Genomic DNA, 57,345 nt, shown 5'->3' with positions numbered 1-57,345 from the left:
CGGCGTCTCCGGTGCTCACGCGCAGGGCGCCGCCTCGCAGGCGGCCGCGGTGCCGAGCCTCGGCGGTGCGGGCATCGTGCAGACGGGCTTCGGCCTCGTGCTCGTGCTGGCGCTGCTGTTCGGACTGGCGTGGCTCGCCAAGCGCTTCGGGCTGCAACGCCCGCTCGGCGGCGGTAACGTACGCATCGTTGGCAGCGCCGCCGTCGGCCAGCGCGAGCGCGTGGTCGTCGTGGAAGTCGCCGGCGACTGGATCGTGCTCGGTGTCGCGCCGGGTCAGGTACGCAGCCTGCATGTGATCGATGCGGAGCGCGTCGCCGACATGCCCGCTGCCCCCGCCGTCGCCCATCCGGGCGCACAAGCCAACCGCGCCGCGCAAGCTTTTGCGCAAAAATTGCGCGAATCCATGAAGAAGGACACCTGATGTCGCGCGGCTTGCCGTTGGCCAGACGGAAATCGGGTCTGGCGGGCCTCACGCGTGACCGGGTGCGTGGCCTCGTGCATGGTTTGCCGCTCGGTCTGGCGCTGGCACTCGTGTGCCTCGCGCTGCCAGGCACCGCGCTCGCACAGGCCACATTGCCGGCGCTCACCACGACACCGGCGCCGGGCGGCGGACAGACGTACTCGCTGTCCGTGCAGACGATGCTGCTGCTCACGTCGCTGGGCTTCCTGCCCGCGATGTTGCTGATGATGACCGCCTTCACGCGCATCATCATCGTGCTCTCGCTGCTGCGTCACGCCATCGGCGTGACGACCTCGCCGCCGAACCAGATTCTGATCGGTCTGGCGCTGTTCCTGACCTTCTTCGTCATGTCGCCCGTGTTCGATCAGGCGTACACGACCGCCTATCAGCCGTTCGCGGCCAACAAGATCAGCTTCGAGCAGGCCATCGACACCGGCGCCAAGCCGTTCCATTCGTTCATGCTCAAGCAGACGCGCGAGGCCGATCTGGCGCTCTTCGCCAAGCTCGCCAAGACCCCGCCGATGAACGGCCCGGAAGACGTGCCGATGCGCATTCTCGTGCCCGCCTTCGCCACAAGCGAGTTGAAAACGGCCTTCCAGATCGGCTTCACGATCTTCATTCCGTTCCTCATCATCGATCTGGTCGTGGCCAGCGTGCTGATGTCGATGGGGATGATGATGGTCTCGCCCTCCACGGTGTCGCTGCCGTTCAAGCTGATGCTGTTCGTGGTGGTCGACGGCTGGCAACTGCTGCTGGGCTCGCTCGCCCAGAGCTTCACAATGTAGCGGAAGGCGATCGAGATGACTCCGGAAACCGTCATGGCGCTGGCCCATCAGGCAATGCAGGTCACCCTGTTGCTTGCCGCGCCCCTCCTGATCGTCGCCCTCGTCTCCGGTCTGCTCGTGAGCCTGTTTCAGGCCGCCACGCAGATCAACGAAATGACGCTGTCGTTCATTCCGAAGCTGCTCGCCGTGTTCATCACGCTGGTGATCGCCGGACCGTGGATGCTCAATCTGATGGTCGACTACATGCGCCAGTTGCTCACAGGCATTCCCGGCCTTGTCGGGTAAGCCGCGCCGACTTTGATCAGCTTCACGTACGAACAGCTCTCGGGCGTCATTGCGACGTTCCTTTTTCCGTTCGTGCGTCTGCTCGCACTGTCCATGAGTGCGCCGCTGTTCGGCGACGCGGCCGTGCCGGGCACCGTGAAGATCGGCCTCGCGGGCATCGTCGCGCTCACGCTCGCCCCCGTGCTCGGCCCCATGCCCGCTGTCTCGCCGTTCTCGTGGGAAGGTCTGTGGATTCTCGTGCAGCAGATGATGATCGGCGCGGCGCTCGGCTGGTGCATGCAGATCGTGTTCTCCGCCATCAGCATGGCGGGCGACTTCGTCGGCCTGCAAATGGGCCTGTCCTTCGCCACGCTGCTCACGCCCAACAGCGACGGCAGCACCGCCGTGCTCGGCATGCTGCTCAACGTGGTGGCGATGCTCGTCTTCCTCGCCACCAACGGGCATCTGGTGATGTTCGCCACGCTGGTGCAGAGCTTTACGGTGCTACCCGTGTCCAGCACGCCGCTCTCGGTCGGGGGCTGGCACTACCTGGCCATGCTTGGCGGCCAGTTGTTCATGCTCGCGCTCATGCTGTCGCTGCCGCTCGTGGCCGCGTTGCTGATCTGTAACCTCGCGCTGGGCATTCTGAACCGCGCCGCGCCGCAACTGAATATCTTCGCGGTGGGTTTCCCGCTCACGCTGGGCGTCGGCCTGGTGGTGCTCGAACTGATGATGCCGCGCATCGCGCCGGTGATGGACCACTTCATCTCCATCGGTATCGACATGATGATGCGCGCGACGGCCGCCTTCGTGCCGAAGGCCTGACGTCTCGCACGGCCGGGCGAGCGCCGCCCCCAAACAAAACGGGCCGCCCGGTGATTGCCGGGCGGCCCGTTTGCCGTTCTGACGCGATGCCTGCGTCCGATATCAGAGCAGCGCGAACAGCGAGAGCTTCTGTGTCTGGATAAAGGTTTGCTGCGAGGCTTGCAGCGACGCCTGCAACTGAGCGAACTGGCTCGTCGCGGAAATGATGTCCACGTCGAGCAGGTCCTGCAACTGCGACGTATAGGCGAGGTCGTTGCTGCTGCCGATGTCGTTAAGCGTCGACAGCTCGTTCATGCGCGAGCCCACGGTCGTGCGCACGGTCGTCACGTTGTCGTAGGTGTTGCTGAACATCTGGTTGAACGTGGTGAGCGCGTTGCTCAGGTTGGCCGATCCGGCCGGCCCCTGCACACCGATCGGCGTCTTGAGCGTGTTGATGAGCTGCTGAAGGTTGTCGAACACGTTCGTGCTGGCCTTGCCCGGGGGCTGCACCGTGTAGGTGTCGCCCGTTGCCGGGTCGCCGGAGAACGTCACCGACTTGCCGCCGAAGGCGATCGGCTGGCCCGACGTGTACACGCCGGTCACGTCCGGTGCGGCGGTGTCCGTCAGATCTTTGACCGTGTAGTTCGTGGTCGGCGGCGTGGTAGTGCTGTCGACGGCAAAGCTGATCGAGAACTGATGCTGGGCCGCGGCGTTGGTCACGTCGGTCGTCGACACCGGCGTGTACGTCGCCGTACCCGTGTTCGACAGACTGCCGCTGATCAGCGTGCTCGCCGTGGCGGGCTGAATCCCTTCGAAGATGTTCGAACCGATGTCGTTGATCGGAATCTGCCGACCGGCGCTGACCTGCACGTTGCGAATGCCCGTGTCGCCCGCGTAGCTCGCGCCGGTGGGCGTGGCGACGTACGCCGCCGAGCCGCCCATGAAGCCCGAGAACAGGTACTGGCCGTTTGCGTCGGTCGTGTTGGCGAGCGAGAGCAGTTGCTGGAAGCTCGATTGCAGATCGGTCGCGATGGTCGAGCGATCGTTGTCGTTGAGCGACGGGTTACCCGCGGCCACGACCTGCGACATGATGTGCTGCAAGCTGTTGACGATGCTGCCGAAGGTCTGATCTTCGAGCTGGAGCGCCGTCGTGGCCGAGCTGCGGTTCGTCGCGTACTGCGTGTTCATGTCTTTTTGCTGCGACACGGCCACGGCCTGCGCCGAGGCCATCGGGTCGTCGCTCGGCGTGGTCACGCGCTTGCCCGACGAGAGCTGTGCCTGCGTGGCGAGCAGGTCGGAGGTGTTGCGGCTCATGGCCGCAGAACCCTGCTCGAAGATCATGTTGGTGCTGATGCGCATTTTTCCGTCTCCTCAGCCGTCTTAGTTGACCATTTGCAGAATCGTGTCGAACAGCTGCGACGCGGTCTGAATGACCTTCGAGTTGGCCTGATAGAGCTGTTGGTACTTGATCAGGTTGGCGGCTTCTTCGTCGAGACTCACGCCGGAGTTGGACTGCTGGGCGGTCTGCGCCTGCTTGAGCAGCGTTTGCTGCGCGGCGCTCGTCGCCTTGTACGTGTTCGTGGTCGAGCCCACGTACGAGACCAGATTGGCGTAGGCAGACGCGTAGCTGTCCTTGCCGCCGACCTTGGTCTTGTCGTTCTGCAACCCCGAGAGTGCCAGGCCGTTGCGGTTGTCCGTCACGGCGCCGGTGGTGTTCGGGCTGATGGTGAGCTTGTCGCCGTCTGCCGGCGTGCCGCTCACGTTCACGGTCATGCCGCCCAGCGTGATCTTCGCGCCGTTGGTGGCGTCGTAAGGCACAACGTCGCCAGCGGCGTAGGTGGTGGTCGTGCCGTTGACGGTCACCGTCATCGCGGCAGGCGCCACCAGCGTGAGGGCCCCGGTCGTTGCGTCCTTGTTGAACGTGAACGTGACGGGCGACGTGAGCGGCGCCGCCAGGTAATTGGCGTCGACGCTGCCCTGATCCGTCTTGAGCGAACCCGTATTGGTCGACGGCGTCGAGGCGAGAATCGGGGCGGCCAGGGCAATCTTGCCCGGATCGGTAATGGCCACGCCGATGTTCTGCGCGGCGTTGCGCGTCGGCTCGATGGTGAAGCTGTCGCCGGCGGCCAGATTGCTGGCCGTCACATTGAAACCGTCGTCGAACGCCTTGCCGCTGCTGTCGGTAAACGCCAGCGGCGCGCCCGGCGTGGCGGGCGCACCCGCCGTCCACTTCGCGCCGTCGGACTGACGTGTCAGCGTGTAGTTCGTACCGTCGAACGACACGTTGTAGTCGCTGGTCGTGACCTTCGAGGTATCGGTAATCGTGGCGTTGAGCACCGCGCCATTCGAGTTGTTCGTGCTGGCCACGATGGTCGGGGCCGGCACGGTGAAGAAGTCGCCGCCGAGCTGGCCGTACAGGTCCAGACCCAGTTTGTTCTGCGCGTTGAACGTGCCCGCGAGCGACATGGCGATCTGGCCGAGCGAGTTCTGCGCCTGCGTCAGCGCGCCGCTGCGGAACGACAGCAGCCCGGCGAGCGAGCCGCCGGTAATCGACGATTCCGGTACCGGCACCTTGGTGCCGTTGGCCGTCACGTAGGCGATCGTGAGTTGCGACGGGTCGTTGGTCGACGCCACGGTCGTCATCTCGAACGACGAGTTGCCCGTCACGAGCGACTGGCCGTTGCCGACGAACACGCTGTACGAACCGTCGGACGCCTTGACCACGTTGGTCTGGATGATGGCGTTCAGGCTCGCGACGGCCTGATCGCGCTGGTCGAGCAGGTCGTTCGGCGACGCCCCGCCGCCGTTGGCCTTCGCCTGCACGATGGCGTCGTTGAGCTGCGCGATCTGCTTGGCGTAGACGTTGATCTGGTCGGTCGACTGGGTGATGCTGCCGTTCACACTGTTGCGCAGCGTGGACAGGGTGCCGGCCAGCGACTGGAACATGCTGGTGAGCGTTTGTGCCGAGGACACGACCGTCGCGCGCGTGGCCGAGTTGGCCGGGGCGGAGACGATGTTCTGCAGGCTCGTGAAGAACGACGACATCGTGGCCGACAGGCCGGTCGTCGAGCTGCCCAGCGCGTTGTTGATCTGCGAGATCTGCTGGTAGTAGGTGTTGAGCTGGCTGTACTGGGTCTGCGCCTGATTGACCTGGTTCGACAGGAACTGGTCATACACGCGCGACACGTCGGTCACGAGCACGCCCTGCCCCAGATACCCCACACCCGCGTACTGGCTGGCCGCCTGGGCGTAGTTGACGATCTGACGGTTATAGCCGGCCGTCCCCGAATTGGAGATGTTGTTGCCGGTGGTGTTGAGGGCGAACTGGGAGGCGTTCAGCCCGCTCATGCCAATATTGATAAGGCTCATGATCTCGCGGCTTGAGTTGGAGGCACGCCCCGCGGTGAAAAGCCCGCTCGCGCACCGTTACCGATGTGTTTACGGCAGCCCGGCGGCAAAATTGAGGCCGTCGCTCCGGTTGTTTTCGTCCCGATCCCGCCAGGTCAGGTGAAGTGCTTCATGACCTTCATCAGCTTGCTGGCGTAATGCGGATCGGTCGCATAGCCGGCACGTTGCAAATTGTTGGCAAAGCTCGCCGCGTCGTTGGTGCTCGCCACGACCGACGAATAACGCGGGTTGTTCGAAATCAGGCTGGCGTAGTCGGCGAATGCCTCGTCGTACGAGCCGTAGGCGCGGAACTTGGCCGTCACCTTGCGCGGCTGGCCGTTCACGTACTCGGTCGTCGCCACTTCGACGGTCGGACCGGTCCAGTTCTTGCCCGCCTTAATGCCGAACACGTTGTGGCTCGTGCTGCCGTCCGCGCGACGGATTTCGCGCTTGCCCCAGCCCGACTCCAGCGCCGCCTGGCTCATCATGAAACGCGCCGGAATGCCGCTGCGCGCGCTCGCGTTCTGCGCGGCCGACGCCATGCGGTCAACGAACTCGCCGGCGATCGCCGGCGCCCCGTCGGCCACGCCGATGGCATCCGCCGAGTTGTATGCGCGGCCTTGCAGCGACTGCTGACGGCCCGTGGCGGCCGGGGGCAGCGTGGTGCCGGTCTTGGCCAACTGCTTGAGCATGAGATCGGCCAGCCCGATGCCCTTGTTCGACGCCAGTTGCTGAGCGAGCTGGTCGTCGAGCATGCCGTTGAACATCTTTTCCTGATCGCTGCCGAGCAGGCCGCCGGACAGGGTCGCGTCGCGCATGCTCTTGACCATCATCTGCGTGAAGACGGCCTCGAACTGCTTGGCCGCCTGCTGCGTGGCCTGCGGCGTTTGCTGATGGGCGGCGGCGCGCAAGGCCGCAAGGCCCTGCATGTCGTAGGAAGCGCGTTGCGTCAGATCGGGCAGGTTGTTGCCTGCCGCACCGCTCAGGCGGTTGCCGTCGGCCATATCAGATGATCTCCAGATCGGCGCGAAGCGCGCCCGAGGCCTTCATGGCCTGAAGAATCGACATCAGGTCAGCCGGACTCGCACCGAGCGAGTTCAGTGCCTTGACGACGTCGGCGAGGTTGGCGCCCGCTTTGACCATCTTGAGCGCGTTGTTCTCCTGTTGTACGGAGATCTGCGAATTCGGTGCCACCACTGTCTGACCGCCCGAGAACGGCGCCGGCTGGCTCACATTGTTTTGCGTGTCGATGACGACCGACAGGTTGCCGTGCGCCACCGCGCATTGCTGGATCGTCACGTTCTGGTTCATCACTACCGAGCCGGTACGGGCATTGATGATGACGCGCGCGGCCGTGTTGTCCGGGCGCACTTCCAGGCTTTCGAGCTGCGCGAGGAACTGCACGCGCGAGGACGGATCGGTCGGTGTGCGCAGCAGGATCACGCGGCCGTCCAGCGCCTGCGCGGTGCCGTAGCCGAAGCGACGGTTCACGGCGTCGACCACGCGCTGCGCGGTCGAGAAATCGGTGGCGTTGAGCTCCATCTGTACGGTGCCCGGCTGGCCGCCCATGGCGGTCGGCACGGCGCGCTCGACGATGGCGCCGCTCGGAATCCGGCCCGACGCCAGCTGGTTGATGGTCACGCTCGAACCGTTGGCGGACGCGCCCGCGCCGCCGATCAGCAGGTTGCCCTGCGCCAGTGCGTAGACCTGTCCGTCCGGCCCTTTGAGCGGGGTCATGAGCAGCGTGCCGCCGCGCAGACTCTTGGCGTTACCCATCGAGGAGACCACCACGTCGATGGCCTGCCCGGGGCGCGTGAACGCCGGGAGCGTGGCCGTCACCATCACGGCGGCCACGTTCTTCAACTGCATGTTGGTCCCGGGCGCAACGGTGATCCCCAGTTGCGAGAGCATGTTGGTCATGCTCTGCACCGTGAACGGCGTCTGGGTGGTCTGGTCGCCCGAGTTGTCGAGACCGGCCACGAGGCCGTAGCCGATCAGCTGGTTGTCGCGCACGCCCTGAATCGACGCCAGTTCCTTGAGACGCTCGGCGTGCGCCACGCCCGGCGTGAGCAGCACGGCAGCGCCCGCCACGCTCATTGCAACGGCCACGGCGAACGTGGAGACGGTGCGGCCGGTGTGCTGGCTAAGGTGACGAATGTTAGGCGCGCGGCGCGACAGGAACGACATGATCGACATCAGAAGGGCGAAACGTTAAGGAAGAAGCGCTGCAGCCAGCCCATGGTTTCGGCTTCGTTGATGTAGCCCTTGCCACGGTATTCGATGCGCGCATCGGCCACCTGCGTCGAGGGCACGGTGTTCGCGCCCGAAATCGTCTGCGGGCTGACGATGCCCGAAAACTTGATGTACTCCGTGCCCTGGTTGATCGCGATCTGCTTCTCGCCGGCCACCGCCAGGTTGCCGTTGGACAGCACTTCCATCACGGTCACGGTAATCTGGCCCGAGAACACGTTGTTTGCATTCGCCGCGCCCTTGGCGTCGAACTTGTTGGCGCCGCTGGCGTCGAGGCCCTGATTGTTGAGCACACCGCCGATCACGCCCGGCGTCTGGTTCAGCGTCAGATTGCCGCTGCCGGCGCGCGAGGTATTGGCTGCCGAGTTCTTGCTCGCCGCCGTGTTTTCGTTGATGACGATCGTGAGGATGTCGCCCACGTTGCGCGGACGGCGGTCTTCGAACAGCGGACGGTTCGAATACAGCGGACGGTAGATCGACCCTTCCGGGTCGGCCGCCACCGGCGGGGGCGGCGGTCGCGTGGTAGTCGGGCCGTTCACCACCGGCTCCTGCGGCACGTAGGCGCAGCCCGCCAGACCGCTCAACGCGGCAGCGGCCATGAGCGCTAAGAACCGCGCCAGGCCTGCGCTGCGTTGCATTACGGTCGATCGTGCGGACATATCGGCGTTCATTTCCCAAGTGCTGTTACGAGTCGCGGCTAGCCGCTTACATCTGCGTCAGACGTTGCAGCATCTGGTCGGACGCCGTGACCGCCTTCGAGTTGATTTCGTAGGCGCGTTGCGCCGAAATCATGTTCACGAGCTCTTCCACCACGTTCACGTTCGACGTTTCGACGTAGTTCTGGTTGAGCACGCCCGCGCCGTTGGTGCCCGGCTGCGCCACGTTCGGTGCGCCTGATGCGGCCGTCTCGGCGTACAGGTTCTCGCCCATGCTTTGCAGGCCAGCGTTGTTGATGAACGTGGCGAGCTGAAACGTACCGATCTGCACATTGGCCGTGTTGCCCGGCTGCGTGACCGACACCGTGCCGTCGCGCGCGATGGTCAGCGACAGCGCGTTGGGCGGGATCGTGATTGCCGGCTGGATCGGGTAGCCCGACGCCGTCACGAGCTGGCCGTTGTTGTCGACCTGGAAGGAGCCGTCGCGCGTGTAGGCGGTCGTGCCGTCCGGCATCAACACCTGGAAGAAGCCGTCGCCGTTGATGGCCACGTCCTTGGCGTTGTTGGTCGAGGTCAGGTTGCCCTGCGTGAAGATGCGCTCGGTCGCGGCCGGACGCACACCAGTGCCCAGTTGCAGGCCCGAGGGCAGCAGCGTTTGCTGCGACGACTGCGCGCCAGGCTGGCGGATCGTCTGATACAGCAGATCCTCGAACACCGCGCGGCCCTTCTTGAAGCCGTTCGTGCTGGTGTTGGCGAGGTTGTTCGAAATCACGTCCATGTTCGTCTGCTGGGCGTTCATGCCGGTAGCAGCGATGTAGAGCGAACGGATCATTGGATGTTTCTCCCCGTGGACGGTAGCCCGGCGCCCGTTAGCTGAAGTTCAGCAACTGGTTGGCGGATTGTTCGTTGGTATCGGCCGTCTGCAGCATCTTCATCTGCATCTCGAAGGCCCGCGACTGCGAAATCATGTTCACGAGACCGGTGACCGGATTGACGTTGCTGGTCTCGATCGAGCCTGCGACCACCACGACATTCGGATCGACCTGCGCCGGGGCGTTGTTGGCCGTACGGAACAGACCGTCGTCGCCGCGCACGAGATTGCCTTCGGGCGGATTGACCAGCTTCAACTGGCCCATCACCGCGATGGAGTTGGGCGGATCGCCCTGTCCGAGCGCCGAGATCGTGCCGTCGGCGCCGATGCTCACCGCCGCGCCCGGCGGCACGGCGGCCGGCCCGGCGTCGGTCATGACCGGCAGGCCGTGCAAGGTGATCTGGCCGTCGGCCGTCATCTCGAGGTTGCCGCCACGGGTGTAGGCTTCGCGGCCCTGCGCGTCGCGCACGGCGAGCCAGCCCTGGCCCTGAATGGCCACGTCGAGCGGGCGGCCCGTCTGTTGCATTGCGCCGGGCGTGAAGTCGGTGCCCGGCGTCGACGTGGCGACGAACGTGCGCGTGCCTGTCGAGCCGTCTGCGGCGCGCACCGGCGCCTGACGGAACGCCGAGAGCTGCGCCCGGAAGCCCGGCGTCGAGACGTTCGCCAGATTGTTGGCGGTGGTCGATTGCTGCTCCATCGCCTGCTTCGCGCCGGTCATGGCGATATAAATCAGACGATCCATCGACGCCCCTCCTGCAAGTTACGCATACGCGCCGCTCTCCGTGCTTACAGATTGACCATCGTCTGCATCAACTGGTCTTCCGTCTTGATCGTCTGCGCGTTCGCCTGATAGTTGCGCTGCGCGGTGATCATGTGAACCAGTTCGGCCGTCAGGTCGACGTTCGACGCTTCCACGGCGCCTGCCTGCAACTTGCCGAGGTTCGTGCCGCCCGGCACGCCGACGATGGGAATGCCCGAGGCAGACGACTCCGACCACAGGTTGTTACCCAGCGGAATCAGGCCGTTCACGTTGTTGAAGTTCGCCAGCGCGACCTGACCGAGCACCATCGACTGCGTGTTCGAATAGGTACCGACGATGGTGCCGTCCGCGTTGAACGTGAAGCCGGTCAGGCGGCCCGACGAGTAACCGTCTTGCGTGAGCGTGTTCGGCGTGTAGCTGTTGCCGTACTGCGTGGTGCCCGCCAGGTTCAGCGTCAGGTTGCCGGCAGCGGCGCCGTTGCCGTAGGTGATCGTCGGCAGCGTGATCGGGCCGGTCACTGCAGCACCGGTCGAGTCGGTCTGCGCCACGAGGCCACCCGACGAGTTGAACGTCATCGTGCCGATCGGGCCGGCGCCGACTTGCGTCGTGCCGTCGACCGAGGCGTACACGGTCCACGTGGCGTTGTTGGTCGTGGGGTCGACGCTCGTCTTCTTGAAGTACAGGTTGACGTCATGCGAATTGCCCAGCGAGTCGTAGACCTTGAGCGACGTGGCGTTGGTGTACGAGTTCGGATCGGTGATCGAGAACGGCGTGGCGTTCACGGCGCTGCGCGAGTCGAGGTTGAACTGACCCGTGATCTTCTGGGTGGCCGTCGGGGCCAGATCGCCCGTCGGGATCTGCAGATCGACCGGCGAGACGCTGTTGATGATGCCGTTCGGGCCAGCCAGATAGCCGGTCAGGTGGTCGCCGTTCGTGTCGACGATGTAACCGTTCTTGTCGAGCGAGAATTGGCCGTTACGCGTGTAAGCGATGGTGCCGTTGTTCGACACGCGGAAGAAGCCGTTACCCGAGATCGCCAGGTCGAGCTGACGGTTCGTGACCGTGATGTCGCCTTGCGTGAACTGCTGGGCGACAGCGGCCACACGCGTACCGATACCGACGGTGTTGTTGCCCGCGCCGAACAACGAGTTCGCGTAGATGTCGGCGAACTGCGCCTGACCCTGCTTGAAACCGACGGTGGCCGCGTTGGCAACGTTGTTGCCGATGACGTCCAGGTCCTTGGAGGCGGCGTTCAGGCCGCTCAATCCGGTCGAAAAGGCCATGGTGATACTCCTGAAATTCGGTTGTCGGCGACGTCTGTCGCGTGGAAAACGGTTGAGGGCTTACGTCGAATAAGGTCGGTTACAGGATTTCGCGTACGTCGGAGAGCTTGATATTCGAGCCCGTGCCGACGTTGAGCAGCGGCGCGCCGGTAGTGCTGGCCACCACGCTTTGCACCTGCGCGTAGGAGAGCAGCGTCGGCGTCACGGCCTTGCCGTTGGCCGTTGCCGTCACGCTCAGCGTGTACTTGCCGTCGGCCACGTCGGTGCCCGCATCGTCCTTGCCGTCCCACGTGAGGGCCTGCACACCGGCGTCCAGTGCGCCCGCGTTGACGGTACGAATCACCTTGCCTGTGCTGTCCTTGATCTCGATCTTCACGGTGTCGGCGTCGCTCGGCAGTTCGAAGCCGAACGGCGTGGCCGTCTTCGTGACGGTGCCGTCGTCGGCCTTGGTGCTGCCCACGCCGATGCTGTTGCCCGGAATGAGCACGCCCTTGCCGACCAGCGCCGCCGCTTGCAGGCTCTGCGTCGAGTTGAGCTGCGAGGTCACGGCGGACAGCGTGCTGTTCAACTGGGTGATGCCCGAGACCGTGCTGATCTGCGCGAGCTGCGAGGTCACCTGCGAGTTGTCCATCGGGTTGAGCGGGTCCTGGTTGTTCATCTGTGCGACGAGCAACTTGAGGAAGCTGTTCTGCAGATCGTCTGCGCTGCCGGCCGACGACTTCGAGCTATTGCTGCTATTGGCCGTACCGTTGATCGAGTCGAGGAAGCTCTGCGAGAGGTTGCCGGTATTCGAGGTATTGATGCTTGCCATGGATCTGGTCTCCGCGCGGCCCCTTACTGGCCGACCGTGAGGGTTTTGAGCATGAGGGTCTTGGCGGTATTGAGCGCTTCGACGTTGGCTTGATAAGAGCGGGAGGCGGAGATCATGTTGACCATCTCCTCCACCGGATTCACGTTGGGCATGGTGACGTAGCCCTGAGCGTTCGCCGCCGGGTTCTTCGGGTCGTACACGGTCTTGAGCGGCGACGGGTCTTCGACCACGCCGGCCACCTTCACACCGCCCACGTCGGTGCCCGTGACCGGGTTGACCTGGAACACGACCTGCTTGGCGCGGTACGGCTGACCGTCCGGGCCGGTCACCGATTCGGCGTTGGCCAGGTTGCTCGCCGTCACGTTCATGCGCTGCGACTGCGCAGTCATGGCCGAGCCGGCGACGTCGAAGATGCTCATGAGTGGCATGGCGCTTACCCTTGATTCGTGATGGCAGCCAGCATCGTCTTGATCTGGCCGGTCAGGACCGTGAGGCCCGTCTGGTAATGCACGGCGTTGTCGGCGAAGTTCACGCGCTCGGCATCGAGTTCGACGGTGTTGCCGTCCACGCTTTGCTGATACGGCACGCGATAGAGCAGCTCGGGACCGCCCATCGGCGGCGCGGTGCTCACCGCACGCCCGGCAATGTGGCGCGAGGACGTGCGCGAGAGCGACACGCTCGACTCGGTGGCGAGCTGTTGCTGCGCGCCGCGCTCGACAGCCTGGTTCAACGCGTTATTGAAGTCGACGTCGCGGGCCTTGTATCCCGGCGTGTCGGCGTTGGCAATATTCGACGAGATCACCTCCTGACGGTAGGCGCGCATAGCCAGCGCCTGCTGGGAAAATCGCAATGCCGCGTCCAGTTTGTCCATGATCTCGTCTCGCCCGATGCCTGCCTTGATGCTGGGTACTGCACAAGAAATCCCCGTGGGGCGACCGGGTCCGCTCCGCCTCGTGGGGCGGGCGCCGCGCGGTGCGCCGACGGGATGTCCTGCCGGGCCCGGAAAAAGTACGGACCTTTTGGCATGCTTCGCATCGTATGCGTACCCCCCCGGATTCAATCTGAGGAATAGGCAGGAGATTGACCGCCATTTCGAGCCATGCCCCGTTGCGGGACATCTCTAGAATGGCTTCCTGACGGCATCGGGCGGGGTTCGCCCCCCAGGCACAGGGACACTGCCCGGTGTCGTCGGCTTCACGGCGTGATACCGCTGGAAGTCGACGGAAGTCGGTTGATGTGGGTGGAAGTTGGTCGAGCGCCGCACGTGGGGTGAATGCCGCGGGCGACGGCCGCAAGGAGAGTGAGCATGGCAGGCAAATTCGGCGACAGTCTCGCCTATGCCCCGCGCACGCAAAGCGTGCTGCGGCACGGCCAGCGCGCGCGTCTTCGATCGGGCCTGGTGGCCACGGCGCTTGCCGGTATTGCCGGCATCGGTGGATTGGCCGGCGCAATGGGGTCTGCCCACGCTGCCGCCCCCGCCGCGGGTATCGCGACCGATCCCGCCGCACAGAATCTCGGCAACACGCTCGGCCCCAGCGCCATCGTCATCCCCGGCAACAATGCCGCCGCCGGCGGTGTCGCATCGAACGTGCCGAACCTAGTTCGGCCGGCCACTTCGAGCGCAAACGTCCCCGTTCAGGCGCAGCAAGCCCCGGCACCGCAACAGGCTGCCGCGCAGGCTTCCCAATTCCAGAATCCCCAGGTCGTCCGCCAGACAGCCGAGCGTTTCCTGCGTGAGCAGACGACGGGCCTGCCGGGACAGGTGGGCATCACCGTGGGCGATTCGGTCTCGGACCGCATGCCCGCGTGCTCCGCGCTCGAACCCTTCCTGCCGCCCGGTGCGCGTCTGTGGGGCACGACAAGCGTTGGCGTGCGTTGTGCGGGGGAGCGTCCGTGGACGCTGTATCTGCAAGCGCGTGTGAGCATCAACGCGACGTACTTCGTCGCTGCGCGTCAGATCAACCCGGGCGACACGATCGGGCCGAACGATCTGTCGCCGCGTCAGGGCGACCTCACACTGCTGCCGCGCACGGTCGCGACCGACGCCGGCCAGATCGTCGGCACGGTGGCGGTGAACCGTATTACCTCCGGCCTGCCGATTCGCTCCGATCTGTTGCGCAGCGCAATTGCCGTGCAGCAGGGACAAACGGTGCGCGTCGTCTCGCGCGGCTCCGGTTTCGAAGTGAGCACCGAAGGTCAGGTGCTCTCGCGCGCCAGCGCGGGCGATCCCGTGCAGGTGCGAACCCGCGCCGGACAAGTGGTGAGCGGCACCGTCAAGACAGGTAAAACGGGCAACGTCGAAGTCGAAGTTGCTCTATAAGTGATCGCTCACTATCATTAAGAATTCGCTGAAGTCACCCGGGCACTTGAACTGGTAACAGGATGTTACTTGCCTAAAGTTATGGCGGATAATGCCGTTACACAGGCAGGTTTCTGGGGAAAGCACATGAAAATCGAACCACCCGCCAATCCGTTGGCCGGGATCGGCGCGGGTAAGGCGACGACCGATCGGACAACAACCGGCACTGTGAATGCTGAAGGCGGTGCTGCGTCTGTCACGAGCACCAGCGGCGCCGGCAGCGATGCCAGCGTGAGCACGAGCACCCTGTCGTCGGAGATGCGCGCCTTGCAGGAAGCGCTCGCCAAGACGGGTACGGCCGATATCGACGTCGCGAAGGTGGCATCGATCAAAGCGGCGATTGCCAACGGCCAGCTCGCCATCGACACCTCCAAGATTGCCGACGGTCTCATTGCGACCGCGCGCGATCTGCTTTCTACGCAATCGACGTCATGACCACCGATGCCCTGCTGAACGCCCTGTCTGCCGAAACGACCGCCATTGGCACGTTTTCGGCATTGCTTGGCGAGGAACAGCAGGCATTGGTGAGCGGCACGCTCGACGCGTTGCCGGCACTGACCGAGCGCAAGACACGCGCGGTCGCAGAGCTCTCCGCGCTCGGTCGCGAGCGCGACGCCCAACTCGAAGCGCTGGGCTATACCCCGGATGAAGCTGGCGCGATGGCCGCCGCGAGCACCGACGCCCGCGTCGATACCGCCTGGAAAGCGCTACTCGCCGCCGCAGCCCAGGCCAAGCAGGCCAACGACACGAACGGCCTGCTCATCAACACCCGCCTGACGTACACCCAGCAAGCGCTGAACGTGCTCTACGGCCCGGAGAAAAGCGCCCCGCTTTACGGCCCGGACGGACGCACCACGCCGCGATCGAGCGGTGGAAGTGTGACGGCCTGAGGGTAGTTAAGGGCATCTTGGGAATATCGGATTTCCCCTTGAAATCGTTCGATGGCCCGTTGTTTTAGCTCACTGCGAGTTTGAGAGCAGCCAGCCGGTTCAGACTGACGCCCGATTCTGCAGCTTCGATGACCAACGCGCGGTGTAGCGCGGGAGGCATTTGAACGCGACATTCTCCGCTATCGCGATGCCCGGCAAGGAGTTCGGGAATCTTCTCCCCATTGGCTCGCATATCAATGCCCCCTCAGCCGCCGTTTGCCGAGTACCTTCAGGCGTGGCGCGCAGACGCGCAGGCTCACCGATAGGCCTCGATCGGCACCTACGGTCTGCTCGGGTCGCATCGACCCCGAAGATCAAGGTGAGACGACAGGTATCGGCAACGCTTCGGTCGCGGGACGTTCAATTCGCCGACGTCCACGCCTTCTCGCGCAACGTTGCACGCAGACGCGAGATCGCCTGGCTGTGCAACTGGCAGACGCGGGACTCGCTCACTTCCAGCACCGCGCCGATCTCGCGCAGGTTCAGACCCTGCTCGTAGTACAGGCTCATCAGCAACTTCTCGCGCTCCGGCAGCCGGTCGATGGCGTCGACCACACCGCCGCGCAAGCCTTCGTCGAGCAGCATCGTCAGCGGGTCGGCACCCGGATCGGCACAAATCCGGTCGATGAACGGCTCTTCGTCCGCCGCTTCGAAATCTTCGTAATAGATGAGTTGGCAGCCGTGCACGTCCTGCAGCATCTGCTGATACTCGGACAGCCCGATCGACATCTCGCCCGCAATCTCGCTCTCGGACGGCCCCCGCCCCAGCCGCTGCTCCAGACGCTGTACCGCCTTCTCGATCTGACGCGCCGTCTTGCGAATGCCGCGCGACGCCCAGTCGAGCTCGCGCAACTCGTCGAGCATCGCCCCGCGAATGCGCTGGCTCGCGTACGTTTCGAACTGCGCGCCCTGCGTCTCCTGATACCGGTTCGCCGCATCGAGCAGCCCCAGCATGCCGGCCTGAATCAGATCTTCCAATTCCACGCTCGCCGGCAGCTTCGCCATCAATTGCAGTGCCAGCCGGCGCACCAACGGCGCGTATTGGGTCAGCGTGTCGTTCGTGTCGACCTTCCCGCGCGCGGTATACATGTTTCCCTCCGCTTCCTCTCGACGCGTGCCGTAACGCTCAGGCCGTGTGCGCGCTCACCGCGCCCACGCCATGCGTCATCTCGCCACCGCGATCGCCGCCGATATCACCGATTCCAGCGCCCATCGCCCGACCGAGCGCCGCCGAACCCGTCTCTCGTGTTGCCAGCGGCCAATGCGTCACCTGCCCCGCCAACTGACGATATGCCACAGCCGCCGGCGCCATCGGGAAGGCATCGACCACGGTGCGCGTCAGATGCCGCGCACGCATGACCTGCCGATCCGACGGCACGTGGCCCGCCAACTCCAGCGACACCGCCAGATAACGGCTCGCCGTCGTGGCCAGATTGCGGCACACCACGCGTGCCTCCATATCCTCTGCCCGATTCACCAACACCCGGAATTGCGCCAGCGCGTACTCGAAATGCGCCTGCTTGATCCACGAATACGCGCCCGTGATCGACACGGGCTCGCAACCGAGCACCACCAGCACGTCGTGCGCATGGGCCGCGAGCGGACTGAGCACCGCTCCGGCATGCGTGCAGTCGATGACCACGACATCGGGCTCGCCCATCGTCAGCAAGGGCAGCGCACGTTGCGGGTCGATACGTTCGGGATGACGGTGCGCCACCGGCACCAGAACCACATTCTCACGCGTGTGCACGCGAATTGCCTCGGGCGAGACACGCCCGGCAATCACATCGTGGATGTCGCCACGCAACGGCAAACCGAGGGCCGGCGCCGCATGGCCGCTCTCGTCGGCCAGTACGACATCCTGACCGTGATGGGCCAGCGCGCTGGCCAGATTCAACGCAACACTCGTCTGACCGGCTTCAGGCGCACTTCCCACCACGGCGACGATGCGCGTGGTATGGCGCGCCACCAGACGGCGCAGCCCCTCAGCTTGATCGAGCACGAGTTTAACCAAAGCAGGCCTCGCCTGAAGGTTGAGCAGGCGCGAACAGCCCGCTGTAGTTGGGATCGACCCCACGCACCACCGCCGGCAGATCTTCCTCGGCCGGCACGAACGGCGAACCCGTGACGGGTGCGGACAACGCCGTGTCGACGAGGAACTGCCGGTCGGCCACGTGCAGGTTCTCCGGCACGCGCTGTCCCGTGGAAACGTAATGCACCGGTAAACGGTGACGAATCACCGTATCGAGCACCGAACCGAGATTGGTCGTCTCGTCGAGTTTCGTGAGAATACACCCCGCCAGATCGCCCCCCCCCTCGGCGCTGGCGCTGCGGTAAGCGTGCACCACTTCATTGAGCGTGTCGCCGTGGCTCGTCGCATTGAGCAACAGCAGACGCTGCACCGGCGTTTGTGCGCCGCACAGCATCGCGACCTGCTCCGGCACCGTGCGATCGCGCTGGCTCATGCCCACCGTGTCGATCAGCACCATATGCTTGTTGCGCAGTTCGGTCAGCGCCAGACGCAGGTCTGTCGCGTCCTTCACCGCGTGCACCGTCACGCCGAGAATCTTGCCGTAGATGCGCAGTTGCTCGTGGCCGCCGATACGATAGCTGTCAGTCGTGAGCAGCGCGAGCTTCTCCGCGCCGTGACGCATCACGCAACGCGCCGCCAGCTTGGCCGTGGTCGTGGTCTTGCCCACGCCGGTTGGCCCCATCAGCGCGTACACGCCGCCGCGGTCCATCAATTCGTCTTCGTTCGGCATGATGGGCAAGTTGCGCTTGAGCGCATTCTTCACCCAGTCGAGTCCGCTCTCGCGGTCGCTGCCGTCCGGCAGATGTTCGAGCAACGCGCGCCCGAGCTGCGCCGAAAAGCCTGCGGCGAGCAGCGTGCGCAGAATCTCGCCCTGCGCCGGGGAACGGCGTTGCTTGTCGTTCCAGACCAGCCCTGCGACCTGCTCTTCGAGCAAGCCGCGCATGCTCTGGAGCTCGCCCATCATCGATTGTGCAAACGCGCTTGCCGCTGCGGCGTCGTGCCCGGCCACGGCCGGATTCGGGGAGACTTGCGCCACGGGTGCCACCGGGCGCGGGCGGGGACGGTGCGTGGGCATTTCGCCCCCGGCAAGTGCGTCCAGATCTTCTTCCGCCAACGCCACGATCTCGACGCCGTTGGCGACCGAGCGGTTGGACAACACAACCGCATCGGGTCCGATTTCCTCGCGAATCTGGCGCAGTGCGTCGCGGCACGTGCCCGCAAAGAATTTCCGAATCTTCACGCTTGACCTCCGATGAGTGCCGTCATTTTCACGTTACGGGTATCTGGCACTTCCGCATACGACAAAACCTTGAGCTGCGGCAAGCTGCGGCGCAGGAAGCGCGAGAGCAGCGAACGCAGCGGATGTTGAACCAGCAATACCGCCGGCAAGCCCTGACGCTCCTGACGCGCCACCGCCGCCTGCGTTTCACGCAACAACGTGTCCGCGAGGCCCGGCTCCAGACCGGTGCCTCCGCCAGCCGACAACGCCTGCGTGAGAATTCGTTCGAGATTGGCGTCCAGCCCCACCACTTCCAGATCGCCGCTGCCGGGGAACACGCTCTGCGTGATCGCGCGGCCCAGCGACAGACGCACCAGCGCCGTAATGTCGTAGGGATCCTGCACCCGCGCGCCGTGCTCGGCAATCGTATCGATGATGGTGCGCATGTCGCGAATCGGCACCTGCTCCTCGAGCAGGTTTTGCAGCACCTTCTGCAACGTGGTGAGCGCGACGGTCTTCGGCACCAGATCTTCGATGAGCTTGGGCGCGTCCTTGCCGATACGCTCGATGAGCTGCTGTACTTCCTGACGTCCCAGCAACTCGTGCGCGTGCGCGTTGATGAGGTGATTCAGGTGCGTGGCGACCACCGTCCCGGCGTCGACCACGGTGTAGCCGTACGCCTGCGCCTGATCGCGCTGACCGACGTCGATCCACGTCGCGGGCAAGCCGAACGCCGGATCGCGCGTGGGCGTGCCTTGCAACGGCGCGCTGACCTGACCCGGATCGATGGCCAGCAATTGCCCCGGATACGCCTCGCCTTCCCCAATGATCACGCCCTTGAGCGTAATGCGGTACTGGTTCGGCCGAAGCTCCAGATTGTCGCGAATGTGCACCACCGGCGCGAGAAAACCGATTTCCTGTGCGAATTTCTTGCGAATGCCCTTGATGCGCTTGAGGAGTTCGCCGTCCTGATTGCGGTCGACGAGCGGAATCAGGCGATAACCGACTTCCAGCCCCAGCGGGTCGACGAGTGCCACGTCGTCCCACGACGCTTCGGCCACTTCGGCGGGCGCCGTAGCCGCGACCGGCGTGGGACGCGTGGCCTGCACCTTGGCTGCCGCAGCCTTGCGGAACTGCCAGCGGGCCAGCGCGCCGAGGCCGATGGCCAGCAACAGGAAGGCGAAGTGCGGCATGCCCGGGATCAGCCCCATCAGGCCGAGAATCGCGGCGGTGATGCCCAGCACCTGCGGATTGCTGAACAGTTGCGAGACGACCTGCTGGCCGACGTCTTCATCGGTCGCCACCCGCGAGACGACCACACCGGCGGCCGTCGAGATCACCAGCGCCGGGATCTGCGCGACGAGACCGTCACCGATGGTCAGCAGCGTGTAGTTCTTGGCGGCCGTGCCGAGATCCAGATTGTGCTGCACCACACCGACGATCAGCCCGCCGATGATGTTGATGAACATGATCAGCAAGCCCGCGACCGCGTCACCGCGCACGAACTTGGAGGCGCCGTCCATCGAACCGTAGAAGTCGGCTTCCTGCGAGATCACCAGGCGGCGCTTGCGCGCTTCCTCTTCACCGATCAGACCCGCGTTCAGGTCGGCGTCGATGGCCATCTGCTTGCCGGGCATGGCGTCGAGGGTAAAGCGCGCGCCCACTTCGGCGATACGTCCCGCGCCCTTCGTAATCACCATGAAGTTGATGACCACGAGGATGATGAACACCACGATACCGACCGCGTAGTTGCCGCCCACCAGGAAGTGACCGAACGCCTCGATCACCTTGCCCGCGGCGTCCGGGCCGGTGTGGCCTTCGAGCAGCACCACGCGGGTGGACGCCACGTTCAGCGACAGGCGCAGCAGCGTGGAGAACAGCAGCACGCTCGGGAACGCCGCGAAGTCGAGCGGCTTTTGCGTGTACATGCTCACGAGCAGCACCATCACCGCGAGGGCGATGTTGAACGTAAACAACAGATCCAGGATGAACGGCGGCAACGGGAGGATCATCATGCCCAGAATCATGATGATCAGCACCGGCGCGGCAAGCGACTTCAGATTGCCGCCGAGGAGCATTTGCGACGTGCGCAGCAGCTGGTTCGCGCGTGGGTTGAGGTTCATTCGTTACACTCGTTTCGAGCCGAGGCGCTTGGGCGCCTCGAGCTCGGTCGGCACCGGCAGATCCGACGGGGTGCGCGGCTCGACACCCCCTTCGGTACGCCAGCGGCGAAGCTGGAAGACCCACGCCAGCACTTCGGCCACGGCCGTGTAGAGGGTGGCCGGGATTTCGTGACCGATTTCCACGTGACGGTGCAGCGCACGGGCGAGCGGCGGGGCTTCGAGGATCGGGATGCGGTGCTCGGCACCCATCTCACGGATACGTTGTGCGACCAGATCGGTGCCCTTGGCGAGCACGCGCGGCGCACCCATGTTGTCCTTGTATTCGAGCGCGACGGCGAAGTGCGTCGGGTTCGTCACGATGACGTCGGCCTTGGGCACGTCCTGCATCATGCGACGGCGTGCCGCCTGGCGCTGCAACTGACGAATTTGCGCCTTGACGTGCGGATCGCCCTCGGTTTCCTTGTTTTCCTGACGCACTTCCTCTTTGGTCATGCGCAGCTTCTTGTAGTGCTGCCAAATCTGGAACGGGATGTCGATGGCCGCCACCACCAGCAGCGACGCCACGATGAACGCGCAGCACACCACGATCATCTCGCCCACATAGGGCAGCGCCACGCGCGGCGACTGGGTCATCAGGCCCATCACGGCGTCTTTGTCGCGGGCAATCGCCCAGTACGCCACCGCGCCCACGAGCGCGGTCTTCGCCACGGCCTTGAGCAACTCGATCAGGCCCTGCATGGAGAACATGCGCCCCAGCCCCTTGAGCGGGTTCAGGCGGCCGAAGTTGGGGGCGAGCGATTTGGTCGTGAAGAGCCAGCCGCCCAGCGCCATCGGGGCGAGAATCGCCGCGATCACCAGCACGCCGAACAGCGGGGCAATGACCATGAGCGCGTCCGCGCCCGAGTGGGCGGCGTACGAAAGCATGCGACGGGTGTCCATCGCGGTGCCCGGTTCGAACTGCATGCCGTGGCGCATCAACTGGGCGAAACCTTGCGAGATGCGATCGGCCGTCATCCACAGACCTGCGACCCCGGCGGCGAGCAGCGCGAACGTCGAAAGCTCGCGCGAGCGCGCGACCTGCCCCTCCTCCCGTGCCTTTTCAAGGCGCCGGGGGGTCGGTGACTCCGACTTTTCGAGATCGCTTTCCTCAGCCATGCCCTATCCACAGCGGGCGGACGAACCCACCCTATCGCGACCGATTATGGCCGTAACCGTCAAGTCACAAAGGGGCGAATAGAGGCGGGATTGGGCGGTATTTCGCGCCAGCGCTCAAATTGGGGTCATGTCGCCGCGGCAAAGCGCCGCTGCAGGTGGCACTCCGTCAGCCCGTGAACGACTGACGGAGGCTGACGGGGGGCGTGCGGTCGGGCGGGAATGCCCGACCGGGTGTCAGAAACCGAGGCTGGCGAGCAGGTCGTCGACCTGACCCTGATCGGCCACGATATCGGCACGGCCTTCCTTCTTGACCTGCGGGCCGTTGAGCAGGGAGTCTTCGGCTTCCTTGCGCTTCTCGGGCGGCATGTTCTCGAGCAGCGTCTGGAGCAGATGCTTCTCGATCTCCTGCACGACTTCCATGATCTTCTTGATGACCTGTCCGGTCAGATCCTGGAAGTCCTGCGCCATCATGATTTCCATCAGATGGTGGTTGGTCGCGCGGGTGTCTTCCGGCACGCGGCGCAGATAGGTGCGGGTCTCGGAGACAAGCTGACGGGCGTCGTCGAGTTCGAGCGGCTGGTCGAACCACTTGGCCCAGCGCTCGTCGAGCGCGTTGGCGTCTGCTTCGAGACGATCCTGAATGGGCTTGGCCAGCTCGATGGCTGTCAAAGCCCGCACCGCCGCCTGCTCCGTCATGGTGGCGACGTAGTTCAGGCGGTCGCGCGCATCGGGAATCGCCTCGGCAGCCTGCTCGAGTTGCTTGTCCAGACCGAGTTCGCGCAGGTTGTCGCGCAACATGCGCGTCAACTGCCCGATGCGCATGAGCATGCGCTCGGCCGGGTCCGCTTCGCCGGTCACGTAAGCGCCGTTGGGCTCACCCGGCCATTCAGTGCTCGACTCGTGGGTCACGTTCAGGCCCCCGTTTTTTCCATTTTCTCGAAGATCTTGCCCAGCTTCTCGTCGAGCGTCGCCGCCGTGAACGGCTTAACCACATACCCGCTCGCACCGGCCTGGGCAGCCGCGATGATGTTTTCCTTCTTGGCTTCGGCCGTCACCATCAGGACTGGCAGCTTCGACAGGTTCGGATCGGCGCGAATCTGCTGGAGCATCGTCAGGCCGTCCATGTTCGGCATGTTCCAGTCGGAGACCACGAATTCGAACGTGCCGCCGCGCAGCTTGGCCAGCGCCGCCGCACCATCTTCCGCTTCGTCGACATTGGAGAAACCGAGCTCCTTGAGCAGGTTTCGCACAATGCGACGCATCGTCGGAAAATCGTCGACGACCAGGAATTTCATGTTCTTATCTACCATCATTACTCCAATTCTGCCGGTCCCCCGCAGGGGGCCGACGATATTCACGGGCCATTTTCGCCATCACTCAGTGCCCTGAGTGTGTCCGCAATGCGATGCGAAGCATACGACGAAAAAACGCCAAAAACCGAACTATACCCGTTGCGTGCGCTCGCCAAATTTCGCGACCTGGTGAAGCACTTTTCGGGCCATCTCGCCCAGCGGCACCACCTCTTCCGCGCCGCCCATCGCGATGGCCTCGCGCGGCATGCCGAACACGATGCAGCTCGCCTCGTCCTGCGCGAACGTGTGGGCGCCGGCGCGCCGCATTTCCACCAGACCGGCCGCACCGTCGCGGCCCATGCCCGTCAGAATCACGCCGATCGCGTTACGTCCGGCGTGAACCGCCGCGGAGCGAAACAATACATCGACCGACGGCCGATGTCGATTCACCGGCGGCGCCGGGTCGAGCACCGCCACATAGTTCGCGCCGCTGCGCGAGAGTTGCAGGTGGGTGTCGCCGCCCGGCGCGATATACGCGTGGCCCGGCAGCACACGCTCGCCATGCTCGGCTTCCTTGACCGTAATGCGGCAAAGCCCGTTCAGGCGCTGCGCGAACGATTTTGTGAAACCCGCCGGCATGTGCTGCGTGATCAGGATCGCCGGGGCGTCCGGGGGCATCGGCACGAGCACTTCGCGAATCGCTTCCGTGCCGCCCGTCGACGCGCCGATGATGATCAGCTTTTCCGTCGATACCAGCGGGTTGCGCAGCATCGGAGCGGCTTCCACCGGCGCGGGCACGGCACTCTTGGGCGGGGCGCTGCGCACGCGGGCGCGGGCCGCTGCCCGAATCTTCTCGGCGATCATCTCGCCGTATTCGAGCATGCCGTCACGAATGCCCAGACGCGGCTTGGTCACGAAATCCACCGCGCCGAGTTCCAGCGCGCGCAGCGTGACTTCCGAGCCGCGCTCGGTCAGCGACGACACCATGAGCACCGGCATCGGACGCAGGCGCATGAGCTTCTCGAGGAAGTCCAGGCCGTCCATGCGCGGCATTTCGACGTCGAGCGTGAGCACGTCCGGGTTGTGCTGCTTGATCAGATCGCGCGCCACGAGCGGGTCGGGTGCGGTCGCCACAACGGTCATGTCCGGATGCGCATTGATGATCTCCGTCATCAGGCTGCGCACGAGTGCGGAATCGTCCACGCACAGGACTTTGATTGGTTCGCTCAAGCCTCCTCCATTTTCAGGTTGTCAGGCCCCGGCCGAGGCTTGGCATTTCTGGCCGGTGGCGCAAAAAGTTCTACGGAGCCCCGTACTTCGCGTGTGCGCAAACGCTGCGCGTACGCCTGTTCGCTCTGGACGATACTCGGATCGCCGCGGTCGCCCAGCTTTTTGACCATCACCCGTCCGGTGCGCGGCAAGAAGCACACCTTGCGCGGATGCGGTCCGAGCAGATCCTGCGCGCTCACGCGGATCTGCTCCGTCTCGAGATAGCGCAACACGAAGCTCGCATTGCGATCGCCGATGTTCAGTGTGGTCATGCCCGCGAGCACCGCGCCGCCGCCGAAGACCTTCGCCTCCAGACGCTCGCGCCGTGCGCCGAGCTTGATCAGTTCGTTGATGAGCATTTCCATGGCGTATGCGCCGTAGCGCATGGACGCCGAGAGTATACGGTCGCGCTCGCTCTCGCCATCGTCAGGCAACATGAAATGGTTCATGCCGCCGATCCCGGTGACGGTGTCGCGCACACAGGCGGCGACACACGAGCCGAGCACCGTCACGAGCATGATGTCTTCGGTCGTGACGAAGTACTCCGACGGCAGCAGTTTCACCGCCTGCGTGTTGAACGCATTGTCGAAGTAGTGATTGGTCGCAAGCGCTTCGGCCAGTGGCTGTGCCATGTCAGGCTCCCCGAACTCCGCCACCGGCGCCGGCCAGTTCGTACACCGTCTGCCCGCGCAGCCGGAACGCCCGGCTCACGTACGTGAAGTTCTCCGAGTGCCCGGCGAACAGCAGGCCGTCGGGCTTGAGCAAGGGCACGAAGCGCTCGAGAATGCGCGCCTGAGTGGCCTTGTCGAAATAGATCATCACATTGCGACAGAAAATGACGTCGAACGGCCCGCCGATCTGCCATGACGGTGCGAGCAGGTTGAGCGGCTCGAACGTCACCAGTTGCTGCAATTCGGGACGCACCTTGATCTTCCCGGCGTTCGCCCCCGTGCCGCGCAGGAAATGGCGGCGCAGCTGTTCCTGCGAAAGCTTGCCGGTCTGCTCGCCGTTGTAGACGGCGTTCGCTGCACGCGCGAGCACCTGCGTGTCGACATCGGTGGCCAGCACGCTCGCATTCGGACGCGTGCCGAGCGTGTCGACCAGCGTCATGGCAATGGAATACGGCTCTTCGCCGGTCGACGCCGCGCAGCACCATACCGAGATCGGCTTGGCCCGGTTGCGCACGAAGTCGGCGAGCAGCGGGAAATGGTGCGACTCGCGGAAGAACGACGTGAGGTTCGTCGTCAGCGCGTTGGTAAACGACTCCCACTCGCTGTCGCCGGTGTCGGCCTCCAGCATGTCCAGGTATTCGGTGAAGCTCGTCATGCCGAGTGCGCGCAGACGTCGCGCAATGCGGCTGTAGACCATCTCGCGCTTGTGTTCGGCGAGCGCAATCCCGGCACGCTGATAAATCAGGTTGCGAATGCGGCCGAAGTCGGCCAGCGAGAAGGCAAAGTCGCGCTCGCCCGAAAGGGCGGCACCGCTTGCGCGCGCGAAATCCGCGCTGCGCGAGCCTGCGTCGCCGTCGGCGCCAGAGGCTCCGCGGCGCGTCAGATGCGAGGTATTGCGCGAATCAGTCATGGTTTCTCACTTAGTCACGGCGTCGATCATGTGCCGTTTCACTGCCAATCTGTCTACGTCGATACTGCGGAACGTCACGCCGCACGCGCCAACGGCTGCGGCGTCGGCTCGCGACGCGTAACGCTGCTGGCAGGGCCACCGAACGTGCCCCCTGCCCCGCCGGTCTGGAACACGGACACGGCCGCGCGCAATTCATGCGCCTGCGATTCCAGCGCGCCGGCGGCGGCCGCGGCCTCTTCCACCAGCGCGGCATTCTGCTGCGTCACGTCGTCCATCTGCGTGACGGCGCGGTTGACCTGCTCGATACCGCTCGATTGCTCGGCAGACGCCGCCGAGATCTCGCCCATGATGTCCGTCACGCGTTTGACCGCCTGCACGATCTCGTCCATCGTCTGACGCTGGCGTGCCACGAGCGCCGTGCCGTCCTGCACACGACGCGACGAATCTTCGATCAGCGTCTTGATTTCCTTCGCCGCCGCCGCACTGCGCTGGGCGAGCGTACGCACTTCGCCCGCGACCACGGCGAAACCGCGTCCCTGTTCGCCCGCGCGCGCCGCTTCCACCGCCGCGTTCAGCGCGAGAATGTTCGTCTGGAACGCAATGCCGTCGATCACACCGATGATGTCGACGATCTTGTTCGAGCTGGCCGAAATGCCATCCATCGTCGCGCCCACCTGGCCGGACACTTCCCCGCCACGCGTGGCGATTTCCGAGGCGTTCACGGCAAGCTGGCTGGCCTGACGGGCGTTATCGGCGTTCTGACGCACGGTGGCCGTGAGTTGCTCCATCGACGACGCGGTCTGCTCCAGCGACGCCGCCTGTTGCTCCGTGCGGGCCGACAGATCGGTATTGCCCTCGGCGATCTCGTGCGCCGCGGTCGTGATCGACTCGGTGCCCTGACGAATCTGCGAGATGGTTTCGGCCAGCGTGTGCTGCATGCGCTGCATGACATAGAGCAGGCTCTCGGTGTCACCCGGCATCACGTTCACGTGGGTGTTCAGATCGCCGCTCGCAATGCGGTGCGCGATCTCGGACGCATACCCCGGCTCGCCGCCAAGGCTGCGCTGCACGTGACGGATGATGAACAGCATCGCGGCCGTCACAATGGCGCCGATCACGAGCAAGGCAATGCCCATGCGCGCGAGCGTGGCGTAAAACGCCTCGTCGACGTCCTGCACATACACGCCACTCATCAGGCCCCAGTCCCACGGCGCGAAGTACTTCACGAACGAGAGCTTCGCAAGACGCTTGTCGCTACCGGCAACGCGTCCGAAATAGTCGACGAAGCCCGAGCCCTTGTCCTTGGCGACGCGCGCCATTTCGACATAGAGCAGCTTGCCGTTCGAATCCTTGTAATTGGAGACGTCCTTGTTCACCAGATCGGCGAGCGTCGGGTGCATCAGCACGACCGGCTTGGTGTTGAAGACGACCAGATAGCCGCTGTCACCGTAGCGCATCGTCTTCAGACGGGCCATGGCCTGCTGCTTCGCCTCGTCGACGCTGATTTTGCCCGCGGCGGCCTGCGCGGCGTAGTCGCGCACAATGCCGTCGGCGCTCGTGACAACGTTCTCCACCGCCGTGCGCCGCTCGGCCATCATCGTGCCGCGCTCGTGCCAGGCAGCCCAGCCGCCGAGAATCAAGAGACCCAGCCACATCAGCGCAAGCGCCGACCAGAGTTTTGCCTTCAGACTCAACTGCACCATGACGTGATCCTCCGCCACCCGCCTTGCACAGCGCTGTCCCATGGACAGCACGCACGGCGGTTTTGTCTTGCCGATTGTTGCCACTTGCCGACACGCGCCTCTCGTTCCCCGGCACCCCTGCTTTGGCGGGAGCATCGGGACAGGCGTGTGCACCGTTCCTATAGGTGGTTACCGTAGTGCCGCTGCGGGTGTCGCGGCGATTGCCGAGACAGCGCCGCAGCTATCGCGTCGCGCGCGATCAGAACGTTTCCCAGTCGCCGTTCGCGTCGTCCGTGCCGGTGCGTGCGGCCGGAGCCGCTGCCGGGGCCGGCTTGCGCAGGGGCGCCGGGGCCGGGGCGGCCTTCGGCGCTGCTGCGGCAGATGCCGGGGCGGGCCCGGCAGCCTTCTTCACCGGCGCCGGACGCGCCGCAGGCGCAGCCACCGCCGGCAGCGCCGCCAGCATCGGGGCTGCATGGCTTGCCATGGCCTGGCTGGCGTCCAGACGGAACACCGACACCGTCGTCTTCAGACGATTGGCCTGCTCTTCGAGCGAGCCGGCTGCCGCCGCGGCTTCTTCCACCAACGCGGCATTCTGCTGCGTGACTTCGTCCATCTGCGTGATCGCGCGGTTGACCTGCTCGATACCGCTCGACTGTTCGGCAGACGCCGCCGAGATCTCGCCCATGATGTCCGTTACGCGCTTCACCGCCTGCACGATCTCGTTCATCGTGTGGCCCTGCTGGGCGACGAGCGCCGTGCCGTCCTGCACGCGGCGCGACGAGTCTTCGATCAACGCCTTGATTTCCTTCGCGGCGGCCGCGCTGCGCTGTGCCAGCGTGCGCACTTCGCCCGCGACCACGGCGAAACCGCGTCCCTGTTCGCCCGCGCGCGCCGCTTCCACCGCGGCGTTCAGCGCGAGGATGTTCGTCTGGAACGCGATGCCGTCGATCACGCTGATGATGTCGACGATCTTGCTGGAGCTGGTCGAAATGCCGTCCATCGTCTCGCCGACCTGACCGGAGACCTGGCCGCCGCGCGTGGCGATTTCCGAGGCGTTCACGGCGAGCTGGCTGGCCTGGCGCGCGTTGTCGGCGTTCTGGCGCACGGTGGCCGTGAGCTCTTCCATCGACGAGGCGGTTTCCTCCAGCGAGGCGGCTTGTTGTTCGGTGCGTGCCGACAGATCGGTGTTGCCCGCCGCGATCTGCTGCGCGGCAGACGTGATCGACTCGGTGCCCGAGCGGACTTCCGCCACGGTGCGCACGAGGCTGTCCTGCATGTGCTTCACGCCCTTGAACAGACGTCCCGTCTCGGTGTCGCTCCACACGTCGATGCGCTGCGTGAGGTCGCCGGCCGCGATCTTCTCGAAGTGCTTGATGGCGTCGTCGATCGGGCCGACGATGGCGCGCGTGAGCGTAATCTGCGTGACGATGCCGACCAGCAAGCCGACCGCCAGGCCGATGCCGACCATCCACATCACCAGCATGTAGCGGGCCTGCGCTGCGGCGTAACGATCTTGTGCGTTCTTGACCTGCAAATCGGCTAGTGCCGTCATCGCCGTGGAGTAATCGATGAACATGCGCGGCACGTCCATCACCGTCTTGGCGTGGAAGTCGGGAATGTCACCCGATTCGATGGCCTTGAGCGCGGGCACGATGCCATCGTTGACGAGCTTGCCGCGCGCGGTGGCCACGGCGTCGGCCATGGTCTTCTCGCCGTCGCTCATCGGCAGCACGGCGTACTTGGCCCAGGCGTCGTCGGCCCCCTTGAGGTTCGTGCGAACGCTTTCGATCGCCGATTTGATCTCGGTCGGGTCCGCGATGAATTCGATACGCGAGAGCGTTACACGTGCTCGCAGCGTGGAGATCGTGGTTTCCGAGAGCGACTGCGCCGACGCCATGTCGTTCGTGTAAATCTCCTGCAACGACGTATTGCTCTGTCGCAGCGAGACGAGACCCACCGCGGCGCCGACCACCAGCAGCACCATGAAGAGTCCCAGCGCCAGCGTCAGCCGCGCCCGGATGGTGACATTCTTAAACATAACGACCTCTACCCCGTGAAGACCGGCCTGCGGCCGGTATAGCCATCACAACAATCTCTTTATCGCAATCAACGAACCGTCAAAACTCTTCCCAGTCGCCCGGATCACTCGACTTCGCGCTCGACAGTGTTGTCGTCGACGCGCTGGCCGGTGCCTTACCACGGCGCGCCGCCAGTTGCAGCACCTGCGCGTCTTCCTGCGCGCTGGACGGTGCGGGCGCCGCCGGTGCACTCGCCTGCGGACGGCGCGTGGCCGTTCGCGCAGCGGTGCCGCCTGCGCTCGCCCGGGCCGGCGCCTGTGCCGTCACGGCGGACGTCGAAGTCGACGCCGTCACAGCGGCCGGCTTCGGTGCCGATTGACGCACGGTCATCGTCTTGTGTTGCGTCGCCGCGCTGAGTACGGCAGGTGCACCGCCGGCCCTGAACGCGTCGCCGACACGGAAGACCGAGACAGCGTCGCGCAGGCGATGCGCCTGGTCTTCGAGCGAGCCCGCCGCCGCCGCCGCTTCTTCCACCAGCGCCGCGTTCTGCTGCGTGACTTCGTCCATCTGCGTGACCGCGCGGTTGACCTGTTCGATACCGCTCGACTGTTCGGCAGATGCCGCCGAGATCTCGCCCATGATGTCGGTCACGCGCTGCACGGCCTGCACGATTTCGTTCATCGTCTGACCGGCTTGCGCCACGAGCGCCGAGCCGTTTTCCACGCGCCCGACCGAGTCTTCGATCAGGACCTTGATTTCCTTCGCGGCGGCCGCGCTGCGCTGCGCCAGCGTGCGCACTTCGCCTGCCACGACGGCGAAGCCGCGACCTTGTTCGCCCGCGCGCGCGGCTTCCACCGCGGCGTTGAGCGCCAGAATATTGGTCTGGAACGCGATACCTTCGATCACGCTGATGATGTCGACGATCTTGTGCGAGCTCGACGAAATGCCCTGCATCGTGTCGACGACATCGCCCACGACCTGACCGCCGCGAGCGGCGATCTCCGAGGCGTTCACGGCCAGCGTGCTCGCCTGCTTGGCGTTGTCGGCGTTCTGCTTGACGGTCGCGGTGAGTTCTTCCATCGACGACGCCGTTTGCTCCAGCGACGCCGCCTGTTGCTCGGTACGCGCCGACAGATCGGTGTTGCCCGCCGCGATTTCGTGCGACGCGATGTTGATCGATTCGATGCCCTCGCGCACGTCGGCGACGATGGACAGCAGGCTGTTCTTCATGACCGTCAGGCCGAAGAGCAATTGCCCGATTTCGTCGCGGCCCGTGCCTTGCGCCTGTCCCGTGAGGTCGCCCGCCGCGATCTGCTTGGACATGGCCAGCGCCACGCGCAGCGGGTGGTTGATCGCGCGGCGCAGAATGCTGCCGAGAATGAACAGCACGGCAATGCCGCCGAGCACTGCCACCGCCGTGGCCGTGCGCACGAGCGCGTGTTCTTTTTGCGACTGTTGATACAGATCGGTCGCCTGCGTAAGTTCGAGGCGCGTGAGCGCGCCCAGCTCATCGCGCATCGGGCCGTAGGCCGGCTTCACCTTTTCGAGATACGTTTGCTGTGCGCCTTCGGCCGAACCTGCGCGCAGCATGTCGACCGTTTGTTGCAGGCCGTCGGTCGTGAAGCGCTGGCGGATCACGTTAAAACGCTCGGCCTGCGCCTGAGTGGTCGGATCGACCGACTTCATGTACTCCGCCCACTGGCGGTTGATTTCGTCGAGGCTGCCGGCGATTTCGTCGCCCGCGCGCTTCATCGCGTCGAGATTCGGGCTGCCCACGGCTTCGGCCACGAGCAGCACGTCGCGGTCGAGCTTCTGGCCGATGACACCCAGCGTGCTCACCGGCACCATGCCGTTCCGATAGACCTGCAGCAGCTTGTCGTTGCTGCTCGACACACCCCACAGGCCCAGCCCGCCGACCAACGCGAGCAGGATCGCGCCAAGCACGATGATGCCGGTCAGGCGCGCGCGCAGCGTGTCCAGACGCATGCGACGCACAAGTGCGGCAATGCCGCCACGCTCGACCTGACCGCCGCGAATGCGCAGGTTGCCGGCTTGTCCGCTGCGAAAACGCGCGTAAATCGCTTCGGCCTGCGCCGTCGCCCCGGCCGCCGGGCGCACACGCACCGACGTGTAGCCAACCACCGCATTGTTTTCCAGCGTCGGCGTCACCGTCGCCAGCACCCAGTAGAAATCGCCGTTCTTGCGGCGATTCTTGACCAGCCCGGTCCACGTGTCGCCGCGCTTGATCGTCTCCCACAGATCACCGAACGCCTCGGACGGCATGTCCGGATGGCGCACGACGTTGTGCGGCGCGCCCAGCAGTTCATCACGCGAATAGCCACTCACCTCCACGAAGGCGGGATTGGCATACGTGATCCGACCCTTCAGATCCGTTCGTGAGATCAGGTACTGATGCTCGCCGATGACGAATTCGTTCTGGGTAACGGGCTGGTTATCGCGCACGTGTTCGGTCTCCGAGGACTGGGGTCAATGGGTTATTGTCTGTAGGGTCTGCCGCATGACGAGGCGGGTGTCTCGGCCCGCCTGCTTTCTGTCTTGCGTCGCTATACCTGCGCTCGCCGCAACTCAGCTCGCCAGACGCTCGATGAGCGCCATGTCGTCGCTGGTCATCAGCTTTTCGATGTCCATCAGGATCAGCATGCGGCCTTCGACCGTGCCCAGACCCGTGATGTACTCGGTGGCCAGTTGCGCGCCGAACTCGGGCGCAGGCTTGATTTCACCGCGCGCGAGCGTGAGTACGTCGGACACGCCGTCGACGACCATGCCGACCACGCGGCCTGCCACGTTCAGAATGATCACGACCGTCTGCGTGTCGTACTCGACGCGGCCCAGACGGAATTTGATGCGCATGTCGACGATCGGCACGATGATGCCGCGCAGATTGATCACGCCCTTGATGAAGTCGGGCGCGTTGGCGATGCGCGTGACGGCGTCGTAGCCGCGAATTTCCTGCACCTTCAAGATATCGATGCCGTACTCCTCTTCACCCAGCGTGAAGACGAGAAATTCCTGACCGTCGCCATCGGTCTGCATAGCGCCGCCATGGCGCGACACGGCCTGCTCTTGCGAAAGGTTGTCCATCTAGGGCGTCTCCGACGTCAGTTGAAGATGGTGGCGACGGACGAACGCTGGCCGCGCTGAAGCGCCGCCACGTCGACGATCAATGCCACACTGCCGTCACCCATGATGGTGGCGGCGGAAATACCGTGAATACGGCGGTAATTGGTTTCGAGGTTCTTCACCACGACTTGCTGCTGACCGACCAGTTCGTCGACGAGCAGCGCGAAGCGGCGGCCTTCGGCCTGAAGGATCACGATGATGCCTTGGGTCGGATCGAGGCGCGCTTCCGGCACGTCGAACGCGCGATACAGCTCCACGAGCGGCAGGTATTCGCCGCGCACCAGCACCACCTGACCTTCGCCGGTCACGGCGCGAATGTCGTCGCGACGCGGTTGCAGCGACTCCATCACGAAGTTCAGCGGCAGGATGAAGATCTCCGGGCCGACCTTAACGGACATGCCGTCGAGGATCGCGAGCGTGAGCGGCAGCACGATACGGATCGTGGTGCCCTTGCCGCGCGTGGACAGAATCTCCACATGGCCACCCATTTGCTGGATGTTTCGCTTGACGACGTCCATGCCCACACCGCGGCCCGACACGTCGGTCACCGCTTCGGCCGTGGAGAAGCCCGGCGCGAAAATCAGCTGCCAGACTTCCTCGTCCGCCATCGAATCGGACACGTTCATGCCTTGCTGCTGCGCCTTGGCGAGAATCTTCTCGCGACGCAGACCCGCGCCGTCGTCGCTCACTTCGATGACGATGTTGCCGCCCTGATGCGCCGCGGACAGCACCAACTGGCCGACCGGATCCTTGCCCGAGGCCACGCGCAGTTCCGTGGTTTCGATGCCGTGATCGAGACTGTTGCGCACGAGGTGGGTGAGCGGATCGATGATGCGCTCGATCAGGCTCTTGTCGAGTTCGGTCGCCTGACCGAACGTCACGAGTTCGATCTGCTTGCCGAGTTTGGTCGCGAGATCGCGCACCAGACGCGGGAAGCGCGAGAACACGTAGTCCATCGGCATCATGCGGATGGACATCACCGCCTCTTGCAGATCGCGCGCGTTGCGCTCGAGCTGGCCCATGCCGTTGAACAGACGATCGTGGAGCATCGGGTCGAGGCTGCTCGCGGTCTGCGCGAGCATGGCCTGCGTAATCACCAGTTCGCCCACGAGATTGATGAGCTGGTCGACCTTTTCCACGCCCACGCGAATCGAGCTGTTCTCGTGTCCGGCTGCGCCACCGGCCGCCGGGGCGGCCACGCGTTTCTCGGGCGGGTGCTGCGCGCCGTTGCCCCCACCAGACGCCGCGGCTTGCGGTGCGGGCGGCACGACGATCGGCTCGGCGGCGGGCGGCGGAACGACGGCCTCGGGAGCAGCAACAGCGGCCGCCGGGATCTCGATGGGTGCCGAAGCCGCCGGGGCCGGGGTAAAGATTTCGGCGCCCGGGGCCGGGGCGGGTGCTACGGCGGGGGCCGCCGCAGCGGCAGATGCAGCCGCCGCAGCAGCGGCGTCCTGCACATCGATCTGCGACGGCTCGATCACGAAGCAGCACACGGCGAGGATGTCGTCGGCACCGCACGTGGTGTCGAGCCACAGGTGCAAGGCGTCGCCCGTCGATTGACGGCCTGCGACGGAGCCGAGGTTGCCCAACTCTTCCGCGAGCAACGTCTGATCCTTTTCGCCCACGCCGGTGAGCGTGACTTTCAGGCGTGTCTGGCCCGGCGCGATGGGGCTGGTCGGCGCACCGCTCGCGTCCGTTTCCGGAGCGGCTTGCGCTTCGGGTGCGGCGGCTGGCGCGGGCGTAGCGGCAGGCGTCACGGGTGCGGCGCTCGCCGGCGCACCGTCACCTTCGGCGGCGAGTTGCTGGAGCACTGCGCAGATGCGCTTCATTGCCTCGGCATCGGGTTCACTGGAGGCGCGGTAGGCATTCAACTGTTGATGCAACACGTCTTTGGTTTCCAGGAAGGTGTCGACCATCTCGGTGCGTAACTGCAATTCGCCGCGACGAGCGCGGTCGAGCAGGTTCTCCAGCAGGTGCGTGGTCTCGGTGAGTGCGGTAAAGCCGAATGTCGCGGCGCCGCCCTTGATCGAATGTGCGGCCCGGAAGATCGCGTTGAGCTGCTCGTTATCGGGCGCACTTACGTCGAGCGCAAGCAAGAGGTGCTCCATCTCTGCGAGCAACTCTTCCGCTTCATCGAAAAAGGTCTGGTAGAACTGGGTGATATCCACCGGTTTCCTCGTCCTAACTTGGTTGTGCCATCGACGCCGTCGACTTCATCGTCATGCGCCTTCGCCGACGAGCGAACCCACCACGTCGACCAGTGCTTCAGGGTCGACCGGCTTAATCAGCCAGCCGCTGGCGCCCGCGTCGCGGGCTGCCGTCTTGTAGGCGCCGTCGACTTCCGTCGTCAGCACCAGAATCGGGGTCTCGGCGAAGGCGTCGAGTTCGCGCAAGGCGCGAATGAGCGACAGGCCGTCCATGCCGGGCATGTGTTGATCGGTCAGCACCAGATCGAAAGCTGCGTTCGACGCCAGTGCCAGGGCTTCCGCGCCGTCGCGCGCGGTCGTCACGGCATAGCCGGCCTCACTGAGCGTTGCCGCCAGAATCTGACGCATCGACGCAGAATCGTCGACAGCGAGAATCGTGTTACGAAGGGCCTGCATGCGTCTCCTCTTGTCGGTTATCGCACCGCGGCGCCCGGCGCCGCTGGGGCGGCCGGAGGTCCGGGTGGCGCGGGGACGGCCGGCAGAGCGGGAAGCTCGCCACTCATGGCGGCACTCACCGCGTTGCTGCCTGCACCGCGTGCGTTCGCGGCGTCGATTGTGGGTTGATCCGCTTCGTGCTTGACGGACTGCTCTGCCCGGCGATTGAGCACGATGATGCTGATGCGGCGGTTGATCGGGTTGTACGCGTTGTCGCGATCGAGCGGCACAGTGGACGCCAGGCCCACCACGCGCAGCACCTTCTCGCCGTCAAGCCCGCCCGCGATCAGCTCGCGCCGCGAAGCGTTCGCGCGGTCGGCCGACAACTCCCAGTTGCTGTAGCTCTTGTCACCTTGCGCGTAGGCCGTGGCATCGGTGTGACCGGACAGGCTGATGCTGTTCGGCACGCCGTTGAGCGACTTGCCGATCTCGCGCAGGATGTCGCGCATGTACGGTTGCACCTGCGCGCTCGCGTTGGCAAACATCGGCCGGTTCTGATCGTCGACGATCTGGATGCGCAAACCTTCGGTCGTCACGTCGATGAGCAGTTGCTTACGGAACTGCCTGAGCGTGGGGTTACTTTCGATGGCTTTCTCGATGCGCGCCTTGAGATCGCGCAAACGTTGTGCATCGGCACGCTCGGCCATCTCGGCCGTGGTCGCCTGACGCGCGCGAACCTGATCGCCGCGCGACTTCTGTCCGTCGGTGCGCGTGGTATCGGTGCCGCCGCCGGGAATCACGCCGCTGTTGTCTGCGGCATTACGCCCGCCCGTGAGGGCGACCTTGAGCGGCGTGCGGAAATATTCCGCGATACCGGTGAGTTCCTTGCTGCTCACGGAACTGAGCAGCCACATCAGCAGGAAGAACGCCATCATGGCCGTCATGAAGTCGGCGTAGGCAATCTTCCACGCGCCGCCATGATGGCCTTGGCCGCCGGCTTTGCGGCGTCTGATGATAATGGGCCGCTCTTCTTTCTCACTCATGGGTGCCGCCCGTCAACGTGCCTTGACCTGTCGCACGTGCTCTTCGAGCTCGGCGAACGACGGACGTACCGTGGAGTACAACACCTTGCGGCCGAACTCGACCGAGAGGGCCGGCGCGTAACCGTTCAGGCTGGCGAGCAGCGTGACCTTGATGCACTCGTAGAGCTTGACCGACTCGTTGATACGGTGCTCGATGAGTTGCGCCAGCGGCGAAATGAAGCCGTAGGCAAGCAGAATGCCGAGGAAGGTCCCCACGAGCGCCTGGGCGATGAGCGCGCCGAGCACGGCCGGCGGCTGGTCGGCCGACGCCATGGTGTGCACCACGCCCATCACCGCCGCCACGATCCCGAAGGCCGGCATGGCGTCGCCCGTCTTTTGCAGACAGTGCGCCGGGACTTCGCCCTCGTGGCGGTACGTTTCGATTTCGTGATCCATCAGGTTCTCGATCTCGAACGCGTTCATGTTGCCGCTGACCATCAGTCGCAGATAGTCGGTGAGGAATTCCATGATGCGCGGCTCGCCGAGAATGCGCGGGTACTGCGAGAACACCGGGCTCGATGCCGGATCTTCGACGTCCCCTTCGATGGCGAGCATGCCGTCTTTACGCGCCTTGGCGAGCAGCACGTACAGGAGCGCCATCAGCTCCATGTACAGCTCTTTGGTGTATTTCGAGCCCTTGAACAGCATGGGCAGCGCTTTCATCGTCGCCTTGATCGCCTTGCTGTTGTTGCCCACGACAAACGAGCCGATGCCCGCGCCACCGATGATCAGCAGCTCGGTCGGCTGAAACAGCGCGCCCAAGTGGCCCCCGCCAATGACGAATCCGCCAAAGACCGATGCCAGAACGATGATGTAACCAATGACGACAAGCACTGCCGGATACCTCTCGCAAAAATACGTCTACGGAAAATTGTCCTTCCTGTTCAGAGGGCTTAACGGCAGACACGCAGAGAAACTGTAGGGGGATGACCTCGTAACGAAGGCTCGCTCAGGCGGCCAGCGGGGAAATATCGGGGTCCGGGTCGCGCGACGCCACGGCTGGCGCCAGATCGGCGGCATGAGCGTGTTTCGCTTTCCGGGTCTTACCAGCGCGCGACGGCGGCTGGCACAGGCCGCACACGTACTGGCCGTGCGGCTCATGAGCGTGCGTGACGAAATGGCCGCCGCAGCGCGTGCACGGGGTCATCTGCAACATCTTGCTGTCGAAGAAGCGCACGAGCGTCCACGCCCGCGTGAAGCCGAGCACGGCTTCCCAGCCGTGCAGTTCCACGTGCTCCAGGTACAGCCGGTAAGCCTTCACGATGGCTTCGATGCCCTGGCAGCCGCCGTACTGCACTAGGTGGCGGTAGATGTTGTGGAAAAGCGACGAGTGAATGTTCGGCAGCCACGTCACGAACCAGTCAGTCGAGAACGGCAGCATGCCCTTGGGCGGCGAAGCGCCCTTGAGTTCTTTGTAGAGTTTGATGAGCCGATCGCGGCTCAGGCTCGTTTCCGCTTCCAGCAACTGGAGGCGGGCGCCGAGTTCGATCAGCTCGATGGCCAGCTGAATTTCGCGGGCCTCGAGGACGACGCTTTTGGTGCGCATATACAGGCTTCCTGGCAAGTCACGCGAAGCACCGTCCCCCGGGACAGCGCAACGCGTGCGTCGCGTATGTCTTACGCTCAGCCGATCTGCTCGACGGGCTGACCCGCGAGCAGAATCGAGGCGTGCGACTGCTGCATACCCACATCTTTCGCGCCGTGCGTGAGGCTCGAAAGAATCACGTGGTCGTCGAATCGAAATCGGCACAGAAGCTGGTTCGACCCCGCAAACTTGACGAGTTGAGCCAGAGTGAGACTGCCGAGCACGTCGGCAAGCTGATCGCTGATGCCCAGGCGGAACATTGCCGCCGCGCGATCCTCTCGGATCAGACGCTGAGCCAGGACTAGGTAGGAGAGATTCAACTCACGAATCTCGTTCAGTGTTTCGCTGTTTCGCATGCGGCCCCCCGGCGCAATGGATGAATCTGGCGGTACTACTGTCTATTCCCTCGCATTGTGGACAAGGGCGAAAGATAAAGAAATCGGAGAAAAACTACAGGAGGGAGCAAGAGAACCGGAAGATTTCTGTAGGAATTTTTCCTACATGAGCGGCGTGCAGAAATCCTTCGACGCGCTCGGGGGGAACGTTCGGTGACAGAGCGTGACGGCTTCATGAAAGTGTCACGAAGCTGCGCTCTACTACTTGACTGTATTTCGGCGGGCTTTTGCCGAACTTTAGCCATCCTTGCAAAAAATTTCGAGGGGGCTTTGCAAGGTCGGCTGAATCGTACTTTGCCTATCGCGCGTGTACCGGAACAGAGCAATTACAAAGTGTTACAGATGTAGTGCGGCGCGCCGAATTTTAGATTTGAAAGGACGTTTCTGTCGTCGGTTCCCGAAAATTTGCCGGGAATCGCGAAGCGCCATCTTACAAATCCTTCCCGTCGAGATCGGTCCCGTTATCCTCGTTTTGATAAGCAATACTAAACAGACGCCCGGAAACACGCAGTGTTCCCCCGCTCGCACCTTGACGGTGCGTTGAGGAAAACTACGGCATTGGGGATGATGACGTGGGTTGCGGTCCGGGCGCAGGATGGCGCCGCGGTTATGAATGCGCGGTTGTGCCGCTTACACCGCGCCAGCAGGCGGCAGTGCGGGGCGCGAACGGCGAATCAGCAGCGTGTGGAAACACCACGACAGCGCGCCGCACACCGCCATGACCGCGGCCATCGGCACAGCGGAGCGGGCGTGCAGCATGCCAACGGCGGCGCCTGCACTTGCCGCCGCGAGAAATTGCAGCGCACCCAGCAGCGCGGATGCCGCACCGGCACGCTGTTGCTGACTATCGAGCGCCTCGGCCACGGCGTTCGGCTGCGAGAAACCCAGGCTCGTCACGTAGGCGAAGAGCGGCACCATCAGCCCGATCAGTCCGCCGAGCTTGAGCGCCGCCACCACCAGCATGCACAGCCCGAGAATCGCGACCAGGTTGTTGGTGCGACGCAACACGTCCGCCGGACGGCGTTTGCGCAGCAAGTGGGCATTGACCTGCGAACCCGCGATGATGCCGCAGGCATTCAGGCCGAAAAGCCAACCGTAATTGGCCGGATCGATGCCGTACAGATTGATGAAAACGAAGGGCGAGCCGGTGATGTAGGCGAACATGCCCGCCTGCGAGACGCCGCCGGCCAGCGCGTTGCCCATGAATACACGATCGCTCAGCAGTGTGCCGTAGTTGTGCCACGCCGTCGCGAGCCAGTGGCGCGCCTGCTTCGCCGCCTCACGCGTCTCCGGCAGCCAGTAGACGGACATCACGAAGCACATCGCGCCGAATGCCGTCAGGCCCCAGAAGATCCAGCGCCAGCCGACGAACATCAGCACCTGGCCGCCAATCAGCGGCGCGAGGATCGGCGCGGCGCCCATGATGAGCGTCATGCGCGACAGGACACGCGCCACCGTGGCCGTGTCGAACAGATCGCGCGCCATCGCCCGGGCGATGACGAAGCACGCACAACCACCCACCGCCTGAATGAAGCGGCAGACGATCAGCGTTTCGATATTGGGTGCCAGTGCACAACCGGCCGAGGCCAGCGTGTAAAGCGCCAGACCGGCGTACAGCGGACGCTTGCGTCCGAAGCGATCGGCCAGCGGGCCGTGCAGCAACTGGCCGAGGCCGAGCCCGATGAAGAACGACGCCAGGGAAAATTGCACTGCCGCGTCCGTCGTGTTCAGTTCGCGCGCAATGCTCGGCAGCGCAGGCAGATACATGTCGATCGACAGCGAGCCGATGGCCGACAGAATGCCGAGAACGAAAACGGTGCGGAATGTGTGGGCAGGCATGACGCGAAACCTAGGGTAATCCCGAATGATACGGCATTCGCCCCGGCTTCGCTTAAAAATTGGGCAGAGGATCGGCCGATGGATTCCCTGCCCCGCCCGACGGTTCTGCTATTGCGCCGTTACCTGCTTCGCTGCTTCGCTGCGCCACGGTCAAGCCGTCTTTTCTTCGTTCAGTCCCAGCGTCTCGACCATCTTTTCGCGCATGACGAACTTCTGCACCTTGCCCGTGACGGTCATCGGCATCTCATCCACAAAGCGGATGTAGCGTGGAATCTTATAGTGCGCGATCTGATCCTTGCAGAACGCCCGGATGTCGTCCTCCGTCGCCTGCTGGCCGGGCTTGAGAATGATCCACGCGCAGACTTCTTCGCCGTACTTCGCGTCCGGCACGCCGAAAACCTGCACGGCCTGCACCTTCGGGTGACGGAACAGGAACTCCTCGATTTCGCGCGGGTAGATGTTCTCGCCGCCGCGAATGAGCATGTCCTTCACGCGACCGACGATGTTGCAGTAGCCGTCCTCATCGAGCGTCGCCAGGTCGCCCGTGTGCATCCAGCCGTCGCGGATCGCTTCGCGCGTGCGCGGCTCGTCGTCCCAATAGCCCTGCATCACCGAGTACCCCTTCGTGCAGAGTTCGCCCTTTTCCCCGAGCGGCACGATCTCCCCGGCGGCGTCGACGAGCTTCACTTCAAGGTGCGGCTGCACGCGTCCAACCGTCGACACCCGCTTCTCGAGCGGATCGGTCGTCGTGGTCTGGAACGACACCGGGCTCGTCTCCGTCATGCCATAAGCGATCGTCACTTCGCTCATGTGCATTTCGTTGATCACGCGCTTCATGGTCTCGATGGGACACGGCGAGCCGGCCATGATGCCCGTGCGCAGCGTATCGAAATGGTACGTGCCGAAATCCGGGTGATCGAGTTGCGCGATGAACATCGTCGGCACCCCGTGCAGCGCAGTGCAGCTCTCCTCGGAGACGGCGGCCATCGTCGCCTTCGGGTCGAATGCCTCGCCCGGAAAGATCATCGTCGCGCCCGTCGACACGCAGGCGAGCACCGCCAGCACCATGCCGAAGCAGTGATAGAACGGCACCGGAATGCACAGGCTGTCGCGCTCGGAGAAGCGCATCGCCATGGCGATGTAGCGGCCGTTGTTGACGATGTTGTGATGCGTGAGTGTGGCGCCTTTCGGGTTGCCGGTCGTCCCGCTCGTGAACTGGATGTTGATGGGATCGAAACAATCGAGCCCGTCGGAGATCGCGCGCAGGTCATCAAGACTGGCGTTCGCCCCGAGCGTGACCACGTCGCCGAAATTCATCATGCCCGGCGTGATGTCCAGCCCCATGCGAATGACGGTACGCAGCGTCGGGAATCTTTCCGAGCGCAGCTGGCCTGGCTCGCACGTCGCCAACTCGGGCGCCAGCACGTTCAGCATTTCGAGATAGCGCGACGACTTGAACGATTCGGCCGCCACCAGCGCCGTGCAGCCGACCTTGTTGAGCGCGTATTCGAGCTCGGCCATCCGGTAAGCGGGGTTGATGTTCACCAGAATCAACCCGGCGCGGGCGGTCGCGAATTGCGTGACCAGCCACTCGACGCGGTTCGGCGACCAAATGCCTACGCGGTCGCCCTTCTTCAGCCCGAGCGAAATCAGTCCGGCCGCGAACGTGTCGACATGCGCGATGAATTCGCGCCACGTCCAGTCCACGCCCTGCTCTCGGAACACGACAGCCTGTCGTTCCGGAAACTTCGCCGCCGTCTGCGCAAGCAGCCCGAACACTGTCAGCGTCGAAAGCGGTACGGTGGTATCACCCTTCACATACGACAGTCCATTACGAGGTACAACGCCCGCACCTTCCCGGCTTTCCATGCTTTTGTCTCCTGAAGCACTGCTCAAGTGGTGAAATGCTGTCGCGTGACGCCAATGCCCGATCCGTGTTGCCGATGGGTTCGCTGCCTGTCGATGGCGGGCCCGTCTGCCGTTGCATCGAACGGTGATGGGCGTCTCTTCATAACAATAGCGCGTCACACTGGGTTGACGTTTACGTTAACGTAATTCGAGTGACGGATCGAGTGGGGATGGCCCTGATTCGGGCGTGAGATGTGTATCGACCGGCATGGATCGATGCCGATGCACGGAGGCGCGCAGACGATCTGGCGACACCGCCAGACAAAACAAAAGCCCCACGCATGGGTATGCATGGGGCTTCCGGTCAATGCGTGACGATGCACGTCTGGACAGACGCCCAACGTTACGCATTGACGGGCATGTGCGGCGCGAGCGCCGGCACGACGCCGATATTTACTTCTTCGAACGCAATTTCGAAATCGCGGCGAGTTGCGCCATAGCTTCGGCCAGTTCCGCCTGGGCCGTTGCGTACTCGATGTTCGATTCCTTGTTCGACAGCGCTTCTTCTGCACGGCGCTTGGCTTCGCTAGCCTTCGCTTCGTCCAGATCCTTGCCGCGGATGGCGGTGTCGGCGAGCACGGTGACCGTGTCCGGTTGCACTTCGAGAATGCCGCCTGCGACGAAGACGAAGTCCTCGTTGCCTGCCTCGTCCTCGATGCGCACCGCACCCGGCTTGATACGCGTGATCAGCGGCGTGTGGCCGGGCAGAATACCCAGCTCGCCGGCTTCGCCGGGCAGCGCCACAAAGCGCGCCTTACCCGAGAAGATTTCCTCTTCCGCGCTGACGACGTCTACGTGAATGGTTGCCATAATCGCTCCCGTTGAGTGTGATGAAGCGGCAGGCGCGCCGGTCCGGACGTTACCGTCCTCGCCCCGCTACCCCGCCCCGCAACAGTCACCTGCCGGGTGCCGGTGGCGTCTCTCGCGAGACCCCGCCGTCGCCCGACACTCAACCGTTTACTGCATCTTCTTGGCTTTTTCGAACGCTTCGTCGATCGTGCCAACCATGTAGAACGCCTGCTCCGGCAGGTGGTCGCACTCACCGTCGACGATCATCTTGAAGCCGCGGATCGTTTCCTTGAGCGGAACGTACTTGCCCGGCGAGCCCGTGAACACTTCTGCCACGTGGAACGGCTGCGACAGGAAGCGCTGGATCTTACGAGCGCGGGCCACAGCCAGCTTGTCGTCCGGCGACAGTTCGTCCATACCCAGAATCGCGATAATGTCGCGCAGTTCCTTGTAACGCTGCAGCGTCGATTGCACGCGACGGGTCACCGTGTAGTGCTCTTCGCCAATCACGTTCGGGTCGATCTGACGCGAGGTCGAGTCGAGCGGATCGACTGCCGGGTAGATACCCAGCGAGGCGATGTCACGCGACAGAACGACGGTGGCGTCCAAGTGACCGAAGGTGGTTGCCGGCGACGGGTCGGTCAAGTCATCGGCAGGCACGTACACGGCTTGCACCGACGTGATCGAGCCGGTCTTGGTCGACGTAATACGCTCTTGCAGCTTACCCATTTCTTCAGCCAGCGTCGGCTGATAGCCCACGGCCGACGGCATACGGCCGAGCAGTGCCGACACTTCGGTACCGGCCAGCGTGAAACGGTAGATGTTGTCGACGAAGAACAGCACGTCGCGACCTTCGTCACGGAAATGCTCGGCCATCGTCAGACCGGTCAGCGCAACGCGCAGACGGTTGCCCGGCGGCTCGTTCATCTGGCCGTACACCAGCGCGACCTTGTCCAGAACGTTCGAGTCCTTCATTTCATGGTAGAAGTCGTTCCCTTCACGGGTACGCTCGCCCACGCCGGCAAACACCGAATAACCGCCGTGTTCCTTGGCGATGTTATTGATGAGTTCCATCATGTTCACGGTCTTGCCCACACCGGCGCCACCGAACAGACCCACCTTGCCGCCCTTGGCGAACGGGCAGATCAGATCGATAACCTTGATGCCGGTTTCGAGCAGTTCCGTCGACGGCGACAGCTCGTCGAATGCCGGAGCCTTCTGGTGAATCGAACGGGTGTGTTCCTTGGCGATCGGACCGGCTTCGTCGATCGGACGGCCCAGCACGTCCATGATGCGGCCCAGCGTGGGCTTACCGACCGGCACCGTGATCGGCAAACCCGAGTTTTGCACCGTCATACCGCGGCGCAGGCCTTCGGAGGAACCCAGACAGATGGTGCGAACCACGCCGTCACCCAGCTGCTGCTGGACTTCGAGCGTCAGTTCCGAACCTTCCATGGTGAGCGCGTCGTAGATCTTCGGCATGCTTTCGCGCGGGAATTCCACGTCGATAACGGCGCCGATGCACTGTACGATTTTGCCTTCAATCAAAGCAGTACTCATCGCTTTTCCTTTAGATACTCAAATTCATTTCGCCTTGCGGCGCATCGGCCCGTGCCACCGCTTACACTGCGGCGGCGCCACCCACGATTTCGGACAGTTCCTTCGTAATCGCTGCTTGACGGCCCTTGTTGTAGACCATCTGCAATTCACCGATCACGGTCTTCGCGTTGTCCGAAGCGGCCTTCATGGCCACCATGCGGGCGGACTGTTCCGACGCCATGTTCTCTGCGACTGCCTGATATACGACAGCTTCGACGTAACGCACCAGCAGGGCATCGACAACCGTCTTGGCATCCGGTTCGTAGATGTAGTCCCACGAATGCTGTGCCGGCACTGCGCTCGCCTCTTCCGAATCGCCCTCGAGCTTTTCGGGCAGCGGCAGCAGTTGTTCGACCACGGCTTCCTGCTTCATCGTGTTGACGAAGCGGTTGTAAGCCAGATAAACGGCGTCGAGCTTGCCTTCGGCATACGCGTCGAGCTGCAACTTCACAGCGCCGATCAGCTTGTCCAGATGCGGGGTGTCGCCCAGTTGCACAACGTGCGATACCACTTTCGCGCCGATACGGTTCAGGAAGCCGAAGCCCTTGCCGCCGATGGCGGTGGCCTCGATCTTCAGGCCTTGCGCTTCGATTTCCTTCATCTTGGCCACCACGGCACGCAGCACGTTGGTGTTCAAGCCGCCGCACAGGCCCTTGTCCGTCGTCACCACGATGATGCCGGCAGCTTTCGCGTCGGCATGCTTCACCATGAACGGGTGGTGGTATTCCGGATTCGCCTGGCCCATATGCGCAGCGATCTGGCGCACCTTATCAGCGTACGGCCGGGCATGACGCATGCGTTCCTGCGCCTTGCGCATCTTCGACGCGGCCACCATTTCCATGGCCTTGGTGATCTTGCGCGTGTTTTGCACGCTCTTGATCTTGCCGCGAATTTCCTTCATTCCAGCCATTGCTTACTCCTTGTCTCGGCGCGACGTTCGTTACTGCCGGAACATCGCGCCTTCCCGGGTCCGTTGAATAGTTACCGATTCAACCGGATTAGTAAGCGCCGGTCTTCTTGAAGTCCTTGATCGCAGCGTGCAGAGCGGCTTCGTCGTCCTTCGAGAGATCTTTGGTCTCTTCGATGCGGCCGATGAGTGCGCCGTGGCTGGTCTTCAGAACTTCGCGCAGACCCTTTTCGAACGGCAGAACCTGGGCGATTTCGAGGTCATCCAGATAGCCGTTGTTGGCGGCGAACAGCGACACGGCCAGTTCCCACACTTGCAGCGGCGCGTATTGCGGCTGCTTGAGCAGTTCCGTCACGCGGCGACCGCGCTCGAGCTGCTTGCGGGTAGCTTCGTCCAGGTCCGAGGCGAACTGCGCGAACGCAGCCAGCTCTCGGTACTGTGCGAGGTCGGTACGGATACCGCCCGACAGCTTCTTGATGACCTTCGTCTGCGCAGCACCACCCACACGCGACACCGAGATACCGGCGTTGATTGCCGGACGGATGCCTGCGTTGAACAGGTCGGTTTCCAGGAAGATCTGGCCGTCGGTAATCGAGATCACGTTCGTCGGAACGAATGCGGTCACGTCACCGGCTTGCGTTTCAATGATCGGCAGTGCCGTCAGCGAACCGCTTTGACCCTTGACTGCGCCGTTGGTGAACTTCTCGACGTACTCTTCCGAGACACGAGCGGCACGCTCGAGCAGACGCGAGTGGAGATAGAACACGTCACCCGGGTAAGCTTCACGGCCCGGCGGGCGGCGCAGCAGCAGCGAGATCTGACGATAGGCCCAGGCTTGCTTGGTCAAGTCGTCATAAATGATCAGCGCGTCTTCGCCGCGATCGCGGAAGTATTCGCCCATCGTGCAACCGGAGTACGGTGCGATGAACTGCATGGCGGCCGAGTCGGAGGCGGTGGCGGTCACGATGATCGTGTACTCCATCGCGCCCTGCTCTTCGAGCTTGCGCACCACGTTCATGATCGACGAAGCCTTCTGGCCGATCGCGACGTAGACGCAGGTCACGCCCTTGCCCTTCTGCGAGATGATCGTGTCGATGGCCACAGCGGTCTTACCCGTCTGACGGTCACCAATGATCAGCTCACGCTGGCCGCGGCCGATCGGCACCATGGCGTCGATAGCCTTCGTACCGGTTTGCAGCGGCTGCGACACCGACTTACGCCAGATCACGCCCGGCGCGATCTTTTCGATGGCGTCGGTTTCCTTGGCGTTGATCGGGCCCTTGCCGTCGATCGGCACGCCCAGTGCGTCGACGACGCGGCCCTTCAGTTCCGGACCGACCGGCACTTCCAGAATGCGGCCCGTGCACTTGACGGTGTCGCCTTCCGAGATGTGCTCGTACTCGCCCAGAATCACGGCGCCGACGGAGTCGCGTTCGAGGTTCAGTGCCAGACCGAACGTGTTGCCCGGGAATTCCAGCATTTCGCCCTGCATCACGTCCGACAGGCCGTGGATGCGGCAGATGCCGTCAGTCACCGAGATCACGGTGCCTTCATTACGGACTTCGGCGCCGCTATCGAGACCTTGAATCCGGCTCTTGATCAGTTCGCTGATTTCAGAGGGATTGAGTTGCATATGTGCTCCTGATATTCAATTCTTGCCGTCGCAGGCGTATCGCGCCGGCCTCAAGCCGTCAGCGACGTCCGCATAGCCGCAAGGCGGGCGCGCACCGAAGTGTCGAGCACCTCGTCGCCAACCACCACACGCACGCCACCGATGAGCGACGGGTCTACCGTCACGCTCGGGTTGAGCTTGCAGCCGAACTTGTGCTCGAGGCCCTTGACCAGCGAGGTCAATTGCTCGCCTTCGAGCGGGAAGGCGCTTTCGATCGTGGCGTCTGCCGAACCGGCAGCAGCGTTCTTCAACGCTTCGAACTGTTCGGCGATTTCCGGCATGGCAGCCAGACGACCGTTTTCGACCACTGCGGCGACGAAGTTGCGCACTTCGGCGTCGGTCGATTTCACGGCGGAGGTCAGCACGTCGACAACTTGCGACGGGGAGACTTTCGGATCGTCGGCCAGGTTGGCCACTTCGGACAGCGCTGCCACTTGCGCCAGTTCGCGCACGAGCTGCGACCAGCGATTCAGATCGCCGGACTTAGCCACGCGGAACAACGCTTCGGCATACGGACGAGCGATGGTTGCGAGTTCGGCCATGATCAGAGCTCTGCCTTGAGTTGGTTCAGCAGGTCGGCGTGGGCCTTGGCGTCGACTTCACGCTTCAGAATCTGCTCGGCGCCCTTGACAGCCAGACCGGCAACTTCTTCGCGCAGCGTCTCACGGACCTTGACAGCCTGGTTCTCGGCTTCTGCCTTGGCGTTGGCGATGATACGAGCCGCTTCGGCTTGCGCCTGCGTCTTGATCTCGTCGGCCACAGCCAATGCACGCTTCTCGGCGTCGGCAATACGCTTCGCGCCTTCGTCGCGGGCTTCCGCGAGGGCTTGCGTGGAGCGCTTGTTGGCGGCTTCGAGTTCAGCCTTGCCCTTATCGGCGGCAGCCAGACCGTCAGCGATTTTCTTCGCGCGTTCGTCGATAGCCTTGATCAGCGGCGGCCACACGAACTTCATCGTGAACCATGCCAGGATCAGAAACACGACGGTTTGCGCGAACAGAGTTGCGTTTATGTTCACGGTGTTTCCTTTCGGTGATGCGAGTCGATTGGCAAAACAGCGCGCCCCATTGTGCCTGCTGGCTTGGGCGCGCCGTTCATGTCCAGTTGGTCGCGCGGTTCATTGCGCGACCGGCCGAAAGAAACTTAAGCGAGGCGCGACAGCAGCGGGTTCGCGAATGCGAACAGCATGGCAACGCCCACACCGATCAGGAATGCAGCGTCGATCAGGCCGGCCAGCAGGAACATCTTGGTTTGCAGCGGGTTCATCAGCTCGGGCTGACGGGCGCACGCTTCGATGTACTTACCGCCCATCAGCGCGATACCCAGACAGGCGCCGATTGCACCCAGACCGATGATGATGCCAATAGCGATGGCGGTCAGACCCTGGATGTTGGCGATGAAAGCTTGCATGATTACTCCTTTTGGTTAGAGACTTGAAACTTTAAATTTGAAAAACCGAAAACCGGGAAACACTTACCGCAACAACCGATCAGTGATGGTCGTGCGCCTGGCCGATATACACCAACGTCAGCATCATCATGATGAACGCCTGGAGCAACACGATCAGGATGTGGAAAATCGCCCATGCGGTGCCGGCAATGACGTGGCCGACAAAACCCAGCACCGACGCATCTGCGCCAAAGCTCCAGAGACCACCCAGCAGAGCGATCAGCAGGAACACAAGTTCGCCGGCGTACATATTGCCGAACAGTCGCATACCGAGCGACACGGTCTTGGCACAGAATTCGATCAGGTTGAGCAGCAGGTTCGGGATCCACAGGAGGAAGTGGTTACCGAACGGTGCGGTGAACAGCTCGTGCATGAAGCCGCCTGCGCCCTTGATCTTGAAGCTGTAGAACAGCATCAGAATGAGCACGCCGACGGAGATACCGAGCGTGCCGTTAAGATCGGCCGTCGGAACAATACGGTGATGCGTGATGATGGAACCCAGACCGACCCACTCGATCACCTTCGACGGCAGATCGACCGGCAGCAAGTCCAGCGAGTTCATGAGCGTGACCCAGACGAACACGGTCAGCGCGAGCGGCGCAATGAAGGTACGATTGCCGTGCACGATGCTCTTCGACTGGTCTTCCACCATTTCGACGAGCATTTCGACCGCAGACTGAAAACGGCCCGGCACGCCCGAAGTTGCCTTGCGCGCTGCCATCCACAGCACGAAGCAACCCAGAACGCCCATCGCGATCGACCAGAACATGGTGTCCCAGTTGATGATCGAGAAATCGACGATGCTAGTCTGAGTCGAGCTCGCGAGGTTTTGCAGGTGGTGCGAAATGTACTCCGACGGGTTCGGAGCGTGGCCGGCTTCTACTGACATAGCGATCAAACACCCAATTATGAAAATCCGCACACGGTAGCGTGTCGACGCGTGAGCGGTTTTCCACCGCTACTTCAGTGCCATCGCAAGCCAATAGACCTTGAGCGTGAGCACGAAGGTGACGAGCAACGCTACCCAGTGAACTCCGGGGTATCCGAACGCTACAGCCACCAATAACGCAATCGTCGTTGCTACCTTGATCGCCTCCCCCGTCACCAATGCGCCGACGGAGAGACGATCACCTGAAATTCTTAGCCGCAGCGCAAACAGCGCGCCCGGTATCCAACCTATCATTCCACCCAACCATGCAGACACCGCCGCGTCTCGTGGCGATGCCGAGAGTAACCACCAGGCCAGTGTCGCAATGAGCGACAACAGCACCTGGGCTCCCACCACCCGGAATGGAGTCACACGGGATGCGCGCCCCACATCGGGACCGAACAGGCGCTCGGCCTGCGCACGCGTGAGCGGAACGATTGTTTCTTGCTCCTGCTCGTCGTCCCAATTCGCGGATGTTGCACGTGCCGGCGCTTGCGGTTCCGGTTCCAAGTTCGACCGTTTTTCGTCGGTCATCTCGTAGCCTCCCCGCCCGACTCGTGCAAAACGAATGGGCTCTTCAAGCAGTTAAACCCGCGAGATTTTACGGGAGATTACGAACCCCAGTCAATCTAAACGGGCAACAAATTCGCCGAAACTGCACAGTGCATGCTTCGATTTGGCGCCAACTCTCACGTAGCGCGATTTTCCGCATGGTGCGGCGCGGCATGACGCACAAACGCCGCACGATCACGGCACCCGGGGTACGTTGCACGCGCGATCAGACCCATTTCAGGGCGACAAACCCGATCAGCAGTGCTACCAGATAAAACGGTATCGAAAGGCAGTGAAAGTGCCACCAGATCTTCTGCGATTTCGCCATGCGCAGTGCAATCAGGTTTGCCAACGAGCCGATCGCGAGACCGAATCCGCCGACGGCCACCCCATGGGCGAGCGCCGGCCAGTTCTGCGTGTACTCCGCGAGAAGGATGGCAGCCGGAACGTTACTGATGAATTGTGACAATACCGCCGCCCCGGCATAGGCCATTTCCCCACTGGAGAAGTCCACGTGCCCCAGCGCTGCACGCACATCGGGCAAACCGGCTACGCCGCGCAGCACCACGAACATCAGCACGAAAATCGCGAGCAGCAGCCAGTCGATGCCGAGCACCGCATTGCGTCGCGCCACCAGCAGCACGGCCGCTACCCCCGCGCAGGCCCAGGCGGCGAAGCCATGGTCCGCCATCGCCACGAAGGCGACGAACAGCACCAGCGCAATCCAGAGCAGCGGCCAGCGCACGTGATGTGTGGGGCCACGTTGCTGAAAATGCAGCGCCCGCGAATCGAATGCGAACGCACATACGAGGAGCAGCACGGCCATGAGCGCCAGCGTGAGCGGCGTCATCATGACGATATACGCACCGAAGCCCATGCCGCTACGTTGCCAGAGGAAGAGGTTTTGAGGGTTGCCGAGCGGCGTAAGGCTGGAGCCCGCGTTTACCGCGAGCGCGAGGAAGATGATCAGCCGCTCGATGCGCACCGGCGCGATACGCGCGAGCGACTGCGCGAGGGGCACCACGGCAAAGAGTGCGACGTCGTTCGTGAGCAATGTCGAGAGCGCCGCGGCAAACGTCACCATCAGCAACGCGAGACGACGTTCCGTGCGAAACGCTCGCAGCAACCGTTGCGCGAGCCAATCGAGAAAACCACTTTGATCGATGGCACGCGTGAGCATCAGCAATCCCGCCAGCGTCAGGATCGTGTGCTGATCGATGCGCGCGAGCAACTCGCCGGCACTCGCAGGTTTCGCGATTTGCAGAGCCACGAAGCCCACCAACAGAATCAGCAGCACGCGGTCGCTGCGCACACGCGCATACGTCGCGTGCAAAGCACGAATCCCGCGCGTCGCGACGGTGTCGTGCGACGGCGTCCTGGTCTTTCCTACCGAGTCACCGGCGGGATCGCTCACGGCGAGACAGTCTGGATACTGAAATTACTCGGCGCGAATGCGCGCGAGAATGCCATCGAGCGCGTCGAGACTGCCGAACTCGATCGTCAATTGTCCGGCGCCTTTGCGGCCAACCTTGATCTTGACGTTCGACGCAAGCAAGTCGGACAGCTCTTCTTCGAGACGCGTGACGTCGCGCCCGCCCTCTTCCGCCGAGCGACGGCGAATGCCATCGCCTTGCGGCTTGAGCGAAGCGTTGACGATGCGCTCGGTATCGCGCACCGACAGGCGCTTGTTCACGACCTGATTCGCGAGCGTGATCTGCGTGGCGGCGTCCACCGCGAGCAACGCACGCGCGTGGCCCATATCGAGATCACCCGCGAGCAACATCGTCTGCACAGGATGCGCGAGATTGAGCAAACGCAGCAGATTCGACACTGCACTGCGCGAACGTCCGAGCGATTCGGCCGCCTGCTCGTGCGTGTAATTGAATTCGCCGAGCAGACGTTGAATGCCCTGCGCTTCTTCGAGCGGATTCAGATCTTCGCGCTGAATGTTCTCGATGAGCGCCATCGCGGCGGCGGCTTCATCCGGCACATCGCGCACGAGCACCGGCACTTGCGCGAGCCCGGCAATGCGAGCGGCGCGAAAACGCCGTTCGCCGGCAATAATTTCGTACTTCTCATCATCGACACGACGCACCAGAATCGGCTGCATGAGGCCTTGCGCACGAATGCTCGCGGCTAGTTCCTGCAATGCGCCCTCATCCATGCGCGTGCGCGGCTGATACTTGCCGGCCTGAAGACGGTCGAGCGACATGACCGACGGCGCGCCATCGGCGCTCGCTTCGGTCGCGCCGTTATGGTTATCGGCGTGTGCGCCCAGCAGCGCTTCGAGGCCGCGGCCCAGGCCCTTTTTTTTCAGTGCGTTGGTCTTGGTCGCCATGACAATGCGTTCCTGCGCGAATGCGCCTTACATAGTTTGAATGCGCGCGATCATTTCCGCGCCGAATTGCAGATACGCCTTCGCGCCGCGCGAAGCGGGATCGAAGACGACGCCCGGCATGCCGTAACTCGGCGCTTCGGCGAGTCGCACATTGCGCGGAATGATCGCGTTGAAAACCTTGTCGCCGAAGTGCTCCTTGAGCTGCTCCGAGACTTGTTGCTGCAGCGTGATACGCGGATCGAACATCACGCGCAGCAGGCCGATGACCTTCAGGTCGCGGTTCAGATTCGCGTGCACCTGCTTGATCGTGTTGACGAGATCCGACAGCCCTTCGAGGGCGAAATATTCGCACTGCATCGGGATGATCACGCCGTGTGCGGCACACAGCCCATTGAGGGTGAGCAGCGAGAGCGTCGGCGGGCAGTCGATGAGCACGAAGTCGTATGTCTCGTCGACCTTGGCGAGCGCCTGCTTCAGACGCGTATCGCGATTCTCCAGCGAGACCAGCTCCACGTCCGCCCCGGCCAGCTCACGGTTGGCCGGCAGCACGTCGTAGCTGCCCGACTCCGAGCGTTGAGCACTCGTGCTCACGTCGATGCCGTCGACCAGCACTTCGTACACGCTCGTCTCGAGCGCAGCCTTGTCGATACCGCTACCCATCGTCGCATTGCCCTGCGGATCGAGATCGACCAACAAGACACGCTGCCCGTGCGACGCCAGTCCGGCAGCGAGGTTCACCGTGGTGGTCGTCTTGCCGACGCCGCCCTTCTGATTGGCCACGCAGAAAATTTTCGCCATGCCGTTGTAGTCCTCCGAATGCTGCCGTGTTGATGCGATTGATGCAGATGATGCCGGAATGCCACCAGCGGAAGCGAATACGCCGTGCTGCTTACCCCCGATGCATCGTACCAAGTCGATTATCTGAGCAAAGCTCAGTTATTGCCTGTTTCAGCTTTTTTAGCGGCTGCCAGTCATATGGCCGCGCCGGATACGCCGGCGCGTGGTGCTCAGGGCGCGCTCGCCTTTTGGGGCGTCAACACCAGTTTGTCGGTGTCGTAGCCTTGCTTGCGCAGCTGGGCACGCATTTGATTCAGCGTGTCGTCGTCTATCGTCGGCGTGCGCGAGAGGATCCAGAGGTACTCGCGGCCAGGCTCTCCGACAGCGGCATATTGATAGTCACCGTCGAGCACGATAACCCAGTAGTTCGCCCAAAGCCAGGGAATCCAGCGCAACCAATCCGGCGCGAACGTCACCTTGAAGCGGGCCGTTCCGGTGCCCTGCCCATCGGTGCGTGCCAGGCCGGCGTCACTCACCCACGAGCCATCGTCCTTACGGCACTTGTTCGTCACTTCGATCTTGCCATCCGCTCGGGCGACGTATTGAGCCGTCACGTCCGACACACATTTTCGCTCGAAGAAATTCGGGTAGCGTGCTATTTCGTACCAGGTGCCGACATAGCGCGCCTTATCGATCTTCGGCACGGGACGCACGCGCGTCGTCAGCGATTCCTGCGCGGATTGCGCCCAGGCCATGGCGGCGACCATCGACAATCCGACCATGAGGGCACCGGCCCAACGGGTCATCCGGGTCATGCGGTCACCTTCACGCGGAGCAAATGACGCTCGGCGTCGAGAAATGGCACATTCAGCGCGAGACGCTCGACCAGCTCATATCCGTCAGGCAGCGCCAGCTCGTTCTCGGCCGCAACGCCCTTCATGGCCCAGAAGCTCCCGCCGGGGGCGAGCAAGTCACGGGCGAGCGTGACGAAATCGGACAATTCAGCGAAAGCACGTGAAACGATCGCATCGAACGGCGCAGGCACTTCCTTGCCGACGACAAGCGACTCCACCCGCCCGGTCACCACCGTCAGATTGGTCAGTTTGAACGTTGCGCGTGCCTGCGTCAGGAAAGCGGTCTTCTTGTGAACGATGTCGTTGACCGTCACCTGCCAGTCGGGACGCACGATCGCGAGCACCACACCGGGCAACCCGCCGCCTGAGCCAACGTCAAGAACACGTGAAATCGGCTCACGATCCAGACGCGGCAGAATCGACAGCGAATCAAGCAGATGCTTGACGACCATCTGCCGCGGATCGCGGATCGAGGTCATCTGCAACGAGGCGTTCCATTTTGCCAATAGCGCCTGAAACTCGAGCAGGCGTGCCTGTTGAGCGGCATCGATCGACAGACCGAGCTGCTCGATACCGTTGGCCAACAGCGTAGCCAGTTCGTTGCCGCCCTGGGCGGCATTGCGCGAAGCCGTCATGAGATCTCCGCGTCAGGCTGCGTGCTGGCCGCCATCGTCGCCATCGTCGCCATCGGTGGCGGCATTGGCGTCGGCAGTGGTGGCCTCCGACGCGCGGCGGCGTCCGAGTCCTTTCTTGAGGTGAATCATCAGCAACGAGATCGCGGCAGGCGTCACGCCGGAAATACGCGAGGCTTGCCCCAGCGTTTCAGGACGTTGCGCATTCAACTTTTGACGCACTTCGATCGACAGCCCCCGGACATCGTTGTAATCGATGTTGGCGGGCAGCACCGTGTTCTCGTTGGCTTCCTTGCGTACGATCTCGTCGGCCTGACGGTCGATATAGCCCTGATACTTGACCGCGATTTCGATCTGCTCGCGAATCTGGTTCGCTTGCAGCGGATCGTCGGACAGCGGCGCTTCCGGTGCGAGACGGCCGCCCTGCACTGCCATCAATGCGTCGTACCCAACTTCGGGGCGGCGCAACAGATCGGACAGCGAGTATTCGTGATCGATGGCCTTGCCGAGCAACGGCACCGCGTCTTCCGCCGGGAAGGTCTTCGGATTCACCCACGTCGATTTGAGACGTTCTGTTTCACGTGAAACAGCGTCGCGTTTGCGGCAGAACGCTTCCCAACGAATATCGTCGACGACACCGAGCTCGCGCCCGATCTCAGTCAAACGCATATCGGCATTGTCCTCGCGCAGCGACAGGCGATACTCGGCGCGGCTGGTGAACATGCGGTACGGCTCGGAGACGCCGCGGGTAATCAGATCGTCGACGAGCACGCCGAGATACGCCTGATCGCGACGCGGGCACCATGCTTCCCGCCCTTGCACTTGGAGCGCGGCGTTGATACCGGCGAGCAGGCCTTGAGCAGCAGCTTCCTCGTAGCCGGTCGTCCCGTTGATCTGTCCGGCGAAGAACAAACCGGAGATGACGCGGGTTTCGAGCGAGCTACGCAGGCCACGCGGATCGAAGTAGTCGTACTCGATGGCGTAACCGGGACGCAAAATATACGCGTTCTCCATGCCCTTCATGGAGCGGACAAGCTCCAGCTGCACATCGAAAGGCAGGCTGGTCGAGATACCGTTGGGGTAGAACTCGTTGGTCGTCAGACCTTCGGGTTCGAGGTAGATCTGGTGCGACGTCCGGTCGGCGAAGCGATGGATCTTGTCCTCGATGGAGGGGCAGTAGCGCGGCCCCACACCTTCGATGACGCCCGTATACATGGGCGACCGGTCGAGACCGCCGCGAATGATATCGTGGGTTCGCTCATTGGTATGGGTGACCCAGCACGGCACTTGGCGAGGATGCTGTTCCGGGCGTCCAAGGAACGAAAAGACCGGCACGGGATCGAGATCCCCGGGCTGTTCTTCAAGGACGGAAAAGTCGATGGAACGCCCGTCGATACGCGGTGGCGTACCTGTTTTCAACCGACCTTGCGGCAACTTCAACTCTTTGAGTCGCGCGGACAGGCTGATGGCAGCCGGATCTCCGGCACGACCGCCGACATAGTTGTTCAGCCCAACGTGGATCTTTCCATCGAGGAAGGTTCCGGCGGTGAGCACGACGGCACGGGCACGGAAGCGCAGTCCGACCTGGGTAATCGCCCCAACGACGCGGTCGCCTTCGACGATAAGATCCTCAACCGCCTGTTGGAACAACCATAAATTGGGTTGATTCTCGAGGCGATGACGGATGGCCTGTTTGTAAAGCAGACGATCGGCTTGCGCACGTGTGGCGCGCACCGCGGGCCCTTTGGACGAATTCAGAATACGAAACTGAATTCCGCCTTCGTCGGTAGCCGCTGCCATGGCCCCGCCGAGCGCATCGACCTCTTTCACGAGGTGGCCTTTGCCGATCCCACCAATGGAGGGATTGCAGCTCATCTGGCCGAGCGTCTCGATATTATGGGTGAGCAGAAGTGTTTTACAGCCCATGCGGGCCGAGGCGAGCGCAGCCTCAGTGCCGGCATGGCCGCCACCCACCACGATCACGTCGAACTCGGTCGGATAAAGCATCGCAATATTGCCGCTAGCGGCAAACTCTCTGGATTCGGTAATTGCGGAATTATAGCGGTATTGCGATGCATCATTTGTAACCGCTCGAGTGTTTCACGTGGAACGTGCGTGGAAAACGACGGTTTGGCGGGTGTTTCACGTGAAACGTTGCCCGATGTGATGCCTCCTCAGACACGGCAACGGTGCGCGCCTTCCGTAGCACGCCACTTCCTCGAACCACGTCCCTGTCCTCTCCCGCTTCCGGGCTGCGGAGATCACCGGCACCCCGACTGCGCTCCACTTGAAAGTCGCTCCGTCAGGGCACCGGTAATCTCCGCCATCC

Annotated in this window: 56 protein-coding genes (1 of these 56 only partly in view); 7 read left to right on the top strand and 49 right to left on the bottom strand. The window is 63.5% G+C overall.

The genetic code is table 11. The features are described from left to right. The 4 genes in view from fliO to fliR are tightly spaced (at most 15 nt apart) and all read left to right on the top strand, a layout consistent with a single transcriptional unit that may run on beyond the window. On the top strand, nt 1-421 hold the 3' portion of the coding sequence (gene fliO, locus ACIPHM_RS20850) for a flagellar biosynthetic protein FliO (RefSeq protein ID WP_400332381.1). Its footprint begins 152 nt before the window's first position; 421 of the gene's 573 nt are visible here — the last part of the coding sequence; the start codon falls outside the window, past its left edge; it ends in the stop codon at nt 419-421. Beyond that, nucleotides 421-1,245, top strand: coding sequence for a flagellar type III secretion system pore protein FliP (gene fliP, locus ACIPHM_RS20845; protein WP_400332378.1), 825 nt, complete (start codon nt 421-423; stop codon nt 1,243-1,245). Before fliO ends, fliP begins: the two co-directional genes overlap by 1 nt. Before the next feature lie 15 nt (nt 1,246-1,260). Then, the gene (gene fliQ / locus ACIPHM_RS20840; RefSeq protein WP_400332376.1) at nt 1,261-1,530 is read left to right on the top strand and encodes a flagellar biosynthesis protein FliQ; all 270 of its coding nucleotides are present in this window, start codon (nt 1,261-1,263) and stop codon (nt 1,528-1,530) included. 12 nt (nt 1,531-1,542) lie between these two features. Further along, on the top strand, nt 1,543-2,334 hold the full coding sequence (gene fliR / locus ACIPHM_RS20835) for a flagellar biosynthetic protein FliR (RefSeq protein ID WP_400332373.1): 792 nt from the start codon (nt 1,543-1,545) through the stop codon (nt 2,332-2,334). A gap of 102 nt (nt 2,335-2,436) precedes the next feature. Here the strand turns inward: fliR and flgL are convergent, their stop codons facing one another. The 11 genes from flgL to flgB all read right to left on the bottom strand — a co-directional run bounded on the left by flgL (nt 2,437) and on the right by flgB (nt 13,205). Then, on the bottom strand, nt 2,437-3,672 hold the full coding sequence (gene flgL / locus ACIPHM_RS20830; RefSeq protein ID WP_400332371.1) for a flagellar hook-associated protein FlgL: 1,236 nt from the start codon (nt 3,670-3,672) through the stop codon (nt 2,437-2,439). Between the two features lie 21 nt (nt 3,673-3,693). Then, complete coding sequence (flgK, locus tag ACIPHM_RS20825; RefSeq protein ID WP_400332369.1) at nt 3,694-5,682, bottom strand: flagellar hook-associated protein FlgK; 1,989 nt, start codon at nt 5,680-5,682, stop codon at nt 3,694-3,696. Between the two features lie 134 nt (nt 5,683-5,816). Further along, complete coding sequence (flgJ, locus tag ACIPHM_RS20820) at nt 5,817-6,704, bottom strand: flagellar assembly peptidoglycan hydrolase FlgJ (protein WP_400332367.1); 888 nt, start codon at nt 6,702-6,704, stop codon at nt 5,817-5,819. Nucleotide 6,705: 1 nt separating this feature from the next. Then, the gene (locus ACIPHM_RS20815) at nt 6,706-7,887 is read right to left on the bottom strand and encodes a flagellar basal body P-ring protein FlgI (RefSeq protein ID WP_400332519.1); all 1,182 of its coding nucleotides are present in this window, start codon (nt 7,885-7,887) and stop codon (nt 6,706-6,708) included. An 8-nt stretch (nt 7,888-7,895) separates the two neighbouring features. After that, nucleotides 7,896-8,588 carry a flagellar basal body L-ring protein FlgH gene (locus ACIPHM_RS20810; RefSeq protein WP_400332364.1) on the bottom strand — a complete coding sequence of 231 codons (693 nt, stop codon included), beginning with the start codon at nt 8,586-8,588 and terminating at the stop codon, nt 7,896-7,898. Nucleotides 8,589-8,655: 67 nt separating this feature from the next. Further along, nucleotides 8,656-9,438, bottom strand: a complete 783-nt coding sequence (gene flgG, locus ACIPHM_RS20805; protein ID WP_400332362.1) for a flagellar basal-body rod protein FlgG — start codon at nt 9,436-9,438, stop codon at nt 8,656-8,658. A gap of 37 nt (nt 9,439-9,475) precedes the next feature. Continuing rightward, nucleotides 9,476-10,219 (bottom strand): flagellar basal body rod protein FlgF, encoded by a 744-nt coding sequence (locus tag ACIPHM_RS20800; RefSeq protein WP_400332360.1) that lies wholly within the window; start codon nt 10,217-10,219, stop codon nt 9,476-9,478. Between the two features lie 44 nt (nt 10,220-10,263). Further along, the gene (gene flgE / locus ACIPHM_RS20795; RefSeq protein ID WP_400332358.1) at nt 10,264-11,520 is read right to left on the bottom strand and encodes a flagellar hook protein FlgE; all 1,257 of its coding nucleotides are present in this window, start codon (nt 11,518-11,520) and stop codon (nt 10,264-10,266) included. 79 nt (nt 11,521-11,599) lie between these two features. Next, nucleotides 11,600-12,331 (bottom strand): flagellar hook assembly protein FlgD, encoded by a 732-nt coding sequence (flgD, locus tag ACIPHM_RS20790; RefSeq protein ID WP_400332355.1) that lies wholly within the window; start codon nt 12,329-12,331, stop codon nt 11,600-11,602. A gap of 23 nt (nt 12,332-12,354) precedes the next feature. Continuing rightward, on the bottom strand, nt 12,355-12,759 hold the full coding sequence (gene flgC / locus ACIPHM_RS20785) for a flagellar basal body rod protein FlgC (protein WP_039394038.1): 405 nt from the start codon (nt 12,757-12,759) through the stop codon (nt 12,355-12,357). Between the two features lie 5 nt (nt 12,760-12,764). Beyond that, nucleotides 12,765-13,205: a flagellar basal body rod protein FlgB gene (gene flgB / locus ACIPHM_RS20780; protein ID WP_400332516.1), complete on the bottom strand. Its 441-nt coding sequence runs from the start codon at nt 13,203-13,205 to the stop codon at nt 12,765-12,767. Between the two features lie 432 nt (nt 13,206-13,637). Between flgB and flgA the strand changes: the two genes are divergently transcribed. The 3 genes from flgA (at nt 13,638) to ACIPHM_RS20765 (ending at nt 15,580) form a co-directional block, all read left to right on the top strand. Next, nucleotides 13,638-14,651, top strand: coding sequence for a flagellar basal body P-ring formation chaperone FlgA (flgA, locus tag ACIPHM_RS20775; RefSeq protein ID WP_400332353.1), 1,014 nt, complete (start codon nt 13,638-13,640; stop codon nt 14,649-14,651). A 126-nt stretch (nt 14,652-14,777) separates the two neighbouring features. Beyond that, a complete protein-coding gene (flgM, locus tag ACIPHM_RS20770; RefSeq protein ID WP_400332350.1) occupies nt 14,778-15,125 on the top strand; it encodes a flagellar biosynthesis anti-sigma factor FlgM in 348 nt (115 codons plus the stop codon). After that, nucleotides 15,122-15,580, top strand: a complete 459-nt coding sequence (locus ACIPHM_RS20765; protein WP_400332347.1) for a flagella synthesis protein FlgN — start codon at nt 15,122-15,124, stop codon at nt 15,578-15,580. The genes flgM and ACIPHM_RS20765 overlap by 4 nt, the downstream gene beginning before the upstream one ends. Nucleotides 15,581-15,644: 64 nt before the next feature. Here ACIPHM_RS20765 and ACIPHM_RS20760 read toward each other — a convergent pair whose 3' ends face one another. The 38 genes from ACIPHM_RS20760 to mnmG form a co-directional block, all read right to left on the bottom strand. Then, complete coding sequence (locus tag ACIPHM_RS20760; protein WP_400332345.1) at nt 15,645-15,812, bottom strand: toxin-antitoxin system HicB family antitoxin; 168 nt, start codon at nt 15,810-15,812, stop codon at nt 15,645-15,647. Between the two features lie 167 nt (nt 15,813-15,979). Further along, nucleotides 15,980-16,708 carry an RNA polymerase sigma factor FliA gene (locus tag ACIPHM_RS20755; protein ID WP_400332342.1) on the bottom strand — a complete coding sequence of 243 codons (729 nt, stop codon included), beginning with the start codon at nt 16,706-16,708 and terminating at the stop codon, nt 15,980-15,982. 37 nt (nt 16,709-16,745) lie between these two features. Then, the gene (locus tag ACIPHM_RS20750) at nt 16,746-17,621 is read right to left on the bottom strand and encodes a MinD/ParA family protein (RefSeq protein WP_400332339.1); all 876 of its coding nucleotides are present in this window, start codon (nt 17,619-17,621) and stop codon (nt 16,746-16,748) included. 4 nt (nt 17,622-17,625) lie between these two features. Then, on the bottom strand, nt 17,626-18,891 hold the full coding sequence (gene flhF, locus ACIPHM_RS20745; protein ID WP_400332337.1) for a flagellar biosynthesis protein FlhF: 1,266 nt from the start codon (nt 18,889-18,891) through the stop codon (nt 17,626-17,628). Continuing rightward, nucleotides 18,888-20,948: a flagellar biosynthesis protein FlhA gene (gene flhA, locus ACIPHM_RS20740; protein ID WP_400332514.1), complete on the bottom strand. Its 2,061-nt coding sequence runs from the start codon at nt 20,946-20,948 to the stop codon at nt 18,888-18,890. The genes flhF and flhA overlap by 4 nt, the downstream gene beginning before the upstream one ends. Nucleotides 20,949-20,996: 48 nt before the next feature. After that, nucleotides 20,997-22,148, bottom strand: a complete 1,152-nt coding sequence (gene flhB / locus ACIPHM_RS20735) for a flagellar biosynthesis protein FlhB (RefSeq protein WP_400332334.1) — start codon at nt 22,146-22,148, stop codon at nt 20,997-20,999. 234 nt (nt 22,149-22,382) lie between these two features. Beyond that, nucleotides 22,383-23,006 (bottom strand): protein phosphatase CheZ, encoded by a 624-nt coding sequence (cheZ, locus tag ACIPHM_RS20730; protein ID WP_400332511.1) that lies wholly within the window; start codon nt 23,004-23,006, stop codon nt 22,383-22,385. Between the two features lie 53 nt (nt 23,007-23,059). Beyond that, entirely contained in the window at nt 23,060-23,458 is a 399-nt protein-coding gene (cheY, locus tag ACIPHM_RS20725; RefSeq protein ID WP_400332508.1) for a chemotaxis response regulator CheY, read from the bottom strand. 132 nt (nt 23,459-23,590) lie between these two features. Next, a complete protein-coding gene (locus ACIPHM_RS20720) occupies nt 23,591-24,670 on the bottom strand; it encodes a chemotaxis response regulator protein-glutamate methylesterase (protein ID WP_400332332.1) in 1,080 nt (359 codons plus the stop codon). Further along, nucleotides 24,667-25,341: a chemoreceptor glutamine deamidase CheD gene (gene cheD / locus ACIPHM_RS20715; RefSeq protein ID WP_400332330.1), complete on the bottom strand. Its 675-nt coding sequence runs from the start codon at nt 25,339-25,341 to the stop codon at nt 24,667-24,669. The genes ACIPHM_RS20720 and cheD overlap by 4 nt, the downstream gene beginning before the upstream one ends. Nucleotide 25,342: 1 nt before the next feature. Next, nucleotides 25,343-26,290, bottom strand: a complete 948-nt coding sequence (locus ACIPHM_RS20710; RefSeq protein ID WP_400332327.1) for a CheR family methyltransferase — start codon at nt 26,288-26,290, stop codon at nt 25,343-25,345. Nucleotides 26,291-26,364: 74 nt separating this feature from the next. Next, the gene (locus ACIPHM_RS20705; RefSeq protein WP_400332324.1) at nt 26,365-27,993 is read right to left on the bottom strand and encodes a methyl-accepting chemotaxis protein; all 1,629 of its coding nucleotides are present in this window, start codon (nt 27,991-27,993) and stop codon (nt 26,365-26,367) included. 238 nt (nt 27,994-28,231) lie between these two features. Beyond that, nucleotides 28,232-30,010, bottom strand: coding sequence for a methyl-accepting chemotaxis protein (locus ACIPHM_RS20700; protein ID WP_400332321.1), 1,779 nt, complete (start codon nt 30,008-30,010; stop codon nt 28,232-28,234). Nucleotides 30,011-30,089: 79 nt separating this feature from the next. Then, a complete protein-coding gene (locus tag ACIPHM_RS20695; RefSeq protein WP_400332319.1) occupies nt 30,090-32,453 on the bottom strand; it encodes a methyl-accepting chemotaxis protein in 2,364 nt (787 codons plus the stop codon). A gap of 123 nt (nt 32,454-32,576) precedes the next feature. After that, a complete protein-coding gene (locus ACIPHM_RS20690; RefSeq protein WP_400332316.1) occupies nt 32,577-33,092 on the bottom strand; it encodes a chemotaxis protein CheW in 516 nt (171 codons plus the stop codon). A gap of 17 nt (nt 33,093-33,109) precedes the next feature. Continuing rightward, complete coding sequence (cheA, locus tag ACIPHM_RS20685; RefSeq protein WP_400332314.1) at nt 33,110-35,299, bottom strand: chemotaxis protein CheA; 2,190 nt, start codon at nt 35,297-35,299, stop codon at nt 33,110-33,112. Nucleotides 35,300-35,350: 51 nt separating this feature from the next. After that, on the bottom strand, nt 35,351-35,734 hold the full coding sequence (locus ACIPHM_RS20680) for a response regulator (RefSeq protein ID WP_400332311.1): 384 nt from the start codon (nt 35,732-35,734) through the stop codon (nt 35,351-35,353). A gap of 17 nt (nt 35,735-35,751) precedes the next feature. Continuing rightward, on the bottom strand, nt 35,752-36,756 hold the full coding sequence (motB, locus tag ACIPHM_RS20675) for a flagellar motor protein MotB (RefSeq protein WP_400332310.1): 1,005 nt from the start codon (nt 36,754-36,756) through the stop codon (nt 35,752-35,754). 12 nt (nt 36,757-36,768) lie between these two features. Continuing rightward, complete coding sequence (motA, locus tag ACIPHM_RS20670; protein WP_400332307.1) at nt 36,769-37,629, bottom strand: flagellar motor stator protein MotA; 861 nt, start codon at nt 37,627-37,629, stop codon at nt 36,769-36,771. Nucleotides 37,630-37,744: 115 nt separating this feature from the next. Continuing rightward, nucleotides 37,745-38,341: a flagellar transcriptional regulator FlhC gene (gene flhC, locus ACIPHM_RS20665; RefSeq protein WP_400332304.1), complete on the bottom strand. Its 597-nt coding sequence runs from the start codon at nt 38,339-38,341 to the stop codon at nt 37,745-37,747. A gap of 77 nt (nt 38,342-38,418) precedes the next feature. Further along, on the bottom strand, nt 38,419-38,736 hold the full coding sequence (gene flhD / locus ACIPHM_RS20660; RefSeq protein ID WP_023598340.1) for a flagellar transcriptional regulator FlhD: 318 nt from the start codon (nt 38,734-38,736) through the stop codon (nt 38,419-38,421). Nucleotides 38,737-39,405: 669 nt separating this feature from the next. Next, nucleotides 39,406-40,614, bottom strand: a complete 1,209-nt coding sequence (locus ACIPHM_RS20655; protein WP_400332300.1) for a Bcr/CflA family multidrug efflux MFS transporter — start codon at nt 40,612-40,614, stop codon at nt 39,406-39,408. Nucleotides 40,615-40,764: 150 nt separating this feature from the next. Continuing rightward, a complete protein-coding gene (locus ACIPHM_RS20650; RefSeq protein WP_400332297.1) occupies nt 40,765-42,483 on the bottom strand; it encodes an AMP-binding protein in 1,719 nt (572 codons plus the stop codon). Nucleotides 42,484-42,915: 432 nt separating this feature from the next. After that, on the bottom strand, nt 42,916-43,332 hold the full coding sequence (locus ACIPHM_RS20645; protein ID WP_400332294.1) for a F0F1 ATP synthase subunit epsilon: 417 nt from the start codon (nt 43,330-43,332) through the stop codon (nt 42,916-42,918). Nucleotides 43,333-43,479: 147 nt separating this feature from the next. Further along, nucleotides 43,480-44,871, bottom strand: coding sequence for a F0F1 ATP synthase subunit beta (atpD, locus tag ACIPHM_RS20640; RefSeq protein WP_039394096.1), 1,392 nt, complete (start codon nt 44,869-44,871; stop codon nt 43,480-43,482). Nucleotides 44,872-44,932: 61 nt separating this feature from the next. Next, nucleotides 44,933-45,820 carry a F0F1 ATP synthase subunit gamma gene (atpG, locus tag ACIPHM_RS20635; RefSeq protein ID WP_400332290.1) on the bottom strand — a complete coding sequence of 296 codons (888 nt, stop codon included), beginning with the start codon at nt 45,818-45,820 and terminating at the stop codon, nt 44,933-44,935. An 88-nt stretch (nt 45,821-45,908) separates the two neighbouring features. Beyond that, nucleotides 45,909-47,450, bottom strand: coding sequence for a F0F1 ATP synthase subunit alpha (gene atpA / locus ACIPHM_RS20630; RefSeq protein ID WP_400332287.1), 1,542 nt, complete (start codon nt 47,448-47,450; stop codon nt 45,909-45,911). A 50-nt stretch (nt 47,451-47,500) separates the two neighbouring features. Then, nucleotides 47,501-48,031 (bottom strand): F0F1 ATP synthase subunit delta, encoded by a 531-nt coding sequence (locus ACIPHM_RS20625; RefSeq protein WP_400332285.1) that lies wholly within the window; start codon nt 48,029-48,031, stop codon nt 47,501-47,503. A 2-nt stretch (nt 48,032-48,033) separates the two neighbouring features. Beyond that, nucleotides 48,034-48,504, bottom strand: a complete 471-nt coding sequence (locus ACIPHM_RS20620) for a F0F1 ATP synthase subunit B (RefSeq protein ID WP_400332282.1) — start codon at nt 48,502-48,504, stop codon at nt 48,034-48,036. Between the two features lie 125 nt (nt 48,505-48,629). Further along, on the bottom strand, nt 48,630-48,896 hold the full coding sequence (atpE, locus tag ACIPHM_RS20615) for a F0F1 ATP synthase subunit C (protein WP_044457493.1): 267 nt from the start codon (nt 48,894-48,896) through the stop codon (nt 48,630-48,632). 79 nt (nt 48,897-48,975) lie between these two features. Next, entirely contained in the window at nt 48,976-49,824 is an 849-nt protein-coding gene (gene atpB, locus ACIPHM_RS20610; protein ID WP_400332279.1) for a F0F1 ATP synthase subunit A, read from the bottom strand. A 69-nt stretch (nt 49,825-49,893) separates the two neighbouring features. Then, entirely contained in the window at nt 49,894-50,397 is a 504-nt protein-coding gene (locus ACIPHM_RS20605) for an ATP synthase subunit I (RefSeq protein ID WP_400332277.1), read from the bottom strand. Nucleotides 50,398-50,641: 244 nt separating this feature from the next. Further along, nucleotides 50,642-51,757, bottom strand: a complete 1,116-nt coding sequence (locus tag ACIPHM_RS20600; protein WP_400332505.1) for an SLC13 family permease — start codon at nt 51,755-51,757, stop codon at nt 50,642-50,644. Between the two features lie 96 nt (nt 51,758-51,853). Further along, nucleotides 51,854-52,753 carry a ParB/RepB/Spo0J family partition protein gene (locus ACIPHM_RS20595; protein WP_400332274.1) on the bottom strand — a complete coding sequence of 300 codons (900 nt, stop codon included), beginning with the start codon at nt 52,751-52,753 and terminating at the stop codon, nt 51,854-51,856. Between the two features lie 27 nt (nt 52,754-52,780). Beyond that, the gene (locus tag ACIPHM_RS20590) at nt 52,781-53,551 is read right to left on the bottom strand and encodes a ParA family protein (RefSeq protein ID WP_400332271.1); all 771 of its coding nucleotides are present in this window, start codon (nt 53,549-53,551) and stop codon (nt 52,781-52,783) included. Between the two features lie 209 nt (nt 53,552-53,760). Next, the gene (locus ACIPHM_RS20585) at nt 53,761-54,345 is read right to left on the bottom strand and encodes a lipocalin family protein (protein ID WP_400332268.1); all 585 of its coding nucleotides are present in this window, start codon (nt 54,343-54,345) and stop codon (nt 53,761-53,763) included. Beyond that, nucleotides 54,342-55,019: a 16S rRNA (guanine(527)-N(7))-methyltransferase RsmG gene (gene rsmG / locus ACIPHM_RS20580; RefSeq protein ID WP_400332265.1), complete on the bottom strand. Its 678-nt coding sequence runs from the start codon at nt 55,017-55,019 to the stop codon at nt 54,342-54,344. Before rsmG ends, ACIPHM_RS20585 begins: the two co-directional genes overlap by 4 nt. Before the next feature lie 12 nt (nt 55,020-55,031). Continuing rightward, entirely contained in the window at nt 55,032-57,023 is a 1,992-nt protein-coding gene (gene mnmG, locus ACIPHM_RS20575) for a tRNA uridine-5-carboxymethylaminomethyl(34) synthesis enzyme MnmG (protein WP_400332263.1), read from the bottom strand. Nucleotides 57,024-57,345: the final 322 nt, after the last annotated feature.

Origin of the sequence: Pandoraea sp. NPDC087047, assembly GCF_044745225.1 — a bacterium.
In the GTDB taxonomy this organism is placed as follows: Bacteria; Pseudomonadota; Gammaproteobacteria; order Burkholderiales; family Burkholderiaceae; genus Pandoraea.
This window is presented reverse-complemented; position numbering and strand designations above follow the sequence as displayed.

Coding starts and splice junctions, on each gene's coding strand:
- fliP (WP_400332378.1), top strand. CDS start 421: ATGTCGCGCGGCTTGCCGTTGGCCAGACGGAAATCGGGTCTGGCGGGC.
- fliQ (WP_400332376.1), top strand. CDS start 1,261: ATGACTCCGGAAACCGTCATGGCGCTGGCCCATCAGGCAATGCAGGTC.
- flgL (WP_400332371.1), bottom strand. CDS start 3,672: ATGCGCATCAGCACCAACATGATCTTCGAGCAGGGTTCTGCGGCCATG.
- flgK (WP_400332369.1), bottom strand. CDS start 5,682: ATGAGCCTTATCAATATTGGCATGAGCGGGCTGAACGCCTCCCAGTTC.
- flgJ (WP_400332367.1), bottom strand. CDS start 6,704: ATGGCCGACGGCAACCGCCTGAGCGGTGCGGCAGGCAACAACCTGCCC.
- ACIPHM_RS20815 (WP_400332519.1), bottom strand. CDS start 7,887: ATGTCGTTCCTGTCGCGCCGCGCGCCTAACATTCGTCACCTTAGCCAG.
- ACIPHM_RS20810 (WP_400332364.1), bottom strand. CDS start 8,588: ATGCAACGCAGCGCAGGCCTGGCGCGGTTCTTAGCGCTCATGGCCGCT.
- flgG (WP_400332362.1), bottom strand. CDS start 9,438: ATGATCCGTTCGCTCTACATCGCTGCTACCGGCATGAACGCCCAGCAG.
- ACIPHM_RS20800 (WP_400332360.1), bottom strand. CDS start 10,219: ATGGATCGTCTGATTTATATCGCCATGACCGGCGCGAAGCAGGCGATG.
- flgE (WP_400332358.1), bottom strand. CDS start 11,520: ATGGCCTTTTCGACCGGATTGAGCGGCCTGAACGCCGCCTCCAAGGAC.
- flgD (WP_400332355.1), bottom strand. CDS start 12,331: ATGGCAAGCATCAATACCTCGAATACCGGCAACCTCTCGCAGAGCTTC.
- flgC (WP_039394038.1), bottom strand. CDS start 12,759: ATGCCACTCATGAGCATCTTCGACGTCGCCGGCTCGGCCATGACTGCG.
- flgA (WP_400332353.1), top strand. CDS start 13,638: ATGGCAGGCAAATTCGGCGACAGTCTCGCCTATGCCCCGCGCACGCAA.
- flgM (WP_400332350.1), top strand. CDS start 14,778: ATGAAAATCGAACCACCCGCCAATCCGTTGGCCGGGATCGGCGCGGGT.
- ACIPHM_RS20765 (WP_400332347.1), top strand. CDS start 15,122: ATGACCACCGATGCCCTGCTGAACGCCCTGTCTGCCGAAACGACCGCC.
- ACIPHM_RS20760 (WP_400332345.1), bottom strand. CDS start 15,812: ATGCGAGCCAATGGGGAGAAGATTCCCGAACTCCTTGCCGGGCATCGC.
- ACIPHM_RS20755 (WP_400332342.1), bottom strand. CDS start 16,708: ATGTATACCGCGCGCGGGAAGGTCGACACGAACGACACGCTGACCCAA.
- flhA (WP_400332514.1), bottom strand. CDS start 20,948: ATGCTCCTCGGCGGCAATCTGAAGTCGCTTGCCGCGCCGGTGCTGATC.
- flhB (WP_400332334.1), bottom strand. CDS start 22,148: ATGGCTGAGGAAAGCGATCTCGAAAAGTCGGAGTCACCGACCCCCCGG.
- cheY (WP_400332508.1), bottom strand. CDS start 23,458: ATGGTAGATAAGAACATGAAATTCCTGGTCGTCGACGATTTTCCGACG.
- cheD (WP_400332330.1), bottom strand. CDS start 25,341: ATGGCACAGCCACTGGCCGAAGCGCTTGCGACCAATCACTACTTCGAC.
- ACIPHM_RS20710 (WP_400332327.1), bottom strand. CDS start 26,290: ATGACTGATTCGCGCAATACCTCGCATCTGACGCGCCGCGGAGCCTCT.
- ACIPHM_RS20705 (WP_400332324.1), bottom strand. CDS start 27,993: ATGGTGCAGTTGAGTCTGAAGGCAAAACTCTGGTCGGCGCTTGCGCTG.
- ACIPHM_RS20700 (WP_400332321.1), bottom strand. CDS start 30,010: ATGTTTAAGAATGTCACCATCCGGGCGCGGCTGACGCTGGCGCTGGGA.
- ACIPHM_RS20690 (WP_400332316.1), bottom strand. CDS start 33,092: ATGGACAACCTTTCGCAAGAGCAGGCCGTGTCGCGCCATGGCGGCGCT.
- ACIPHM_RS20680 (WP_400332311.1), bottom strand. CDS start 35,734: ATGCAGGCCCTTCGTAACACGATTCTCGCTGTCGACGATTCTGCGTCG.
- motB (WP_400332310.1), bottom strand. CDS start 36,756: ATGAGTGAGAAAGAAGAGCGGCCCATTATCATCAGACGCCGCAAAGCC.
- flhC (WP_400332304.1), bottom strand. CDS start 38,341: ATGCGCACCAAAAGCGTCGTCCTCGAGGCCCGCGAAATTCAGCTGGCC.
- flhD (WP_023598340.1), bottom strand. CDS start 38,736: ATGCGAAACAGCGAAACACTGAACGAGATTCGTGAGTTGAATCTCTCC.
- ACIPHM_RS20655 (WP_400332300.1), bottom strand. CDS start 40,614: ATGCCTGCCCACACATTCCGCACCGTTTTCGTTCTCGGCATTCTGTCG.
- ACIPHM_RS20650 (WP_400332297.1), bottom strand. CDS start 42,483: ATGGAAAGCCGGGAAGGTGCGGGCGTTGTACCTCGTAATGGACTGTCG.
- ACIPHM_RS20645 (WP_400332294.1), bottom strand. CDS start 43,332: ATGGCAACCATTCACGTAGACGTCGTCAGCGCGGAAGAGGAAATCTTC.
- atpD (WP_039394096.1), bottom strand. CDS start 44,871: ATGAGTACTGCTTTGATTGAAGGCAAAATCGTACAGTGCATCGGCGCC.
- atpG (WP_400332290.1), bottom strand. CDS start 45,820: ATGGCTGGAATGAAGGAAATTCGCGGCAAGATCAAGAGCGTGCAAAAC.
- atpA (WP_400332287.1), bottom strand. CDS start 47,450: ATGCAACTCAATCCCTCTGAAATCAGCGAACTGATCAAGAGCCGGATT.
- ACIPHM_RS20625 (WP_400332285.1), bottom strand. CDS start 48,031: ATGGCCGAACTCGCAACCATCGCTCGTCCGTATGCCGAAGCGTTGTTC.
- atpE (WP_044457493.1), bottom strand. CDS start 48,896: ATGCAAGCTTTCATCGCCAACATCCAGGGTCTGACCGCCATCGCTATT.
- atpB (WP_400332279.1), bottom strand. CDS start 49,824: ATGTCAGTAGAAGCCGGCCACGCTCCGAACCCGTCGGAGTACATTTCG.
- ACIPHM_RS20605 (WP_400332277.1), bottom strand. CDS start 50,397: ATGACCGACGAAAAACGGTCGAACTTGGAACCGGAACCGCAAGCGCCG.
- ACIPHM_RS20595 (WP_400332274.1), bottom strand. CDS start 52,753: ATGGCGACCAAGACCAACGCACTGAAAAAAAAGGGCCTGGGCCGCGGC.
- ACIPHM_RS20590 (WP_400332271.1), bottom strand. CDS start 53,551: ATGGCGAAAATTTTCTGCGTGGCCAATCAGAAGGGCGGCGTCGGCAAG.
- ACIPHM_RS20585 (WP_400332268.1), bottom strand. CDS start 54,345: ATGACCCGGATGACCCGTTGGGCCGGTGCCCTCATGGTCGGATTGTCG.
- rsmG (WP_400332265.1), bottom strand. CDS start 55,019: ATGACGGCTTCGCGCAATGCCGCCCAGGGCGGCAACGAACTGGCTACG.
- mnmG (WP_400332263.1), bottom strand. CDS start 57,023: ATGCTTTATCCGACCGAGTTCGACGTGATCGTGGTGGGTGGCGGCCAT.